This window comes from Paraburkholderia sp. GAS82, assembly GCF_050436285.1.
Lineage (GTDB): Bacteria > Pseudomonadota > Gammaproteobacteria > Burkholderiales > Burkholderiaceae > Paraburkholderia > Paraburkholderia phenazinium_B.
Map to the genome: position 1 here is coordinate 517296 of NZ_JBNDLX010000003.1, position 55334 is coordinate 572629.

At 62.5% G+C, this 55334-nt stretch carries 56 protein-coding genes and 1 pseudogene (2 of these 57 cut by a window edge); 39 read left to right on the forward strand and 18 right to left on the reverse strand.

Annotated elements, in window-relative coordinates; all coding sequences use genetic code 11:
* A protein-coding gene (locus P3T17_RS12650) for a sigma-54-dependent transcriptional regulator (RefSeq protein ID WP_074263239.1) crosses the window boundary here: on the forward strand, positions 1-631 show its final stretch. Its footprint begins 722 nt before the window's first position; 631 of the gene's 1353 nt are visible here — the last part of the coding sequence; its start codon lies beyond the left edge, outside the window; its stop codon occupies positions 629-631.
* 109 nt (positions 632-740) lie between these two features.
* On the opposite strand, the gene P3T17_RS12655 is transcribed toward P3T17_RS12650, so the two are convergent.
* Positions 741-1274: a peroxiredoxin family protein gene (locus tag P3T17_RS12655; RefSeq protein WP_429407008.1), complete on the reverse strand. Its 534-nt coding sequence runs from the start codon at positions 1272-1274 to the stop codon at positions 741-743.
* A 159-nt stretch (positions 1275-1433) separates the two neighbouring features.
* Here P3T17_RS12655 and P3T17_RS12660 point away from each other — a divergent pair, with 159 nt between their 5' ends.
* On the forward strand, positions 1434-2084 hold the full coding sequence (locus tag P3T17_RS12660; protein WP_429407010.1) for a hypothetical protein: 651 nt from the start codon (positions 1434-1436) through the stop codon (positions 2082-2084).
* 342 nt (positions 2085-2426) lie between these two features.
* On the opposite strand, the gene P3T17_RS12665 is transcribed toward P3T17_RS12660, so the two are convergent.
* On the reverse strand, positions 2427-3959 hold the full coding sequence (locus tag P3T17_RS12665) for a YifB family Mg chelatase-like AAA ATPase (RefSeq protein ID WP_429407012.1): 1533 nt from the start codon (positions 3957-3959) through the stop codon (positions 2427-2429).
* Between the two features lie 106 nt (positions 3960-4065).
* A complete protein-coding gene (locus P3T17_RS12670; RefSeq protein ID WP_429407014.1) occupies positions 4066-4320 on the reverse strand; it encodes an accessory factor UbiK family protein in 255 nt (84 codons plus the stop codon).
* A gap of 417 nt (positions 4321-4737) precedes the next feature.
* Here P3T17_RS12670 and P3T17_RS12675 point away from each other — a divergent pair, with 417 nt between their 5' ends.
* The 7 genes from P3T17_RS12675 to ptsP (P3T17_RS12705) all read left to right on the forward strand — a co-directional run bounded on the left by P3T17_RS12675 (position 4738) and on the right by ptsP (P3T17_RS12705) (position 12370).
* The gene (locus tag P3T17_RS12675; RefSeq protein WP_006048089.1) at positions 4738-5076 is read left to right on the forward strand and encodes a P-II family nitrogen regulator; all 339 of its coding nucleotides are present in this window, start codon (positions 4738-4740) and stop codon (positions 5074-5076) included.
* Between the two features lie 38 nt (positions 5077-5114).
* Positions 5115-6599 carry an ammonium transporter gene (locus tag P3T17_RS12680; protein WP_429407016.1) on the forward strand — a complete coding sequence of 495 codons (1485 nt, stop codon included), beginning with the start codon at positions 5115-5117 and terminating at the stop codon, positions 6597-6599.
* A 277-nt stretch (positions 6600-6876) separates the two neighbouring features.
* Entirely contained in the window at positions 6877-8166 is a 1290-nt protein-coding gene (gshA, locus tag P3T17_RS12685; protein ID WP_074263245.1) for a glutamate--cysteine ligase, read from the forward strand.
* A gap of 151 nt (positions 8167-8317) precedes the next feature.
* Entirely contained in the window at positions 8318-9274 is a 957-nt protein-coding gene (gene gshB / locus P3T17_RS12690; RefSeq protein ID WP_429286743.1) for a glutathione synthase, read from the forward strand.
* Between the two features lie 323 nt (positions 9275-9597).
* Complete coding sequence (locus P3T17_RS12695) at positions 9598-10086, forward strand: PTS sugar transporter subunit IIA (RefSeq protein ID WP_429407018.1); 489 nt, start codon at positions 9598-9600, stop codon at positions 10084-10086.
* Between the two features lie 53 nt (positions 10087-10139).
* Entirely contained in the window at positions 10140-10409 is a 270-nt protein-coding gene (locus P3T17_RS12700; RefSeq protein ID WP_074263248.1) for an HPr family phosphocarrier protein, read from the forward strand.
* Between the two features lie 209 nt (positions 10410-10618).
* On the forward strand, positions 10619-12370 hold the full coding sequence (ptsP, locus tag P3T17_RS12705; RefSeq protein WP_074263249.1) for a phosphoenolpyruvate--protein phosphotransferase: 1752 nt from the start codon (positions 10619-10621) through the stop codon (positions 12368-12370).
* Between the two features lie 79 nt (positions 12371-12449).
* On the opposite strand, the gene P3T17_RS12710 is transcribed toward ptsP (P3T17_RS12705), so the two are convergent.
* From P3T17_RS12710 to gpmA, 3 genes are all read right to left on the reverse strand, one after another.
* Positions 12450-13211: a HesA/MoeB/ThiF family protein gene (locus P3T17_RS12710; RefSeq protein ID WP_429407021.1), complete on the reverse strand. Its 762-nt coding sequence runs from the start codon at positions 13209-13211 to the stop codon at positions 12450-12452.
* 167 nt (positions 13212-13378) lie between these two features.
* Entirely contained in the window at positions 13379-14968 is a 1590-nt protein-coding gene (locus P3T17_RS12715) for a S41 family peptidase (RefSeq protein WP_074263251.1), read from the reverse strand.
* A gap of 392 nt (positions 14969-15360) precedes the next feature.
* On the reverse strand, positions 15361-16107 hold the full coding sequence (gene gpmA / locus P3T17_RS12720) for a 2,3-diphosphoglycerate-dependent phosphoglycerate mutase (protein WP_074263252.1): 747 nt from the start codon (positions 16105-16107) through the stop codon (positions 15361-15363).
* A 148-nt stretch (positions 16108-16255) separates the two neighbouring features.
* Here gpmA and P3T17_RS12725 point away from each other — a divergent pair, with 148 nt between their 5' ends.
* The 5 genes from P3T17_RS12725 (at position 16256) to P3T17_RS12745 (ending at position 19389) form a co-directional block, all read left to right on the forward strand.
* Positions 16256-16681 (forward strand): rhodanese-like domain-containing protein, encoded by a 426-nt coding sequence (locus P3T17_RS12725; RefSeq protein WP_074263253.1) that lies wholly within the window; start codon positions 16256-16258, stop codon positions 16679-16681.
* Positions 16678-16938, forward strand: coding sequence for a glutaredoxin 3 (gene grxC, locus P3T17_RS12730; protein ID WP_074263254.1), 261 nt, complete (start codon positions 16678-16680; stop codon positions 16936-16938). Before P3T17_RS12725 ends, grxC begins: the two co-directional genes overlap by 4 nt.
* A 194-nt stretch (positions 16939-17132) precedes the next feature.
* Positions 17133-17603 carry a protein-export chaperone SecB gene (gene secB / locus P3T17_RS12735; RefSeq protein WP_074263255.1) on the forward strand — a complete coding sequence of 157 codons (471 nt, stop codon included), beginning with the start codon at positions 17133-17135 and terminating at the stop codon, positions 17601-17603.
* A 21-nt stretch (positions 17604-17624) separates the two neighbouring features.
* The gene (locus P3T17_RS12740) at positions 17625-18623 is read left to right on the forward strand and encodes an NAD(P)H-dependent glycerol-3-phosphate dehydrogenase (RefSeq protein WP_074265918.1); all 999 of its coding nucleotides are present in this window, start codon (positions 17625-17627) and stop codon (positions 18621-18623) included.
* Between the two features lie 202 nt (positions 18624-18825).
* On the forward strand, positions 18826-19389 hold the full coding sequence (locus P3T17_RS12745; protein WP_429407212.1) for an O-acetyl-ADP-ribose deacetylase: 564 nt from the start codon (positions 18826-18828) through the stop codon (positions 19387-19389).
* On the opposite strand, the gene trmL is transcribed toward P3T17_RS12745, so the two are convergent.
* Together trmL and P3T17_RS12755 are read right to left on the reverse strand one after the other, a co-directional pair.
* Positions 19362-19832 (reverse strand): tRNA (uridine(34)/cytosine(34)/5-carboxymethylaminomethyluridine(34)-2'-O)-methyltransferase TrmL, encoded by a 471-nt coding sequence (gene trmL / locus P3T17_RS12750; RefSeq protein ID WP_074263257.1) that lies wholly within the window; start codon positions 19830-19832, stop codon positions 19362-19364. The genes P3T17_RS12745 and trmL overlap by 28 nt on opposite strands.
* A gap of 18 nt (positions 19833-19850) precedes the next feature.
* The gene (locus tag P3T17_RS12755) at positions 19851-20633 is read right to left on the reverse strand and encodes a phosphoribosyltransferase family protein (RefSeq protein ID WP_429407024.1); all 783 of its coding nucleotides are present in this window, start codon (positions 20631-20633) and stop codon (positions 19851-19853) included.
* An 85-nt stretch (positions 20634-20718) separates the two neighbouring features.
* Here P3T17_RS12755 and P3T17_RS12760 point away from each other — a divergent pair, with 85 nt between their 5' ends.
* The 7 genes from P3T17_RS12760 (at position 20719) to P3T17_RS12790 (ending at position 27359) form a co-directional block, all read left to right on the forward strand.
* Complete coding sequence (locus P3T17_RS12760; protein ID WP_429286749.1) at positions 20719-21702, forward strand: methyltransferase domain-containing protein; 984 nt, start codon at positions 20719-20721, stop codon at positions 21700-21702.
* A gap of 280 nt (positions 21703-21982) precedes the next feature.
* The gene (locus tag P3T17_RS12765) at positions 21983-22456 is read left to right on the forward strand and encodes a DUF2244 domain-containing protein (protein ID WP_074263260.1); all 474 of its coding nucleotides are present in this window, start codon (positions 21983-21985) and stop codon (positions 22454-22456) included.
* A 66-nt stretch (positions 22457-22522) separates the two neighbouring features.
* On the forward strand, positions 22523-24202 hold the full coding sequence (coxB, locus tag P3T17_RS12770) for a cytochrome c oxidase subunit II (protein WP_429407026.1): 1680 nt from the start codon (positions 22523-22525) through the stop codon (positions 24200-24202).
* A gap of 44 nt (positions 24203-24246) precedes the next feature.
* Entirely contained in the window at positions 24247-25863 is a 1617-nt protein-coding gene (gene ctaD, locus P3T17_RS12775; RefSeq protein ID WP_074263262.1) for a cytochrome c oxidase subunit I, read from the forward strand.
* Between the two features lie 112 nt (positions 25864-25975).
* Positions 25976-26110, forward strand: coding sequence for a cytochrome oxidase small assembly protein (locus P3T17_RS12780; RefSeq protein ID WP_217272797.1), 135 nt, complete (start codon positions 25976-25978; stop codon positions 26108-26110).
* A 37-nt stretch (positions 26111-26147) separates the two neighbouring features.
* On the forward strand, positions 26148-26372 hold the full coding sequence (locus tag P3T17_RS12785) for a DUF2970 domain-containing protein (protein WP_074263263.1): 225 nt from the start codon (positions 26148-26150) through the stop codon (positions 26370-26372).
* Between the two features lie 129 nt (positions 26373-26501).
* Positions 26502-27359, forward strand: coding sequence for a cytochrome c oxidase subunit 3 (locus P3T17_RS12790; RefSeq protein ID WP_074263264.1), 858 nt, complete (start codon positions 26502-26504; stop codon positions 27357-27359).
* Between the two features lie 212 nt (positions 27360-27571).
* On the opposite strand, the gene P3T17_RS12795 is transcribed toward P3T17_RS12790, so the two are convergent.
* Entirely contained in the window at positions 27572-27781 is a 210-nt protein-coding gene (locus P3T17_RS12795) for a twin transmembrane helix small protein (RefSeq protein ID WP_074263265.1), read from the reverse strand.
* 87 nt (positions 27782-27868) lie between these two features.
* On the opposite strand from P3T17_RS12795, the gene P3T17_RS12800 reads away from it, so the two are divergent.
* From P3T17_RS12800 to P3T17_RS12825, 6 genes are all read left to right on the forward strand, one after another.
* Positions 27869-28585, forward strand: coding sequence for an SURF1 family protein (locus P3T17_RS12800; RefSeq protein WP_429407028.1), 717 nt, complete (start codon positions 27869-27871; stop codon positions 28583-28585).
* An 82-nt stretch (positions 28586-28667) separates the two neighbouring features.
* On the forward strand, positions 28668-29333 hold the full coding sequence (locus P3T17_RS12805) for an SCO family protein (RefSeq protein ID WP_429407030.1): 666 nt from the start codon (positions 28668-28670) through the stop codon (positions 29331-29333).
* 90 nt (positions 29334-29423) lie between these two features.
* Positions 29424-30533 (forward strand): COX15/CtaA family protein, encoded by a 1110-nt coding sequence (locus P3T17_RS12810; RefSeq protein WP_429407032.1) that lies wholly within the window; start codon positions 29424-29426, stop codon positions 30531-30533.
* A gap of 6 nt (positions 30534-30539) precedes the next feature.
* Positions 30540-31445: a heme o synthase gene (gene cyoE / locus P3T17_RS12815; protein ID WP_074263268.1), complete on the forward strand. Its 906-nt coding sequence runs from the start codon at positions 30540-30542 to the stop codon at positions 31443-31445.
* A gap of 4 nt (positions 31446-31449) precedes the next feature.
* Positions 31450-32067, forward strand: coding sequence for an SCO family protein (locus P3T17_RS12820; protein ID WP_429407035.1), 618 nt, complete (start codon positions 31450-31452; stop codon positions 32065-32067).
* Positions 32068-32233: 166 nt separating this feature from the next.
* Positions 32234-33046: a MetQ/NlpA family ABC transporter substrate-binding protein gene (locus P3T17_RS12825; RefSeq protein ID WP_429407037.1), complete on the forward strand. Its 813-nt coding sequence runs from the start codon at positions 32234-32236 to the stop codon at positions 33044-33046.
* Between the two features lie 109 nt (positions 33047-33155).
* On the opposite strand, the gene P3T17_RS12830 is transcribed toward P3T17_RS12825, so the two are convergent.
* The gene (locus P3T17_RS12830) at positions 33156-34082 is read right to left on the reverse strand and encodes a bifunctional helix-turn-helix transcriptional regulator/GNAT family N-acetyltransferase (RefSeq protein WP_429286755.1); all 927 of its coding nucleotides are present in this window, start codon (positions 34080-34082) and stop codon (positions 33156-33158) included.
* A gap of 388 nt (positions 34083-34470) precedes the next feature.
* Between P3T17_RS12830 and P3T17_RS12835 the strand changes: the two genes are divergently transcribed.
* The 5 genes from P3T17_RS12835 to nagE all read left to right on the forward strand — a co-directional run bounded on the left by P3T17_RS12835 (position 34471) and on the right by nagE (position 41860).
* Entirely contained in the window at positions 34471-35205 is a 735-nt protein-coding gene (locus P3T17_RS12835; RefSeq protein WP_074263272.1) for a GntR family transcriptional regulator, read from the forward strand.
* A gap of 84 nt (positions 35206-35289) precedes the next feature.
* On the forward strand, positions 35290-36393 hold the full coding sequence (gene nagA, locus P3T17_RS12840) for an N-acetylglucosamine-6-phosphate deacetylase (RefSeq protein WP_074263273.1): 1104 nt from the start codon (positions 35290-35292) through the stop codon (positions 36391-36393).
* Positions 36386-37393, forward strand: coding sequence for an SIS domain-containing protein (locus P3T17_RS12845; protein WP_429407214.1), 1008 nt, complete (start codon positions 36386-36388; stop codon positions 37391-37393). The genes nagA and P3T17_RS12845 overlap by 8 nt, the downstream gene beginning before the upstream one ends.
* Before the next feature lie 39 nt (positions 37394-37432).
* The gene (ptsP, locus tag P3T17_RS12850) at positions 37433-39991 is read left to right on the forward strand and encodes a phosphoenolpyruvate--protein phosphotransferase (RefSeq protein ID WP_429407039.1); all 2559 of its coding nucleotides are present in this window, start codon (positions 37433-37435) and stop codon (positions 39989-39991) included.
* Between the two features lie 84 nt (positions 39992-40075).
* Entirely contained in the window at positions 40076-41860 is a 1785-nt protein-coding gene (gene nagE, locus P3T17_RS12855; protein ID WP_429407041.1) for an N-acetylglucosamine-specific PTS transporter subunit IIBC, read from the forward strand.
* 142 nt (positions 41861-42002) lie between these two features.
* Here nagE and cydX read toward each other — a convergent pair whose 3' ends face one another.
* From cydX to rpoH, 5 genes are all read right to left on the reverse strand, one after another.
* Entirely contained in the window at positions 42003-42122 is a 120-nt protein-coding gene (gene cydX / locus P3T17_RS12860) for a cytochrome bd-I oxidase subunit CydX (protein ID WP_074263277.1), read from the reverse strand.
* 57 nt (positions 42123-42179) lie between these two features.
* Positions 42180-43316 (reverse strand): cytochrome d ubiquinol oxidase subunit II, encoded by a 1137-nt coding sequence (cydB, locus tag P3T17_RS12865; protein ID WP_429407043.1) that lies wholly within the window; start codon positions 43314-43316, stop codon positions 42180-42182.
* 53 nt (positions 43317-43369) lie between these two features.
* Positions 43370-44968, reverse strand: coding sequence for a cytochrome ubiquinol oxidase subunit I (locus P3T17_RS12870; RefSeq protein ID WP_429407045.1), 1599 nt, complete (start codon positions 44966-44968; stop codon positions 43370-43372).
* Positions 44958-45218 carry a cytochrome oxidase putative small subunit CydP gene (cydP, locus tag P3T17_RS12875; RefSeq protein WP_074263280.1) on the reverse strand — a complete coding sequence of 87 codons (261 nt, stop codon included), beginning with the start codon at positions 45216-45218 and terminating at the stop codon, positions 44958-44960. Before cydP ends, P3T17_RS12870 begins: the two co-directional genes overlap by 11 nt.
* 303 nt (positions 45219-45521) lie before the next feature.
* The gene (rpoH, locus tag P3T17_RS12880; protein ID WP_074263281.1) at positions 45522-46457 is read right to left on the reverse strand and encodes an RNA polymerase sigma factor RpoH; all 936 of its coding nucleotides are present in this window, start codon (positions 46455-46457) and stop codon (positions 45522-45524) included.
* A 411-nt stretch (positions 46458-46868) separates the two neighbouring features.
* Here rpoH and P3T17_RS12885 point away from each other — a divergent pair.
* Together P3T17_RS12885 and P3T17_RS12890 are read left to right on the forward strand one after the other, a co-directional pair.
* A pseudogene (locus tag P3T17_RS12885) lies at positions 46869-47008 on the forward strand (acyloxyacyl hydrolase); the annotation flags it as partial.
* 43 nt (positions 47009-47051) lie between these two features.
* Positions 47052-47438: a nuclear transport factor 2 family protein gene (locus P3T17_RS12890; protein ID WP_074263282.1), complete on the forward strand. Its 387-nt coding sequence runs from the start codon at positions 47052-47054 to the stop codon at positions 47436-47438.
* Positions 47439-47560: 122 nt separating this feature from the next.
* Here the strand turns inward: P3T17_RS12890 and leuA are convergent, their stop codons facing one another.
* Both leuA and ybiB read right to left on the reverse strand, forming a co-directional pair.
* On the reverse strand, positions 47561-49300 hold the full coding sequence (gene leuA, locus P3T17_RS12895) for a 2-isopropylmalate synthase (RefSeq protein ID WP_429407048.1): 1740 nt from the start codon (positions 49298-49300) through the stop codon (positions 47561-47563).
* Between the two features lie 406 nt (positions 49301-49706).
* A complete protein-coding gene (ybiB, locus tag P3T17_RS12900) occupies positions 49707-50681 on the reverse strand; it encodes a DNA-binding protein YbiB (protein WP_074263283.1) in 975 nt (324 codons plus the stop codon).
* A 318-nt stretch (positions 50682-50999) separates the two neighbouring features.
* On the opposite strand from ybiB, the gene P3T17_RS12905 reads away from it, so the two are divergent.
* Together P3T17_RS12905 and maiA are read left to right on the forward strand one after the other, a co-directional pair.
* Positions 51000-51698 carry a fumarylacetoacetate hydrolase family protein gene (locus P3T17_RS12905; RefSeq protein WP_074263284.1) on the forward strand — a complete coding sequence of 233 codons (699 nt, stop codon included), beginning with the start codon at positions 51000-51002 and terminating at the stop codon, positions 51696-51698.
* A 28-nt stretch (positions 51699-51726) separates the two neighbouring features.
* A complete protein-coding gene (gene maiA / locus P3T17_RS12910; protein WP_429286761.1) occupies positions 51727-52371 on the forward strand; it encodes a maleylacetoacetate isomerase in 645 nt (214 codons plus the stop codon).
* Positions 52372-52502: 131 nt separating this feature from the next.
* On the opposite strand, the gene ftsY is transcribed toward maiA, so the two are convergent.
* Entirely contained in the window at positions 52503-53687 is a 1185-nt protein-coding gene (ftsY, locus tag P3T17_RS12915; protein ID WP_429407050.1) for a signal recognition particle-docking protein FtsY, read from the reverse strand.
* Between the two features lie 248 nt (positions 53688-53935).
* Here ftsY and rsmD point away from each other — a divergent pair, with 248 nt between their 5' ends.
* The 3 genes from rsmD to P3T17_RS12930 all read left to right on the forward strand — a co-directional run.
* Positions 53936-54550 (forward strand): 16S rRNA (guanine(966)-N(2))-methyltransferase RsmD, encoded by a 615-nt coding sequence (gene rsmD, locus P3T17_RS12920; protein WP_429407052.1) that lies wholly within the window; start codon positions 53936-53938, stop codon positions 54548-54550.
* Between the two features lie 113 nt (positions 54551-54663).
* Positions 54664-55176, forward strand: a complete 513-nt coding sequence (coaD, locus tag P3T17_RS12925; protein ID WP_429286763.1) for a pantetheine-phosphate adenylyltransferase — start codon at positions 54664-54666, stop codon at positions 55174-55176.
* A 65-nt stretch (positions 55177-55241) separates the two neighbouring features.
* A protein-coding gene (locus P3T17_RS12930) for a YfhL family 4Fe-4S dicluster ferredoxin (RefSeq protein WP_429286764.1) crosses the window boundary here: on the forward strand, positions 55242-55334 show its beginning. 162 nt of this gene lie beyond the right edge of the window; 93 of the gene's 255 nt are visible here — the first part of the coding sequence; it begins with the start codon at positions 55242-55244; the stop codon falls past the right edge of the window.

The window sequence follows — 55334 nt, forward strand, 5'->3', positions numbered from 1 at the left end:
CACGCTGTTTCTCGACGAGATCGAGAGCATGCCGTTGGGGTTGCAGGTCAAATTGCTGCGGGTCTTGCAGGACGGCGTGCTCGAGCGGCTCGGCTCGAACCAGCCGATTCGCGTGAATTGCCGCATCGTCGCGGCTGCCAAAGGCGATATGACCGAGCACGTCGCTGCCGGCACGTTCCGGCGCGACCTGCTGTACCGCCTGAATGTCGTGACGATCGCGCTGCCGCCGCTCGCCGAACGTCGCGAGGACATCGTGCCGCTTTTCGAGCATTTCCTGCTCGACGCCGCGGTGCGTTATCAGCGCCCTGCGCCGATTCTGACGGATCGTCAGCGCGCGGGTCTGATGCAGCGCGACTGGCCAGGCAACGTGCGGGAGTTGCGCAATGCGGCTGACCGGCTTGTGCTCGGAGTGGCGGAAGATCCGGTAGCGGCGTCGGTCGATGCGGCGGAGGATTCGCAGTCGCTCAAGGAGCGCGTCGAGCAGTTCGAGCGGGCGGTGATTGCGCAGGCGCTGGAGCAGACCGGCGGCGCGGTGGCGGTGGCGGCGGACCGCTTGCAGTTGGGCAAGGCGACGCTTTACGAGAAGATCAAGCGGTATGGGCTGGCGGTGAAAGGTGACGGCGAGCGGTGAAGTCCCGGATCGCACAGGACCCAACGAGTGCGCCCCAAAAGCAACGCGCCGGTAGCGGACAACCCGCTACCGGCGCGTTTTATATCTGGTGCTTTCGTGCTTTGCTGCTTCAGGCCGCGTTCAGCGCCTTTTCGAGTAGTTGGTCCAGCTCGGCGAACTGCGGCTCGCCCACATAGCGCTTGAGAATCGTACCGTCCTTGGCGACCAGAAAGGTTGTCGGCGTCAACTGGATGTTGCCGAACTGCTTGGCCGCTGAGCCGTCGTCCATCGCGACCTTGAACGGCAGGCGGCGGGTCTGGCTGTAGTTGACCACGTACATCGGCGCGTCGTAGTTCATTGCGACGGCGACGAATTCGAGTCCCTTGCCCTTGAAGCGGTTATACGTGTCGACCATCTTCGGCATTTCCTGGACACAGGTGTCGCAGTTGGTCGCCCAGAAGTTGATCAGATAGACCTTGCCCTTCAGGTCGGCCGTCGAGACTTTCTGGCCCGACAACAGCGTGAAAGTCGCATCCGGCACGTGCTGCTGGCCGTTGAAGGCGAAATAGCCGGCAATCGCGATCGCACCCGCGACAGCCGCCATCGCGATGTAGCGGATCGGGCTGGTGCGCTTCGATACGGAAGGAGACGGGGTAGGGCTCATGAACGGGACCTCGAGATTCGCGCAGCGTGCGCGGAACGTAGCCACGGTATTGTAGCCCCAATCCCGCGAGGCGGCAGGGCGCTGTCGACACCCTGCCGGGGGTGCTTCTATCGGCGGATAATGGGGTTTTAAGCTTCGAGCCTTCCTGACAGCTTCGTCATGTTCCTATCCGCTTTCTGCCTGCCATTCCTGCGTCTTTTTTCCACCTTCCCCTTGAGCTTCGTTGTCCGGCTGCGTCACCTCTCTTCCGGCTTACCGACGACGGCGGCAACGCGCGCCATCCTGCGCATGAGTCTTTGCGTGGTCGCCGCGGGCGGCTTGCTGGCCGGCTGTTCGCCGACCTACGACTGGCGCACGGTCATGAATAACGACAACGGTTATACCGTCGACCTGCCGGCCAAGCCGGGCAGCGATGCGCGGCAGATCGACGTGGCCGGTACTTCGATGAAAATGGCCATGCAGACCGCCGAGGCTGGGCCGGCCGTATTCGCGGTCGGCACGCTGATGCTGCCTTCGGACGACCCGCAGGTGCAGCGCACGGCGCTCGACTTCCTGCGCGACGGACTGGCCCGCAATGTCGGCACCGCGCCGGCCGCGCACGCGGTGCAGATTCCGCTGGCCGCCGGTGGTCAGGTGCCCGGCATCGAGATGACGCTGAGCGGCAAGGCTGGCGAACAAAAGGAGACTCGCACGATCTACGCGCGCTTCGTTGCCCATGGCCGGCATGTCTACCAGGCGGCGATTATCGCCAGTCAGCCGTTGCCGCAGGAGCAGGTCGACCAGTTTTTTCGATCGTTCCAGCTTTATTAAAGACGCCATTTAGCTGCTTCGCGCAGGGTGCAAGGGTGTCGTAGATCGATGCACGCAGTGAAAGTTCCTTCGCAGGTTATGACGCTAATAGCCGGATTTTATGGGGATTTTTCCATCACCTGCCGCGCCTGTGGATAACTTTGTGGAGAACTTGGCGGGAGTGGGCCGGGATGCCCGTCCCACGGGCGTCCGGTCACTTTTCCCTGCTTCGGGGACAACCAAAAAACCCAATAAAATCAACGGCCTCTCCAAAACGCATCGAGCCTACCTTTCAATTGCCTGTGAATTTTCCAGAAATACTTTCGTGTGCATAAGTCAAGTCTTGACAGCGATTTTTTTGCTCTATCCAGCGGCGAATGCACGACGATATTGGACGGCTTCTGCAATTTGAGCGCCACTCGGCGCGTCGGCGCCGGCCAGATCTGCAATCGTGCGGGCCACCTTCAGCACGCGGTAATAGGCGCGTGCCGACCAGCCGAAACGATCACCGGCTTCGCGCAGCAGCGCTTCGCCGGCTGCGTCCGGCCGACAGACCTCGTCGACTTCGCGGCCGCTCAGTTCGCGGTTGGTTTTGCCCTGACGGGCCAGTTGCCGGGCGCGAGCTTCGCCTACCCGCGCGGCAATGGCTACGCTTGGCTCGTTGGCGTTGCTCGCGCGCGCGGAGAGTTCAGCCGGCGTGAGCGCGGGTAACTCGATCTGGATGTCGATGCGGTCCAGCAACGGCCCCGAAAGTTTGCGCAAATAGCGCGCGGCGATTTCCGGCGTGCAGCGGCAGCGTCCGTTCGGATCGCCGCGCCAGCCGCACGGACAGGGATTCATCGCGGCGATCAGCTGGCAGGCTGCCGGGAAATCGGCCTGCAATGCCGCCCTCGAAATGGTGATGCGTCCGGCTTCGAGCGGTTCGCGTAACGTCTCCAGCACGTGGCGGTCAAATTCCGGAATTTCGTCGAGAAACAGCACACCGAGATGCGCCAGCGTGATTTCACCTGGTTGCGGCGGATTGCGCCCGCCCACCAGCGCCGCTGCGCTCGACGAGTGATGCGGCGCCCGGAACGGCCGCTGCCGCCATTGCGCCGGTGAAAAACCCGACATGCTCGCGGACAGCAGCGCAGCAGAGGTGAGCGCTTCGTCGTCGGTCATCGGCGGCAGCAGGCTCGGCAGGCGTGCCGCCAGCATCGACTTGCCGGCCCCCGGCGGCCCGACCATCAGAACATGATGACCACCCGCCGCGGCGACTTCGAGCGCCCGGCGCGCGGCGCGCTGGCCGATCACGTCGGCCATATCGGCGGCCGGGACGACGGGGGCCGTGTCGAGCGCAGCTGCGGCGACTGGCGTGAGCCGGCTGTCCGGGACCCCAGCCAGATGCGCGCACAGCGAGGGCAGATCGGCGGCGCCGTAGACGTTGACGCCCGGCACCAGGGCGGCCTCCGCCGCGCTTGCCGCCGGCAGATAGAGTTCGGCTGCCACCTGCTGCGCGTTGCTTCGCGCGGTTCCACATGCCATCGCAAAGGCCCCGCGCATGGGACGCAGTGCGCCTGTCAGCGACAGCTCGCCTGCGAATTCCCGATGCATCAGCGATTCCGCCGGAATCTGCCCACTCGCGGCGAGGATGCCCAGTGCAATAGGTAGGTCGAAGCGGCCGGATTCCTTCGGCAGGTCGGCTGGCGCGAGATTGACGGTGATACGGCGCACGGGGAAGTCGAAGTCGCAGTTCTGCAGCGCGGCGCGCACGCGCTCGCGGCTTTCGCGCACTTCGAGATCGGGAAGGCCGACGATCGAAAAAGAGGGTAATCCGTTGGCGAGGTGAACCTCGACCGTTACTTCAGGCGCGCGGCCAGCGGCCGGCGCGCGACTGCGCACCACGGCAAGCGACATGTTTTCTCCCGTCAGACGGCGCGCCGGTGGCGCGCACGACTCTCTAAAGCGCTGATGACGTCACGGCTCGCTTGCCAGTGATGTGCAATTCAGACTTCGCGCAACCTCAGGACGCGTGTGTCACCGGCAGCTTCTGTTCGATCTCGGCCACGCGCCGCTCCAGTTCCTCGAGACGGGCGCGCGTACGCACCAGCACCTGGGTTTGCGTATCGAATTCTTCGCGCGTCACCAGATCGAGCTTTGAGAAGCCCTGCGACAGCATGGCCTTGACGTTGCGTTCGACATCCTTCGCGGGCGAGTTCTTGAGCAGATCGCTGATGCGAGCCTGGAAATCGTTGAAGACGTCGTTCGGTTGTTTCATGGTGTTCCCCTTAAATGCACAAAAAGTGTGCATGTGTCATTACGTCTGTGCCCCGGATCGGCGGATGAGCATTTTTGGTGCATGACCGACCGGTCGGTACGGTTCCATGTGCGCCTTTGGTGCGCGTATTCGTGTCCGTGGCCTGCGAACACTCTAGCAACGATCCAGACGGCGCGCCACCGTCCCCCGCCAACGTTGGCCATCCGGCCAGGGGGAGCGCGGGGCCGCTACCGGCACCGGTTCCAGCGAGTGTGACACTCACATGGCATGCGAGTTGCTGTTACTGCCCGGCGCGCACTGCCGGGTGGTTTTACCGGCACTGCATCGATCCGGTTCGAGTACCAGCCGCGTATCGACGCAACAGTTCAGGGGAAACCAGGTTTCGCAAACGGGTTACGCAACTACAGCGAGGATTTCATGAAACTGATTACCGCAATCATCAAGCCGTTCAAGCTCGATGAGGCGCGCGAGGCCTTGTCGGCAATCGGCGTCTCCGGAATCACGGTGACAGAAGTGAAGGGCTTTGGGCGTCAGAAAGGCCACACCGAGCTGTACCGGGGCGCAGAGTACGTCGTCGATTTCCTGCCGAAGGTGAAGATCGAGGCCGCGGTCTCGGACGACATCGTCGATCAGGCGATCGAAGCGCTCGAGCGTGCCGCACGCACAGGCAAGATCGGCGACGGCAAGATTTTTGTCACGCCGATCGAGCAAGTGATTCGGATTCGCACCGGGGAGACCGGGGCGGACGCCCTGTAAATAGAACGATAGCGACTCGCTACAAGAGGAAAATTAAGATGCGCAAACTATTGATGTCCATGCTGATGGCCGGTTCGCTGCTCGCGGGCGGTATCGGCGCCGCCCTCGCGGACGACGCTTCAGCACCCGCAGCCGCCTCGGCGCCTGCCGCCGATACGACGGCCAGCGCACCGGCCGCCGCAGCATCGGCACCGGCAGCGGACGCCTCCGCACCGGCTACCGCGGCTGCGGCACCCGACGCGTCGGCAGCCGCTGCCGCAGCCGCCCCGGCTGCTCCGACCGCGCCGTTCTCGGTCGACTCGTCGAAGATCAACTCCGGCGACACCGCCTGGATGCTGACCTCCACCGCGCTCGTGCTGTTCATGACGATCCCGGGCCTGGCACTGTTCTACGGCGGCATGGTCCGCAAGAAGAACGTGCTCGCAACGCTGATGCAAAGCTTTGCGATCACCTGCGTCGTGACGATCGTCTGGGTGGTGCTGGGCTACAGCCTGGCGTTCACGCCTGGTGGCATGTTCATCGGCGGCTTCTCGCGCGTCTTCATGGCCGGGATGAACTATATCCACGGCGACAAGGCGACCACGCTGACGGTAAGCCACCTGGCTCCGACGATCCCGGAAACGGTCTACTGCGTGTATCAGATGACCTTCGCGATCATCACGCCGGCCCTGATCACGGGTGCGTTTGCTGACCGTATGAAGTTCTCGGCGATGCTGGTGTTCATGACGCTGTGGTCGATCATCGTCTACTCGCCGATCGCTCACATGGTCTGGGAACCGACCGGCTGGCTGGCTACGGCAGGCATCCTCGACTTCGCGGGCGGCACGGTGGTGCATATCAACGCCGGTATCGCCGGTCTGGTTTGCTGCCTGGTGCTCGGCAAGCGTGTCGGCTACGGCAAGGAAGTCATGGCTCCGCACAACCTCACGCTGACGCTGATCGGTGGCGCGATGCTGTGGGTGGGCTGGTTCGGTTTCAACGCAGGTTCCGCAGTGGCAGCAGACGGCCGTGCCGGCTTCGCGATGTTCGCAACGCAGGTTGCAACGGCAGCCGCAGCACTCGCATGGATGTTTGCTGAATGGATCGCCAAGGGCAAGCCGTCGGTACTCGGCATCGTGTCGGGCGCGGTTGCGGGTCTGGTGGCGATTACGCCGGCTTCGGGCTTCGTCGGCATCGGCGGTTCGCTGGTGATCGGCATTGCTGCTGGCGTGATCTGCTTCTGGTCGGCTACGTGGCTCAAGGGCAAGCTCGGTTATGACGACTCGCTCGACTGCTTCGGCGTGCACTGCGTTGGCGGTATCGTCGGTGCACTGCTGACCGGCGTGTTCGCGGTCAAGGACATCGGCGGCGCGGACGGCAGCGTGATCCTGCAGGCCAAGGGCGTGTTGACGACCCTGATCTACAGCGGCGTGGTGAGCTTCGTCCTGCTGAAGGTGATCGATCTGGTGATGGGTATCCGCGTGACGGAAGAAGAGGAGCGCGAAGGCCTGGACGTGAGCCTGCACGGCGAGCACGTCGAATAAGGTTTAAGGGTTTCAAGGCTTTACGATTCACGATCACGAATCAAGCGCAGCGACTTTGGCCCGCCTTCTGGCGGGCCTTTTCTTTGGCGCCGGTTGCGGTGCTATTGCTGGACTATTCGCGGATGAATCGCGGTAGACTGCATCCGAGGAGCAGTTTTCGCCGCCTATCGCGCTCATAGCGAGAATGCATCCGTCCCTGCTTGCGAATGGAGAAACCGTCCCCAAATGGACGAAGCATTTGCTCTACAATCTTTTTTCTCCAGTCTGCGAGTGATCAATGGTTCCGCACCTAGTTACGGCGTTAAACGGCCCGCTGCTCGATCTCGAGCGGAAGATCCTCGACGCTACACCCGCCATCGAACGCTGGTTCCGCCTGGAATGGCAGGAACACACGCCGCCGTTCTATTGCTCGGTCGATCTGCGTAACGCAGGTTTCAAGCTCGCCCCTGTCGACACCAATCTGTTCCCCGGCGCGTTCAACAACCTGCCGCAGGAAGTACTGCCGCTCGCCGTGCAGGCGGCCATGGCTTCGATCGAAAAGATCTGTCCGGACGCGAAGAACCTGCTGGTCATTCCGGAGCGACACACGCGCAATGCGTTTTATCTGGAGAATGTCGCCCGTCTGGCGACCATCATGCGGCAAGCCGGACTCAACGTCCGGTTCGGTACCCTCGACGAGAGCGTCGACGGGCCGGTCACGATTGCGTTGTCGGACGGTCAGAAGATCGTCCTTGAGCCGCTCGAGCGCTCGGCACGCCGGCTTGGCCTGAAGAATTTCGATCCGTGTTCGATTCTTCTGAACAACGATCTTTCCGGTGGCATTCCGCCGGTCCTTGAAAATCTGCACGAGCAGTATCTGCTGCCTCCGTTGCATGCCGCGTGGGCGGTGCGTCGCAAGTCGACGCATTTCTCCTGCTATGACGACGTCGCCAAGAAGTTCGCGAAGATGGTCGAGATCGACCCGTGGATGATCAATCCGTACTTCGCGCACGTAGAAGGCGTCGATTTCCAGGAGCGTACTGGCGAAGAGGCGCTGGCCGATGCGATCGACGGCGTGCTAAAGAAGATCGCCAAGAAATATCGCGAGTACGGCATCTCCGAGAAGCCGTATGTGGTCATCAAGTCGGATGCGGGCACTTACGGCATGGGCGTGATGACCGTGCACGACGCTTCGGAAGTCGCCGCGCTCACCAAGCGCGAGCGCGCCAAAATGGCGACCACCAAGGACGGTCTCGAAGTGCACGACGTGATCGTGCAGGAAGGCGTCTACACGTTCGAGCGGATCGGTGAGGAAGTCGCCGAGCCGGTCGTGTATATGATCGACCGGTATGTGGTGGGCGGCTTCTATCGCGTGCACGGCAGCCGCGAGCGCGATCAGAATCTGAATGCGCCCGGTATGCACTTCGTGCCGCTCGGCTTCGAGCATACGGCTTTGCCGGACGCTCATGCGAAGCCGGGTGTGGCGCCGCCGAACCGTTTCTATATGTACGGTGTGGTGGCGCGGCTTGGCTTGCTGGCCGCCTCGGTGGAACTGGAAAAGACCGATCCGGAAGCGATCCAGGTCTGATTCGCGGCCAAGGTCTCGCTTCACACCCGGTTGCTGTGGCGTCGAGGCTACGCCTCGTTACGCCACACCGGACCGACGGGCGGCGCGCTTCATGCCGCCGCCCTTTGTTTAACGCATAATGCCAAGCCCATCAGTGCGCATCAGGACTTCCATGGACATTCTCTTTATCGCCGACCCGCTGGATCACTTCAAGATCTACAAGGATTCGACCTACGCGATGATGGCCGAGGCGGCCCGGCGCGGTCACACGCTCTACACCTGCGAGCCGAAGCATCTCGCGTGGACTGGTGCAGACGTCGAGGCGAATGCGCGGCGCTTTGCGATTGTCGGCGACGAATCCGATGGTCATCGCGAGACCTGGTATGCCGCCGATGCCGCTGCCGCGCGCTCGCTGAAAAGCTTTGCCGCTGTGGTGATGCGCAAAGACCCGCCGTTCGACATGGAATACGTGACGTCCACGTGGCTGCTGGAGCTTGCAGAACGCAGCGGCGCCCGCATCTTCAATAAGCCGCAGGCGATTCGGGATCATTCGGAAAAGCTCGCGATCGGCGAATTCCCGCAGTTCGTGGCGCCAACGCTCGTGACGCGCGACGCCGCAAGATTGCGCGCGTTTCACGCGGAGCATGGCGATGTGATTCTGAAGCCGCTGGACGGCATGGGTGGCATGGGCGTGTTTCGCGTGAAAGCGGATGGCATGAACCTCGGTTCGATCATCGAGATGCTGAGCCACGACGGCGCGCGTTCGGTGATGGCGCAGAAATTCATCCCCGAGATCAAGGACGGCGACAAGCGCATTCTGCTGATCGGCGGCCAACCGGTGCCGTATTCGCTCGCGCGCATTCCTCAGGGCAATGAGGTGCGCGGCAATCTTGCCGCGGGTGGGCTCGGCGTGGCGCAACCGCTGACCGAGCACGATCGCAAGATTGCGGAGACGCTGGCGCCGGTGCTAGCGGAGCGCGGTCTGCTGCTGGTGGGCCTAGACGCAATTGGTGATTGGCTCACCGAAGTGAACGTGACGAGCCCGACGTGCTTTCGCGAAATCATGGATCAGACCGGTTTCGACGTCGCCGGAATGTTCATCGACGCGCTCGAGCGGGCGGTAGGATAACGCAGTCGCCCTGACGGGTTGCCCAGGTGGTCTGTCAGGGCGGCGTCGAGCGAACAAGTGGCGGAAGCGCGAAAATGAGCCTGCTACAATGCCCGCTCTTTAGCGGCGGCCCGCGTCGGTTAGGATCGCCGGCAGGCGCGCCGCCCGAAACCTCAGGTTTCGCGCGGGCATGAAGCGCTCGTTCGCTGCGGGGCCGTCTCGGCCTGGCAGGTAGGCAGCGCGGAACGCGGATCCGACCCTCAGACCATCGGCCGGTCGAGGGCGTGACGACCGGGTTAAAACCCGGGCCACGGTTCAGGGCCGTTTTTTGCAGCAAGGCTGACATGGCAGGCATTCTGATCATTGCGCACGCCCCTCTCGCAACGGCGCTCAGGGACTGTATCGCACACGTTTACGGGGGCTTACCGGCCCGCATCGGCGTCATCGACGTCTCACCGGACTGCGATCCTGTGGAGGTCGTGGCATTCGCGCACTCCGAGATCGATCGGCTCAGGGAAGAGAACGGCGCCCTGGTGTTGACCGATATGTTCGGCGCGACGCCTTCCAATATCGCCGCGCGGCTCGCGTCGCTGCCCGATGTGCGCGTACTGGCCGGCGTGAATCTGCCGATGCTGCTGCGCGCGGTCTGCTATCGCGCCACGCCGCTCGACACGCTGGTCGACAAGGCGCTGTCCGGAGCGACCAAAGGCGTCCAGACAATCGCCGCGGGCACGCCCGCGCCGGTGTGCGCGCCGCCTGTGATGGGCGATTGCGTGCCTGCCATGCTGCCGGAGAGCGATCTCACCCACAAGCAGGGCACGACGAGCCTGTAACGGTTTCGGTTTCATCTTTCATAAACATCATTACCCGCGCTTCGGACCATTACATGCTGCAACAGGAAACGACTATCGTGAACAAGCTGGGGCTGCACGCGCGCGCGTCGGCCAAACTGACGCAACTCGCGGGTAACTTCCAGGCGGAAATCTGGATGAGCCGCAACGGGCGGCGCATCAACGCGAAAAGCATCATGGGAGTGATGATGCTGGCCGCGGGCATCGGCAGCACGGTGCTGATCGAAACCGAAGGCTCAGACGAAAAGGAAGCGATGGACGCACTACTGAAACTGATCGCTGATAAATTTGGCGAAGGTCAGTAACGCGGCGCGTTTACAGATTATTTGGGTCGTCACGCCGCGGTTTTCCGCGGCGTTTTTTTTAACGCGTCACAATCGACGCGGTAACACAGCGTGTTGCGCTGCACACTGACCAGGCAGGCGCCAGTAAGCTGCGGAATTTATAATGACGTGCAAGGTCTGAGAGCATTGCAGCGGTCTACCGCGGCATCACACAACTAGAGGAGGTGCGCGTGTCGTTCACGCTGCATGGAATTCCCGTGTCACGCGGTATCGCCATCGGGCGGGCTTATCTGATCGCCCCGGCTGCACTCGACGTCGACCACTATTTAGTCGAGCCCGCCCAGATCGAAGGCGAGGTCGAGCGTTTCCGCTCGGCCCAGCAACTCGTTCATCAGGAGCTCGATATATTGCGCAACGATCTCGCGGCGGATGCGCCGAGCGAGATGGGCGCGTTTATCAACGTTCATTCAATGATCCTGAACGATGCGATGCTCGTCCAGGAAACCATCGATCTGATCCGCACGCGCCGCTATAACGTGGAATGGGCGCTCACCGAGCAGCTGGAGCGCCTGTCACGCCACTTCGACGACATCGAAGACGAATACCTGCGCGAGCGGAAAGCCGATATCCAGCAGGTAGTCGAACGCGTGCTGAAGGCGCTGGCTGGGGCAACGGCGGCGAGTCTGGTCGACAACGTGCACGGCACATGCGACGAAATGATCGTGGTCGCGCATGACATTGCGCCGGCCGACATGATGCAGTTCAAAACGCAAACGTTTCAGGGCTTCGTGACGGATCTGGGCGGCCGTACCTCGCATACGGCGATTGTTGCGCGCAGCCTCGGCATTCCGGCTGCGGTCGGCGTGCAACACGCCAGCGCGCTGATCCGTCAGGACGATCTGATCATCGTCGACGGGGATCATGGCATCGTGATCGTCGATCCCGCGCCGATCGTGCTCGAGGAGTATTCCTACCGGCAAAGCGAGAAGGCGCTCGAGCAGCGCAAGCTGCAGCGTCTGAAGTTCTCTCCCACGCAGACGCTCTGCGGCACGCGCATCGAACTGTGTGCGAACATCGAACTGCCCGACGATGCGAAAGCGGCGGTGGATGCGGGTGCAATGGGTATCGGCCTGTTCCGCACCGAGTTCCTGTTCATGAATCACAAGGACAAGCTGCCGGCCGAAGAGGAGCAGTTTGCCGCCTATCGCCGCGCGGTGGAGCTGATGAACGGGCTGCCGGTGACGATCCGCACGATCGACGTGGGGGCTGACAAGCCGCTCGATTCTATGAGCGGTGGCGATGGCTATGAAACCGCCGCCAACCCGGCGCTGGGGCTGCGTGCGATCCGCTGGAGCCTGTCCGAGCCACAGATGTTCCTCACGCAGTTGCGCGCCATCCTGCGAGCGTCGGTGTTCGGCACAGTGAAGATCCTGATTCCGATGCTTGCGCATGCGCAGGAGATCGACCAGACGCTCGATCTGATTCGCGAGGCCAAACGTCAGCTCGACGACGCGGGTCTTGCCTACGATCCGAACGTGCAGGTCGGCGCGATGATCGAGATTCCTGCCGCGGCGATCGCGTTGCCACTGTTTTTGAAGCGGCTCGATTTTCTGTCGATCGGCACGAACGATCTGATCCAGTACACGCTGGCAATCGACCGCGCGGACAACGCGGTGGCGCATCTGTATGACCCGCTGCATCCGGCCGTGCTGCATCTGATCGCCTTCACGCTGCGCGAAGCGAAGCGCGCGGGTGTGCCGGTGTCGGTGTGCGGTGAGATGGCAGGCGATCCGGCGCTGACGCGTCTATTGCTCGGTATGGGCCTCACCGAGTTTTCGATGCATCCGAGCCAGTTGCTGGTCGTGAAGCAGGAGATCCTGCGCTCGCACGTGAAGAGTCTGGAGAAGCCGGTAGCGGATGTGCTGGCTTCGTTCGAGCCGGAAGAGGTGCAGGCTGCCTTGAAGCGGGTCGCGGCGGTGTGAGCTTGGTTCCTCGCCGCGTGCGCAGGCGTGCACTTCGCGCTTGCACGCGCGGGGAAGCACTGATCGACTGGGCTTAACTCTACGACGGACGATGCGCGTGGCCGCAGACCGGGCAATCCGGCTGGCGCGCGATGCGCATCGTGTTCCACTCCATTCGCAGCGAATCGAGCATCATCAGGCGGCCGACGAGCGGTGTGCCGATTCCCGCAATCACACGCAATGCTTCGGCGGCCTGCATCGCGCCGATGATCCCCACTGTCGGCGCAAATACGCCCATGGTCGAACAGGCCACTTCTTCGAACGGCTGGTCCTCCGGGAACACGCACGCATAGCAGGGCGAGGCGGCGTCGCGGAAGTCGAACGTGCTGATCTGCCCATCGAAGCGCAGTGCAGCGCCCGACACGAGCGGCACCCGGTGCGCAAAGCACGCGCGATTGATGGCGTGGCGCGTCGCGAAGTTATCGGTGCAATCGAGCACAACCGTAGCGTGCGGTACCGCTGCGTCGAGCCACGCATCGTCGACGCGTTGCGCGACTGCATCCACTATCACATCAGGATTGAGTTGGGCGAGCGCGTCGCGCCCGGACTCGACCTTGCTGCGACCTACCGAAGCCGTCACGTGCAGAATCTGGCGCTGCAGGTTGGTGAGATCGACGGTATCGGCATCGACAAGCGTCAGCTTGCCCACGCCCGCTGCGGCCAGATACATCGCCGCTGGCGAGCCCAGCCCTCCCGCGCCGATGACGATCGCATGTGCATCGAGAAAGCGCTGTTGCGCCTCGATACCGAGTTCGTCGACAAGAATATGGCGTGAATAGCGGAGAAGTTGATCGTCGTTCATGGCGGGGCGCCGAGGTGTGTCGCGCGGAGGCGGCAAACAGGCCAGCCGCATTCCAGGTCAGGCGTTGCCTGCTGCGCGAGCATTCGTTCTGTTGATTCTAATCGCGCTGGACAAAAGGGTCTTCGCAACGTGTCGCGCTGCGAAGACCCTTAGGTGAAACTTGGTGCTTAGTTGGCTTGCGATGCCGGAGCCGGCGCGGAAGCCGGCGTGCTCGCCGATGCACCCATGCCTGGAACCGGAGTGGTCGGCTTGACCGCCACCGGCGCCGAAGCGGATTGCTCCGGCTTGTTCTGCGCGAGACGGCGTTCGGAGAGCGACTTCGATTCCTGCACCGGCTTGCCTTCCAGCTTGTTCAGGCCTTGTTGCAGCATGAAGTCGTCGGCCGAACCGAACTCGACCGGCTTGCGGTCGCGGTCCTTCTGGCGTTGTTCCGGCGTCTTCTTGTCGTTCTGCTCTTCAAGCGCGCGCAACTGGTCCATGCGATCCTGCTCGCGCTGTTCCTGTTCCTTCTTCTCGTCCGGATCCTGCGTGTTTGCCAGGTGGTTCGAATAGTCCACTTCGCGTGTCACGAGTGCGTCGTCCGGATCGCCGTCCGCGTACTGGTCAACCGCAACGTCCGGGCGGATACCCTTGTTCTGGATCGAACGGCCGCTCGGCGTGTAGTAGTACGCCGTGGTCAGGCGCAGCGCGGTGTCGGCGGTCATCGGACGCACCGTTTGCACCGAACCCTTGCCGAAGGTCGTCTTGCCGACGATCAGCGCACGATGCTGATCCTGCAGCGCACCGGCAACGATTTCCGATGCCGACGCCGAGTAGGCGTTGGTCAGCACGATCATCGGCACGGTCTTGAAGATCGGCGCTTCGTCCTTCAGCGGGTCGCTGTCAAACGACGGCAGACGGTAGTTATCGTAGGTATCGCGGTAGACCTGCTTCGAATCCGGGATCTGCCCGTTGGTCGAGACCACCACCGAATCCGGCGGCAGGAAGGCGCCAGCCACGCCGACCGCGCTTTGCAGCAGACCGCCGCCGTTGTTGCGCAGGTCGAGCACGAGGCCCTTCAGGTTCGGCTGCTGGCGTGCGATTTCCTGCAGCTTTTCGGCCAGGTCAGGTGTGGTGCGTTCCTGGAAGCTGGTGATGCGGATGTATGCATAACCCGGCGCCAGGATCTTCATCTTCACGCTCTGCACCTTGATGATGGCGCGCGTGACCGTGAGCGGGAACGTGCGGTCATCGGTCTTGCGGAAGATCGTGAGCGTAACCTTGGTGCCCGGATCGCCGCGCATCTGCTTGACGGCCTGGTCGAGCGTCATGCCGCGCACCGGCTTGTCGTTGATACGCGTGATCAGGTCGCCCGGACGGATACCGGCGCGAAACGCCGGGGTGTCTTCGATCGGCGAGATCACCTTGATCAGGCCGTCTTCCGCCGAAATCTCAATGCCGAGGCCCGCGAAGCGGCCCTTGGTCTGTTCCTGCAGTTCTTCGTAATCGGTCTTGTCGAGGTACGACGAGTGCGGGTCGAGGCTCGACACCATGCCCTTGATAGCGGCCGTGAGGAGCTTCTTGTCATCGACCGGTTCTACATATTCGTGCTTGATCTGTCCGAAAACTTCGGCAAACAGCCGCAGCTGATCGAGCGGCAGCGGCGCGACGGCGCTGCTGGCGGGTTGCTGGGCCGAGGCGGAAAGTTGCAATGTTGCAAAAACGCCGGTAGCAAGGCCCGCGGCAATCAGGCCGATATTTTTCAGGTTCTTTCGCATAGAGTCTGTTGCGGTCGGAAGCGCGTGGCAGCGTCAAAGAGATGGGGACGGACAAGTATAACTGCACACACCCGCCCAGGCAGTGCACAGCGATAGTAATCGCAATTCGACAGCGCGAGGCGCGCCGGGTTCTGGGGATTTACGCCGGGGAACAGAGAAATGTGCGGTAACGGGTGAACGGTGATGTCCTGGATCGGCAGTGTACCTTGCGCTGCGCACACCGGCCGGTTCGGGCGAGTGTACACAGCGTGTTTCCTGCAGCGTTGTATTGCGCTTTATGCAGCCAATGCCCAGGGCAAATCAGGAGGTCCGTGTGAGGCCAATGAGGCCTACGCGACAGGAAGCCGTTGAGGAGCCCAAACGAGCGGCGCAGACGGCGCCGCTCGCGGGGTTTAGCCCGCCTTGCCTTGCTTCGCGACAGCCGCCGCGGCTTTGGCAATCGCTTCCTGGTCGCCCAGATAGTAGTGCTTGATGGGCTTCAGATTTTCGTCCAGCTCATACACGAGCGGCACGCCGTTCGGGATGTTCAGGCCGACGATGTCATTGTCCGAAATGTTGTCGAGATACTTCACGAGCGCCCGGATCGAGTTGCCGTGCGCGGCGATCAGCACCTTGCGGCCCGATTTGATGGCCGGCGCGATCGATTCGTTCCAGATCGGCATCACGCGGGCCACGGTGTCCTTCAGACACTCGGTCAGCGGCAACTCTTCGCGCGGTACCTTGGCGTAGCGCGGGTCGTTATACGCGGTGCGCTCGTCGGACGGGTCGAGTGCCGGCGGCGGCGTGTCGTAGCTGCGGCGCCAGATCAGCACCTGCTCGTCGCCGAACCTGGCAGCGGTCTCCGCCTTGTTCAGACCCGACAGCGCGCCGTAGTGCCGTTCGTTCAGACGCCACGAATGGACTACCGGCAGGTACATCAGATCCATCTGGTCCTGCACGTGCCAAAGGGTGCGGACCGCGCGCTTGAGGACGGACGTGTAGGCGATATCGAACGTGTAGCCCGATTCCTTCAGCAGCACGCCAGCCTGCTGCGCTTCACGATTGCCTTGCTCGGTCAGGTCGACATCGACCCAGCCTGTGAAGCGGTTTTCCTTGTTCCACGTCGATTCGCCGTGGCGGATGAGAACGAGTTTGTACATAAGATGGCCGGTCGGTAGTAAGGAAGCGGTAAAGCGCGGCGCACGCGGCCCGAATGGGCCGTCGCCATCGCGTCAGGCGGTTATTTTATAATGGTCGGATTGCCCCTTTCTGATTTTTCCGATTTCTCTCTTTTTCGGCGGATTTTCCGTGAAGTTTTTCACCGATTACACAAACCTTGTACTCATCGCGATCGTCCTCATCTCCGGTGGGTTGCTCCTGTGGCCGACCATCAGCCGCCGGGGCCGCGGCGGCCTGACCGCAGCCGCTGCCACCCAGCTGATCAACCGCCGCAACGCCGTAGTCATCGACCTGCGGCCGTCGGCGGAGTTCGCGAACGGTCATTTGCCCGCAGCGCGGCATCTCGAGTTTGCCGAGTTGCAGGCGAAGGTTGGCCAGCTCGTGAAGAACAAGAGCAACCCGGTACTGCTAGTCTGTCAAAACGGCCAGCAGTCGAACAAGGCGGTACGCGTCGTGCAGGACGCGGGCTACGCCGAAGTCCATGTGCTCGAAGGCGGCCTGAACGCCTGGCAGCAGGCCGGCATGCCGGTTGTGAAACAAGGAGCAGCGAAGTGAACAAGGTAATCATGTACAGCACCCAGGTGTGCCCGTATTGCCAGATGGCCGAACGTCTTTTAAAGTCGCGCGGCGTCGAGATTGTCGAAAAGGTGCTGATCGACAAGGACCCGGCCCGGCGTGAAGAGATGATGAGCCGCACAGGCCGTCGTACGGTGCCTCAGGTGTTTATCGGCGAGACGCACGTGGGCGGCTATGATGACCTTTCCGCGCTCGATCGCGCGGGCGGCTTGATGCCGCTGCTCGAAGCTGCCTGAGCGCGGGTTGATTCCAGCGGGTTAATTCCGGCTTCACGCGGGATTGATGCCGGGTTCACGCGCCGAACTGGCAAAACAGCACCAGAACAAGCCGTTGTGTCGGCGCCCGGGTTGGGCGGCGCGCAACGCACCGACCCGGCGCTCCATGGCAGCATGGCGCGCCGCAAATGACCATATTCAGGGAATATCCAATCATGTCCGACGAGAATAACCAGCCGTTCTTCAACATCCAGCGCATCTACCTGAAGGACATGTCGCTCGAGCAGCCGAATTCGCCGGCCATCTTCCTCGAACAGGAAATGCCGTCGGTCGAAGTCGAAGTGGACGTAAAGGCCGAGCGCCTCGCCGATACCGTGTTCGAAATCCTCGTCACCGGCACCGTGACGGCCAAGGTGTCGGACAAGGTCGCGTTCCTGATCGAAGCCAAGCAGGCTGGCATTTTCGATATCCGCAACATTCCGGCTGAGCAGATCGATCCGCTGGTCGGCATTGCTTGCCCGACGATCCTGTTCCCGTACCTGCGTTCGAACATCGCCGACGCGATTACCCGCGCCGGTTTCCCGCCGATCCACCTCGCCGAAATCAACTTCCAGGCCCTGTACGAGCAACGTCTCGCGCAGCTCGGCACGCAAGAAGGCGCGGCGCAGAACGGCGTCACGCACTAAGTGTTGCGCGCAGTGCCGGGTATGAAAGTCGCCGTTCTCGGCGCTGGTGCATGGGGCACCGCTCTCGCGGGCCATCTGGCGGTGCGGCACGATACGGTGCTGTGGGCGCGTGAGCCGGCGCTGGTCGCCGAGCTTGCTGCAACCCAGGAAAACGCCCGCTATCTGGCGGGCGTTGCTTTGCCGGCCGGGCTTCGATATGAGGCCGATCTGGAAGCGGCACTGAGCCACGCGTTGGCTGACGACGCGTTGTGCGTCGTCGCGACGCCGGTGGCCGGTTTGCGCGGTCTGTTTCAGGCCATGCGTGCTGCCGGCAAGGTGCCGGCTCACGTGGTCTGGTTGTGCAAGGGCTTCGAGGCCGATACGCAGTTGTTGCCGCATCAGGTCGTCGCAGCTGAGCTGGCCGGTCATAGCAGCAATGGTGTTTTGTCCGGGCCCAGCTTTGCGCGTGAAGTGGGGCAGGGCTTGCCGGTCGCATTGACTATCGCGAGCGCATCGGCTGCCTGTCGCGAGCGAACCGTGGCGGCGTTTCATCATGGCGCCATGCGTATCTACACGGGGGACGACCTCGTGGGCGTGGAGGTGGGCGGTGCGGTGAAAAACGTGCTGGCGATTGCTACGGGGATCGCCGATGGCCTCGGTCTTGGCCTTAATGCTCGGGCTGCGCTGATCACGCGCGGTCTGGCCGAAATGTCGCGCCTGGGCGTAACGCTCGGTGGCCGGGCCGAAACGTTCACCGGTCTCACGGGTCTCGGCGATCTGATTCTGACGGCCACCGGCGATCTGTCGCGCAACCGCACGGTCGGCGTGCAACTGGCTGCGGGACGCACCCTTGACGATATCCTCGGCGCACTCGGTCACGTGGCCGAGGGCGTGCGCTGTGCGCAAGCCGTGCTGGCGATTGCGCGGGCTCATTCGATCGACATGCCCATCACCGAGGCTGTCTGCGCGGTGCTATTCGATGGTGTTGCTCCGCGCGATGCCGTAAGCGCGCTGCTGCGGCGGGACGCCAAAGCCGAGTAGGTTCGGCACGGCGGTCACGGTCACGGTTTGACCGGCGTAACGGCTTACGTAGCAAGCACATTCGTCTCAACAACGGTTCAGCCTTCTGCGGATCGGCGATCCGGGCCCTTTCAGGCCCAATAGCCCGTTCCGGATCGCGCTGAACCGTTGTCCTCTCTTCGCTGTCAACGTCTTATCGGCGTTTCGAATGGCGAGGTTCTCCATGCTCATATCCGGTCAATGTTCGCTCGAAGCGCGCGTCGTCGATATCACGACGCTGACCGTCGACGCGATCGTCAATGCGGCTAATACGTCATTGCTGGGCGGCGGGGGCGTCGACGGTGCGATTCATCGCGCAGCGGGGCGTGCGCTGTTGCGCGAATGCGAGACGCTGGGTGGTTGTGCCACCGGCGACGCGAAAATCACCGCCGGTTATCAGTTGCCCGCCAGGCATGTGATTCACGCGGTCGGTCCAGTCTGGCACGGCGGCGGCCGAGGCGAGGCCGAACGACTGGCGTCGTGTTACCGGCGCTCGCTTGAACTCGCCAGCGAGGCGCAGTGCGCAAGCATCGCGTTTCCAGCGATTAGTTGCGGTATCTACCGTTTTCCGGCGGACGAGGCGGTAAGCATTGCCGTGGGTGCGGTGCTCGAGACCTTGCCGCGCGTGCCGGGAATCGAACGTGTGCTGTTTGCTTGTTTCGACGATGCGATGTTCGCCCGCTACCAAACCGAACTGGCCAGGCGGGCAACGCTGTTGCGTCAGGCGCCGCCTTCGAAGCCGGCCTGACGCCACGCTTCGAATACCACCACGGCCACGGTATTCGACAGGTTCAGACTGCGATTGCCCGGCCGCATCGGCAGACGCACACGCTGTTCGGCGGCGAACTGTTCCAGCACCCCGTCCGGCAGGCCACGCGTTTCCGCACCGAACACGAACCAGTCGCCGGGCAAGAACGCATGCGCGTGAAACGCGCCCGAACCGCGGGTCGTGAACGCGAACATCCGCGCCGGGTCTGGTGTTTCGCTGGCGATGAACGCTGCCCAGTTGGCATGCACATGCATCTGCGCGTACTCGTGATAGTCGAGCCCGGCGCGCTTCATTTTGGCGTCGTCGAGTGGAAATCCGAGCGGTTCGATCAGGTGCAGACGAGCACCGGTATTTGCGCACAGACGGATGACGTTACCGGTATTCGGTGGAATTTCGGGTTCGACGAGGACGACGTTGAACATGATGTGAGCCAGTGGAAACTAGTTTTTCGGTGTGCGCAACGCGACGAAGTTCGTTACGCGCCGCGCCCCGGCGGCCTTCAGCACGTGTGCGAGGGCTTCGAGCGTGGCGCCGGTCGTCATGACATCGTCGACCACGGCCACGTGCAGGCCGCGCACCGGTGCGGCGACTTCAAACGCCCGGCCGACGTTTTGCCGACGCGCATCCAGATCCAGTCGCGACTGCGGCGCGGTTTCGATCACGCGAGCGACCAACGTGGCGTCGCTGCGCACCCGAAGCGTACGCGCGAGCGGCTTCGCAATCTGCCATGCCTGGTTGTACCCACGTTCGACGAGGCGCTTCGCCGCAAGCGGGACCGGCGCGATCACGTCGGGCCATTCGGAGGCGCTTAGCGAATCGCCCGCGAGACGCGCAAGCCGCTGCGCAAACTCGTCGGCCAGCAGCAGGCGAGCCCGAAACTTCAGGCCCACAGCGAGCGAGTCGAGTGGCGCGCGATAGTCGGCGAGCGCGAGCGTCGCGTCGAACGGCGGCGCCGTGGTGACACAGTCCGCACACCGGTAACCGGCGTTCCTGCCGCGACGCGAACTCGGCAACGGAACCGCGCAGACCAGGCAACGCAGGCGCGATTCGTTCGCATAAGCCTCGTCACAGCCTCTACAGAGTGCACTCTGCGACAAATTGCCGCAGAGTGCACAGAGATTCGGCAGAACGGCATGAACAAGGCGCGGCCATGAAGATCCCAGCCGGGTTGCAAGTTTTGCAACCCGGCCGCAAGGTGAAAAAGCCGACACCTGGAATTGCATTGATGGGCCGCCCGCGAAACGCCAGTTACGATGAGTGAAAGGGAGCGAGCGAGTATACTTCGGGCTCTTCGTCCGCGTGACCCCCATGTCCTCAACTCCCGCAAAATCTGGCCGTCCGGCCTATGATTCCCGGCGCCTTCAGCGGATTTTCGATCGCCGCGCCGCCACTTTCGACGAGGTTGCGTTCCTGCCGCGCGAGATTGCCCAGCGGATGCGCGAGCGTCTCGATTACATCAAGGTCAGTCCGGCCGCCGTGCTCGATGCGGGCTGTGGCGCGGGCGACGACCTGCCTGGTTTGCGCGAGCGTTTCCCCGAAGCACCGGTGTTCGGTACGGATCTTTCCCATGCCATGCTGACCCGCGCGCTGGCGCACGACGCCGGCGACACGAGCTGGCGGCGCTTTCTGCCGGCTTCGATCGGCAAGGCGCTCGGCGCGCGCGGCCCGCGCTTCGCCCAGGCCGATTTCTCCGCTCTGCCCTTTACGCCCGGCGCGTTCGAATTCATCTGGTCAAACCTTGCCTTGCACTGGCATTCGCGGCCCGATCTCGTGTTTCCCGAATGGCAGCGCGTGCTCAAGGTAGGGGGGCTGCTAATGTTCAGCACGCTTGGGCCCGATACACTCAAGGAACTGCGTGGCGCCTATGCCGAAGTGGAGGCGGCGCACGGTGTGCCTTCGGCAAAGCATGTGATCGATTTCGTGGACATGCACGATCTGGGCGATATGCTGGTGGAAAGCGGCTTCGAGATTCCGGTGATGGATCAGGAAACGCTCACCATCACCTATCAATCGCCGCAGTCGCTGCTTGCGGATGTGCGCCGGTGGGGCGCCTATCCGTTCGAGCGCGAGGCTGCGGCCTACCCGGGCATGGGTGCCGGGCCGGTGTCTCGGCGCTTGTACAAGGCCCTGCTGGCGGCGCTGGAAGCGCGCCGGCGGGCGGACGGCACGCTTGCCTTGACGTTCGAGGTGATATACGGACATGCATGGAAGGCCGTGCCACGAATGACCGCCGAAGGTCACGGGATCGTGCGGCTCGAGGACATTGGCCGGGGTCCGTCGAAGAATCGTTGAACCGGAAAGAGGACATCTGTTATGTCTGAAATTACCGGGACAAAAGTGTTTCCCGAGGTGCGTCAAAACGGCGCAGAGGCTTGTCGGGACTGGCTTGCGGGCCGATAGGGCGTTGCTTGTGGATGCCATAGAACGCGCCTATAATGCGTCAGTTTGTCGCTCGGAGTTCCCACATCCGCAGCGGCAGGCCCGAGGCGCTGGGCAGCAGGAAAGGGCGGTACGAAGCGGTATAAGGCAACGGTAACAGGCAGGGTTAAGAGGCAACTCGCAGGAGACAGCGATGGCGTCATCTGATCTGCTGGTGGAGTCGGAACCGGTCCTCAAAGACTGGACGATGAAACGCAACTGTTCGGTGTCGCCCAGGCAGTTCGTATGGTTCTATGTGTCGCTTGCGGTGTTTTCGTTGCTGATTGCTTTCATGCTGGATCTGATCGGCGCCTGGCTGGTGCTGCCGTTCACCGGCATCGAGTTGGTGGCGGTCGGTATCGCTTTTGCAATTTACGCACGTCATGCTGTGGATTACGAACGCATCAGGCTGTTTCCGAACCGGCTGGTAATCGAGCGGGTAAGCGCGGAGCAGGTCACGCAGTTCGAATTCAATCCACGCTGGGTGCGGATCGAGCCGGGCGCAACGCCGCGTGACCACATCAAACTGGTTTCGCGTGGCCAGACGATCATGATCGGGCAACACCTCGCGCAGTATCGGCGCGCGCAATTTGCAGGTGAATTGCGCATGTGGCTCAGGCGTTGTTAGACGCATTGAGGCTCGCGCCGTTCAGGAGGAGCGCGAGGCAGCCTTCCAGCGGGGTCGAGGGTTTGAATGGAAAATTTGGGTAAGGAATCTATGAAAACAATCAAGCGAGCCCTGATGGGCGGGCTGGCGCTTACCGGGATGTTCTTTGCCGGTGCCGCGCTGGCAGTGGGTGACAGTCCTGGCGGCCCCGCCGTCAACGAGATCAACCTCCAGCCGCCTGCAACCGCTATCGCTGAGGAGCTCTATCACCTCCACACGTTCATGCTGATCCTCTGTACGGTGATCTTCATTGGCGTGTTCGGCGTGATGTTCTATTCGGTCTTTGCTCACCGCAAGTCGAAAGGCCACAAGGCCGCCCATTTCCACGAAAGCACCACCGTTGAAATCATCTGGACGATTGTCCCGTTTGTCATCGTCGTGCTGATGGCGTTGCCCGCCACCAAGACGGTCATCGCGATGAAGGACACCACCAACTCCGACCTCACCGTGAAGGTGACCGGGTATCAGTGGAAGTGGAACTACGACTACGTGAAGGGTCCGGGCGAAGGCATCAACTTCTTCTCCACGTTGACCACGCCGCGTGCCGAGGTCGACGGCGAACAGGCCAAGACCGATACCTATCTGCAGGAAGTCGACAACCCGCTCGTGGTGCCGGTCGACAAGAAGATCCGCATCATCACCACCGCCAACGACGTGGTCCACTCCTGGTACGTGCCGGCCTTCGGCGTGAAGCAGGATGCGATTCCGGGCTTCGTACGCGATACGTGGTTCAAGGCTGACAAGGTTGGTACCTTCCGCGGCTTCTGTACGGAGCTGTGCGGCAAGGAACATGCGTTCATGCCGGTCGTCGTCGAAGTGCTTTCGGCTGACGACTATGCGAAGTGGGTTGCCGACCAGCAGAAGAAAATGGCCGCCGGCGCTGACGATCCGAACAAGACCTATACCCTCGCTGAATTGATGGAGCGTGGCGGCAAGGTCTATGCGGCGAACTGCGCGGTCTGTCACCAGCCGACCGGCAAGGGCGGCGGCGCGTTCCCGGCGCTCGACGGCAGCAAGGTCGCCAATGGCCCGATTGCCCAACACGTGAGCATCGTGCTGAAGGGCAAGAACGTGATGCCGTCGTGGGGACCTACCCTGAACGACGTCGAAATCGCATCGGTCATCACGTTTGAGCGCAACTCGTGGGGCAACCATACAGGCGACATTCTGCAGCCGAAGCAGGTTGCGGATGCGCGCAATGGCAAGCTGCCTGAAGGTGGGGACCACCTCGCGGGCGCGGCAGCAGGCGCCAGCGGTGCAGCCGCCGCTAGCGGCGCCGACGCAGCATCGGGCGCTGCAGCGGCATCCGGCGGCGACGCCGCGTCAGGCGCAGCAGGTGCGGCCCCGGCCTCCAGCGGTTCGGATAGCGCAGCAGCATCGCAGCCGCAGGCGGCCCTTCCGGCCAACGTCTACTTCGAGACCGGCAAGAGCACGCTGCCGGGCGACGCGCAGGCAGCAGTCGCGGCGGCTGCGGATTACGCGAAGGCGCATCCGGATGCCAAGTTCACTCTGTCAGGCTTTACGGACGCCACCGGTTCGGCCGAGCTCAATGCGAAGCTCGCCAAGAGCCGCGCGGAAGCCGTGCGCGATGCGCTGAAGTCGGCTGGCATCGCTGAAGACCATATTATTTTAAAGAAGCCGGAAACGGTCACGGGCGGCAGCGACCCCAAAGAGGCTCGCCGTGTTCAGATCAGTTCCGCAGCCTGACGTGTTCATGGTCAGCACCGCAGTATTCGCTTTAGGAGATTGTCATGTCTAGCGTTGGACACGATGTAGTCGCGGGCCACGAGCACGTACACGGTGATCCGCATGCGCATGGGACGCCGCATGGCTGGCGTCGCTGGCTGTATGCCACCAACCACAAGGATATCGGTACGCTGTACCTGATCTTCTCGTTCACCATGTTCCTCTCCGGGGGCGTGATGGCGCTGATGATCCGTGCCGAGCTGTTCGAGCCGGGCCTGCAGATCATGCGCCCCGAGTTCTTCAACCAGTTGACCACCATGCACGGCCTGATCATGGTGTTCGGCGCGATCATGCCGGCCTTCGTCGGTTTCGCGAACTGGATGGTGCCGCTGCAGATCGGCGCATCGGACATGGCCTTCGCGCGGATGAACAACTTCAGCTTCTGGCTGCTGCCGGTTGCCGCCGTGCTGCTGGTGGGCTCGTTCTTCGCGCCGGGTGGTGCAACGGCTGCGGGCTGGACGCTGTACGCGCCGCTTTCCACGCAGATGGGACCGGGCATGGACTTCGCGATTTTCGCGGTCCACTTGATGGGTGCCTCGTCGATCATGGGCGGCATCAACATCGTCGTGACGATCCTGAACATGCGCGCGCCGGGTCTGACGCTGATGAAGATGCCGATGTTCGTCTGGACGTGGCTCATCACCGCTTACCTGCTGATTGCCGTGATGCCGGTTCTGGCAGGGGCGATCACCATGCTGCTGTTCGATCGCCACTTCGGCACCTCGTTCTTCAACGCAGCTGGCGGCGGCGATCCGGTGATGTACCAGCATATCTTCTGGTTCTTCGGGCACCCCGAGGTGTACATCATGATCTTGCCGGCGTTCGGGATCGTGTCGCAGGTGATCCCGGCGTTCTCGCGCAAGCCGCTGTTCGGCTATAGCTCGATGGTGTACGCCACGTCGTCGATCGCAATCCTGTCGTTCATGGTCTGGGCGCACCACATGTTCGCCACCGGCATGCCGGTGACGGGCCAGTTGTTCTTCATGTACGCCACGATGCTGATCGCTGTGCCGACGGGCGTGAAGGTGTTCAACTGGGTTGCCACGATGTGGCGCGGTTCGCTGACGTTCGAAACCCCGATGCTGTTTGCGGTGGGCTTCCTGTTCGTGTTCACGTTCGGTGGTCTGACGGGCCTGATGCTCGCCATGGCGCCGCTCGACATCCAGTATCACGGCACTTATTTTGTGGTGGCCCACTTCCACTACGTGCTGGTGGCGGGCTCGCTGTTCGGGCTCTTCTCCGGCTGGTACTACTGGTCGCCGAAGTGGACCGGCTGGATGTATAACGAGACGCGCGGCAAGATCCACTTCTGGGGCTCGATGATCTTCTTCAACCTCGCGTTCCTGCCGATGCACTTCGTGGGTCTCGCAGGCATGCCGCGTCGTTACGCCGACTACCCCGCGCAGTTCACCGACTGGAACCAGGTCATCACAATCGGTGCGTTCGGCTTCGGCCTGACCCAGGTGTACTTCCTCTTTGCTGTCGCGCTGCCGGCTTACCGCGGCGGTGGCGAACTCGAGAAGGCCAGCGACAAGCCGTGGGACGGCGCCACGGGCCTCGAATGGACCGTGCCGAGCCCGGCTCCGTTCCACACGTTCGAACATCCGCCGACGGTCGAGTAAGCCGAACGGCGTTCCCGGTCCCGGCGCAAGCCGGACCGGGTGCAGCGAAGCGGTAGAGTCGTAGCGTGGTAGAGCGGTGTTCCTTATCAGTGATGTGTCGAGAAACTCCAGCATGACCCGGAATCCCATACAAAGACGTACGCCCGAGCAAATCCGCGCGGGCAACTTGCGGCTCGGTTTGATCATGTTCGCTATAGCCGCCGCGTTTTTCGTGGGTATCTTCGTCAAGCGGAGCTTCTTCTCCTGAAGACGATCGTTGTCGTAGGCGAAGGAAGATGACGGTAATGAGCGACAACGGCGGTAAACGCGACGGCAGCAGCACTGGAAAGAGCAGCTTTGGGCAGTCGATGAAGGCTGTTTTCTGGGCGTTTTTCGGCGTGCGCAAGCGGCGCGATCTGGAATCGGACGCAGCGCAGCTCAACCCCTTGCACGTGCTGGCAGCCGCCTTGATTGGCGCGGCCATCTTTATCGCCATACTGATTTTCGTCGTCCGTGCGGTGGTGGGGTAAGTCGGCAACACCGGGCCAAAGATGGCTCCGAAATTAGAGTGAAGCGATGCGGTATCGACGCATCGCCGAAGAGACAGCCGGACTAAACCGGGTCAAGCGGAACAACTGGACTGAAGTGGAGAATCAAGAATGAGCGGTCAAAACGAGAGCCCGTACTACTTCGTACCGCATCCGTCGCGGCATCCGATCAGCGCGGCCATCGGGCTGCTGGTCATGCTGTCATCGCTTGCGGCGTGGATCAACGGCGAGAGCTGGGCGCCTCTGACGGTGCTCGCTGGCTTGCTGTGGTTGCTCTACACGTTGTGGCACTGGTTCGGCGACGCGATCTCCGAGTCCGAAGGCGGCATGTACGGCAAGAACGTCGACAAGTCGTACCGCTGGAGCATGAGCTGGTTCATCTTCTCCGAAGTCATGTTCTTTGGCGCATTTTTCGGCGCACTGTTTTACGCTCGCGAAATTGCCTTGCATCAACTGGGCAGCCTCGACTACAAGCTGATCTGGCCGGATTTCTCGGCTGTGTGGCCGAACAACGGTCCGGCAGCGCTGGTGTCGAATTTCAAGTCGATGCAACCGTGGCCGGTGCCGACCATCAACACGGCGCTGCTGCTCTCGTCGGGCGCGACGCTGACCGTGGCTCACCATGCGCTGCGTGAGAACCATCGCAACAAGACGATCGCCTGGCTGGCCGCGACTGTCCTGCTGGGTCTGTGCTTCCTGTTCCTGCAGGGCTTCGAGTACTACCACGCGTATAACGAACTGAACCTGACGCTGTCTTCCGGCGTGTATGGCTCGACCTTCTTCCTGCTGACCGGTTTCCACGGCTTTCACGTGTTCCTCGGCGGCACGATGCTGACGGTCGTACTGGTGCGCGTGATTCGCGGCCACTTCACGGCGGATCACCACTTCGCGTTCGAAGGCGCGGCCTGGTACTGGCACTTTGTGGACGTGGTGTGGCTCGGGCTGTACGTTGTCGTGTACTGGCTGTAAAGCTTGCCGGCCCGCGCGTAGTATTTTTTACTGGTTTTTTGACACCGGACACGTGGACATTTGAATTGCCGGATTCGCTGCAGATCGCGAAGCCACCGCGTAGTATGCCGGACTGACGCAGCGCCGCCCTCGACCCTGTCAGGGCGGCGTTTTGTTTATGGCGCGGAGTTGTTGCGTGGTACGCGTAGAGGCGAAGTTTGCGCGCACCCGGCCTAGCGGCCGTAAGGAATACCGGTCGACTGAATCCAGCCCATCCAGTGAGCGAACAGGATGAACAGGAACAGCGAGATCGACAGGCCCACGCGGGTGGCCAGCGACCAGACCATGCGTTTCGTCTTGCCCTTGTCGTGCACCATGAAGTACAGCGCCGAGGCCATGCTGGCGATGATCAGGGCAAAGGCGATGGGAACGAGAATGTGCATGAAATCAGCTGAAATTCAGGAGCGCGAAGGCAATATGGCTATTATCGCACCGTGCGTTGCACCGCGTGTACCGTCGGGGCAGGCGCGATGAAGATCCGCTGGTTGCCCGCGCTGCTGATTCTGATCGTCGTGGCGGTGACGGTGCGGCTGGGGTTCTGGCAGCGTGACCGAGCGCATCAGAAAGAGACGCTGCAGGCCCACATCACGCAGTTCGAAAACACGCCGGCCGAGCCGATCAGCAGCGCTCCGCTGGCACTGAAAGACATCGAGTTTCACCGGGTGCGCGCGCGTGGCAGTTTCGTCGCCGACAAGGTGGTCTATCTCGACAATCGCCCGTATAACGATCAACCGGGCTTTTACGTCGTGATGCCCTTTAAACTCGCTGATGGTGGCTACGTGCTGGTCAATCGCGGCTGGTTGCCGCGCAACATCAATGACCGCACCGCGATCGAGCCGTATGTCACGCCGCCGGGGCAGATCGAGATCGAAGGTATTGCGCGGGCCGATGCGACCCGCGCGTTCGAACTAGGGCAGGGCGGATCGGCCCCGCATCAGTCGATCCGGCAGAATCTCGACGTGGGCGCTTATGCCGCGGAGACTGGTCTACCGCTGCAGCCGTTTGTGATCCAGCAGTTGAGCGACGATGGCGACAAGCTCGTGCGCGACTGGCCCGCACCGGATACCGACGTCGAACGCAACTACGGCTATATGCTCCAATGGTGGGGCATGGCCATCGCGGCGGTCGCGTTCGGTTTGTATGCCGCGCGGCGCGCCGCGAAGAAAGAGCACGCGCCCAGCGCGTAAGCTGTGTCTTGCAGATAAATGCATCGCACGCGGCCAGCAGCTTGACCGCTCGCGCCGCGCAATCATTGAAAGAGGTTCGGTAGTGTCGACGCAAACTCCCCGTTCGCCGCAAGCCGGCAAATCCGCTGCTCGTCCTGCGGTCACGCCTGGCCAGCCGCGCGCCAACGGTTCATGGCAACGCGGCCGCTGGATGATGCTGCTGATCGCGCTCGTGTGTGCCGCGCCCGTGATTGGCTCGTACTTCACGTACTACGTCATCAAGCCGACCGGCGGCACCACCAGCTACGGCGCGCTGATCGAACCGCAGCGGCCGATTCCCGATGAACTGGTCGTGACCGGGGAAGACGGCAAGCCGGTGAAGCTCACGTCGCTGCGTGGCAAATGGCTCATGGTTTCGATCGACAACAGCGCGTGCGACAAGGCCTGCGCGACCAAGCTGTATTTCATGCGCCAGATACGCGCAACCCAGGGGCCGGAGCGCGAGCGGGTGGTCGAGGTATGGCTGCGCACAGACGCGGGCAACGTGTCTGACGTGATCCAGAAAGCCTATCCGGACACGCGCAAGCTGATCGCCGATCCGGCCGCACTGGCTTCATGGCTGCCCGTTGACACCGGCACGACGCTGACCGATCACATTTTCGTGGTCGACCCGAACGGCAATCTGATGATGCGTTTCCCGAAAGATCCGAACCCGAGCAAGATCAAGGGCGACATCACGAAGCTGCTGAAGTGGTCGAGCATCGGCTGATGCGGCGTTTTATCGCACGGCCGGGTGTACCTCGAATCGGACGGTCTGTAGCACCATTGGCCGCTATGTTTCCAGCGAGAAGGTAGAGAGATGTTCGTATTGCAACTGGGCCTGATCGGCTTGTGCATTGCGTTGTTGCCGCTGTCCTATATATGGGTCAAGGCCGACGACAATAAATTCCGCAAGCTGGTGTGGGTCACCACTTTCCTGACGCTGGACCTGGTGATGTTCGGCGGCTTCACGCGCCTGACGGACTCCGGTCTCGGCTGTCCTGACTGGCCGGGTTGCTATGGGACGTCCTCGCCGTTTATCGCTCACGCTGCTATCGCCGCCGCTAACCAGGCTATGCCTACCGGGCCTGTCAGTATGACAAAGGCCTGGATCGAAATGATCCACCGCTATTTCGCCATGGCGATCGGCGTGCTGATCGTTGCGCAGATGCTGATCGCCTGGGTCGCGCGCATCAAGCGCCGTCCGCTGCACGTTTCGCCGTGGTGGCCGACGTCGTTGCTGCTGCTGATTCTCGTGCAGGGTGTGTTCGGCGCGTGGACCGTGACGCTCAAACTGCAACCGGTGATCGTGACGACGCACCTGCTGCTAGGCCTCGCCTTGCTCGGTATGCTGGGCTGGCTGGCGGCGCGCCAGACGCCGCTGCCGGCCTATGAGCCCGAGGCCGCGCAGTGGCGCGCGGCGGCGCTCGCGGGGTTGGCACTGCTGGTCGTGCAGATCGCGCTCGGCGGTTGGGTCAGTACGAACTACGCGGTGCTCGCCTGCACAGATTTCCCGACCTGCAACGGTCAATGGATCCCGCCGATGGATTTCGCGCACGGCTTTCACCTATGGCGCGCGCTGGGCATGACGGGCGACGGTGAAATGATCACCCAGGATGCACTGGTGGCGATCCACTGGACCCATCGGACCTTCGCCATCGTCGTGATCGCCTATCTGCTGTGGTTTGCGCTGAAGGTGCGTCGCTTCGAATCGCTGCGGCGGCCCGCTGACGGCGTGCTGCTGGTAGTGCTGATCCAGTTCCTCACGGGCCTCTCCAACATCGTCCTGCAATGGCCGTTGCCGATTGCAGTCGCCCATAACGGGGGCGCCGCGATCCTGCTGCTCCTGCTCGTTATGCTAAACTTTCGAATCGCTTCTAGCCGTCCCGGCCGCGCCGCGTTGCCTGCGCGCGATGCCGCGCCAGCGTGACCCCACATGGACAGCACAACTCTTTCCCAGACCCCCGGTAGCCGGATCTCCCAATACATCGCGCTCACCAAGCCGCGTGTCACGCAGCTTGCTGTGTTCTGCGCTGTCATTGGTATGTTCCTCTCCACGCCCGGTATGGTGCCGTGGACGGTGCTGATCGGCGGCACCGTCGGTATCTGGCTGCTGGCCGGTGCCGCGTTCGCCATCAACTGCCTCGTCGAACAGAAGATCGACGCGAAGATGCGCCGTACGTCGTGGCGCCCGTCTGCCCGCGGCGAAATCACCACCCCACAGATCCTGCTGTTTTCCGCCGTGCTCGGCGGGCTCGGCATGTGGACGCTCTATACGTTCGCCAATCCGTTGACGATGTGGCTCACCATTGCCACTTTCGTCGGCTACGCGGTCGTCTATACGCTGCTGCTCAAGCCTGCTACGCCGCAGAACATCGTGATCGGGGGCGCTTCGGGCGCCATGCCGCCTGCGCTTGGCTGGGCAGCGGTCACGGGGCATGTGCCGGGCGACGCATGGATTCTCGTGCTGATCATCTTTGTCTGGACGCCGCCGCATTTCTGGGCGCTCGCGCTGTATCGCCGCAAGGACTACGAAAGCGCTGGTCTGCCAATGCTGCCGAACACCCACGGCGAACAGTACACGCGGCTGCATATCTTGTTGTACTCGGTGATCCTGTTCGCGGTCGCGCTGATGCCGTTTATCTCGGGCATGAGCGGGATCGTGTATCTGGTGGCGGCGGTGCTGCTCGGTGCCGTGTTCCTCGCCTACGCGTGGAAGATCTATCGGGAGTACTCCGATACGCTCGCGCGTCAGTTGTTCCGTTACTCGATCATCTACCTGTCGCTGCTGTTCGCCGCGCTGTTGATCGATCACTATGCACGTGTCCTGATCGGCGCGTAACACCATGCTCACAAACCGGTTTGCGCGTCTCGCGCGTGCTGCCTTGATGGCCTGTGCGCTCGGCGGCGCGATCCTGGCCTCAGGCTGCGGCAAACCCGCCCCCTCGTTCGAGAGTCTCGACATTACCGGCAACACGCAATTCGGCACGGACTTCTCGTTGCCCGATGCCAGCGGCAAGACGCACACGCTCGAGGACTACAAGGGCAAGGTCGTGGTGCTGTTCTTCGGCTACACGCACTGTCCGGACGTCTGTCCGACGACCATGGCCGAACTCGCGCAGGCACTGCAGCAGTTGGGCCCCACAGACGCGAGCCGCGTCCAGGTGCTGTTCGTCACCGTCGATCCCGATCGCGACACTTCAACCGTGATGTCGCAGTATGTGCCGGCCTTCAATCCGACCTTTGTCGGCTTGCGTCCGGCCGATCAGGCGCAACTCACCAAGGTGACAAAAGACTTCCGCGTGTACTACGCGAAGGTGCCGGGCAAGACGCCGGACAGCTACACGATGGACCATACGGCTGCCAGCTATGTCTTCGATCCGGACGGCAAGCTGCGACTGTTCGCCCGCGATGGCCAGGGTGCCGAACCTTGGGTGCACGACATCAAGCTACTGCTTGGTTAAGGCGTAGGCCCATCTGTCGTCCGTTCGTCCGCATACCCATATGCGATAGCGGTATTTCACTTCTCGCAGAGCCTATGAGACCATTCGCGACCCAGCTGATGGCGCGCGTATTGCGCCGCCAGCCGTTCACCCGAATCTGACATCGATCAGAAATAGCGAGATTTACATGCAGCGCAGAAACATCCTCAAAGCCCTCTCCGCAGTTGTCGCCTCCGCAGCTCTCGTCACAAGCGTCGGCGCTCACGCCGACGACAAGGTCATCAAGGTCGGCACCATCAGCGGTCCCGACGCGCAAATCTGGGCGGTGGTCCAGAAAGTGGCGCAGCGCGAAGGCCTCAACGTGAAGGTCATCGAATTCAACGATTACGTCCAGCCGAACGCCGCTCTCGACGCAGGCGATCTGGACGCCAACAGCTTCCAGCACCAGCCCTACCTCGATAGCCAGGTCAAGCAGCGTGGCTACAAGATCGTCAGCGCGGGCCTGACCTACATTTCCCCGCTCGGCGTCTATTCGAAGAAGTTCAAATCGCTGAAGGACCTGCCGCAAGGTGCGAAGGTTGCAGTACCTAACGATCCGTCCAACGAGAACCGAGCGCTGCTGCTGTTGCAGGCGCAAGGCGTGATCAAGCTGAAGGCTGGTGCCGGCACGAACGGTAACAGCGCTACGCCGCTCGACGTCGCCGAGAATCCGAAGAAAGTGAAGCTCGTTGAACTGGACGCCGCGCAGTTGCCGCGCTCGCTGTCCGACGTGGACGCTGCTGCGATCAACACGAACTACGCGCTTGCCGGCGGCCTGCAGCCGACTAAAGATGCGATCGCGCTCGAGGACATCCATAGCCCGTACGCGAATCTGATCGCTGTGCGCACGCAGGACAAGGACAAGCCGTGGGTTAAAAAGCTGGTCGCGGCTTATCAGTCGGATGACGTGCGCCAGTTCATCAAAACCCAGTTCAAGGGTTCGGTGGTGCCGTCGTTCTAAGCACGCTGCAGCCACGACGAAGCGCCGCAACGCAAAGCGCCATGGGAGACCATGGCGCTTTTTTGTTGGGCTTCGTATTGAGGTTCATATTGCGCTTCGTTCGGCGCACCTACAGATCGCGCTCCCAGCGTTCGACCGTCAACTCATGACCGAAGCGCATCTCCGGCGCCACGTCGGCGCACACAAAACCGGCACGCTCGCAGAGCCGCCGGGATTGTTCGAGCGTCGTGACCGTGGCCAGTGTGAGCCGGGTGTAGCCCGCACGCCTGGCGAAGCGCACACACTCGTCGACCAGTTGCGTGCCGATGCCGAGCCGGCGCATGTCGGGCTCGATATACAGCATCCTGATCCGTGCCACCGTGGCCGATACGCCTGCCACCATCGCCGCGCCGACGATCGCATTGTCTTGTTCGACGATCCAGCACATCTCACGCACCGGATCGTGATGCTGGGTGAAGTCTGCGACGATGCCAGCAAGCAAGCCTTCGAAAGTCTGATCCCAGCCGTGTTCGCTCGCAAACAAGAGGGCTTGCCGGTGCACGAGCCAGCCATATTCGCCTGCGCGCGGCGCCCGTAGCGTCACGACGCCGCGGCGCGGTTGCTCGTCGAGCAGTCGCTCGACGAGCTTCATCGCGCCGATCAACTCTTCCTGCGAGCTTTCCGCGAGGCGTTCCAGTGCCGACATGACTTCTTCGATGGCTGCGACGTCGAGCGGTTCGTAGGCGGCGTACCCCTGGTCGGTGAGCGCGATTAACGACTGCCGCGCGTCGCTCTCCGATGGACGCCGTGTGAGCAGATTGCGGCGTTCGAAGCTGGTGAGCAGGCGGCTTAGATAACCGCTGTCGAGTCCGAGATTGCGCGCCAGCACAGTGGCGGTTTGCGCGCGCCCGCGCGCCAGTTCATGCAGCACACGCACTTCGGTCAGCGAGTACGGGCTCTTTTGCAGACGCTCGTGCAACGCACCGATATGCTTCGTGTAGAAGCGGTTGAAATGGCGGACGGCCTCAACGCGCCGCAGCGCTGCGGAATCGGTCAACGTACGGCTCCCGGAAGTCCTTGAAGGTGTCAGACAACAAACCTATTGGATGACATCCTATCTAAAAACTGCGTAAAAAGCGGTAAAACGTACACTCTAACCGGCCACGGCGATTGGTATTACAAAAGTACGCATGCGAAGTAGCGCGATCCGTTCGGTAGCGAACCAGTGGTTCTCTATAGACCCTCAAGATATCTCGAATACGGGTAAATACCGATCACCGGAAACGCCCGGTAAGCCTGTCGCAATCTGCCGGATTCCCTTTACTGTCAAAGGTTTGACGGCGATCGGACCGGCATGGAACAACTCGATTGACTGGTATTATGGTGGTTATATAATGGGCTCTCTCTTCGAAGCCCACGCTCTTCCTTTCGACCCACCTGAGCCCATGGAAACACGCTGGTCCGCATTGATGCCTGACGCCCGCAACGTCACGCCGCTCTATCTGCAGCTCGCGCGCAACCTGGCGACGGCCATCCACTGTGGCGTCTGGTCGGCGGGTGAGGCGTTACCGTCGGAGCGTACGCTGTCGGATGCGATCGGCGTGTCGCGTATCACCGCACGCAAGGCGATCGAATTGCTGGTTGAACAGGGGCTAATCCGCCGCTCGCCGGGTGCGGGCAGTTTCATTACGCCGCGCGTCGAAGATCCACTGTCGCGGCTCACCGGCTTCACGAAAAAGATGCAGCAGCGGGGCTTTCGTCCCGACTCGGTCTGGCTCGAACGCGGCATTCGCGCCGCGAACCGCGACGAGCTGGTGCACCTCGGCCTGTCGCCGGGTGCAGCGGTGACGAGTCTGCGGCGTCTGCGGCGCGCGGACGGCATCGTGATGGCGGTGGAACATTCGGCGCTGCCGGCCGCGATCGTGCCGGACCCGCAGGCGATCGGCGTGTCGCTGTACAGCTATCTGGAGCAGCGTGGCATGGCAGTCGTGCGCGCGCTGCAGCACTTTCGGGCCGTCAACGCGACGAGCGAGATTGCCTCGCTGATGGACATCGAACCGCGCTCGGCGCTGCTGGTGATCACACGTATCGGCTATAGCGCCGACCAGCGGGCGATTGAATTGACGGACACCTACTGCCGGGACGACTACTACGACTTTGTCGCCGAACTGCGTCAATAAGGACGCAATAACGGCGCGGCCCTCGCGCAACGCTGAACGGCGCGGATCAGAAACGTATCGCACTACGTATTATCAGAGAGACTCATGCTGACCGGAAACATACTCACCACCGATGGGTGGATTCACGGCACGCTCGAATACGAAAACGGCCGTATCACGTCGCTCACAGGTGAGCGGGTCGATCCGTCCACCAACGAAGCGCCCTACATTTTGCCGGGCTTTATCGATCTGCACGTGCATGGCGGCGGCGGCGCCGACGTGATGGAAGCGGGCGACGCGATCGACACGATCACGCGCACGCATGCCCGCTTCGGCACCACGAGCCTCCTTGCCACGACGATGACCGCGCCGCGCGAAGAGCTGATGAACGTGGTAGCAAACCTGGGCGACGTGGCCCGTGTGCGTACGCCGGGTTGCTCGCGCGTGCTCGGCGTGCACCTTGAAGGACCGTATATCAATCCGGGCAAGCTCGGTGCGCAGCCGGACGCCGCTGTGTCCGCAGTGCTCGACGAAGTGTTGAAGTACCTGTCGATTGCGCCGATTCGCGTCGTCACGATCGCGCCGGAAATCTCCGGCCACATGGACATCATTTCCGAAATCGCCGCACGCGGCGTGCGCGTGCAGCTCGGCCATTCGCTCGGCACGTACGACGACGCGGTCGCGGCACTCAAACATGGAGCGTGTGGCTTCACGCACCTGTTCAATGCGATGTCGCCGCTGCATCACCGTAATCCCGGCATGGTCGGCGCGGCGCTGGCGCACGCTGAATTCGCGGAGATCATCCCTGACCTGCTGCACGTTCACCCGGGCGCAATTCGTGCCGCGATGCGGGCGATTCCGCGCGTGTACGTGGTGACCGACAGCACCTCGGCTACCGGCATGCCTGACGGCGAATACCGCCTTGGCAGCCAGCACGTCACCAAGTGTCTGGGCGGCGTGCGTCTTGCCGACGGTACGCTCGCCGGCAGCACCCTGACGATGGATCAGGCGCTGCGCAATCTGGTATCGCTCGGCCTGCCCATGGCCGACGTTTCAAATCGTCTGTCGCGCTATGCCGCCGACTATCTCGGCATTGAAGACCGCGGCCGTCTCGCGCGCGGTGCCTGGGCCGATATCGTCGTGTTCGATCGCGAACTGGCACTGACCGCGACTTACGTCGAAGGAGAATCAATTGTCGAATATGCTTAACGAAGCGCTGGCGTCCGCTGAGGTGGTCGCCGCGCAGCTTGCGGATACGTCGCACGTACAGGCGCTGGCGGCGAGACTCGCTGAACAGCCGCGCCATGTCGCGCTGACGGTCGCACGCGGTAGTTCGGACCACGCGGCGAGTTATTTCGCAAGCCTCACCATGAGCCGCATTGGACTGCCGGTCGCTTCGCTGCCGATGTCCGTGGCGACGCTGCAGCAGGCGCCACTGAAGGTGCGCGATCAGCTTGCTATCGCGTTCTCGCAGTCCGGCAAGAGTCCTGATCTGGTGGGCACGATGGCCGCGCTGCGCGAGGCCGGCGCGCTGACTGTCGCGGCCGTGAACGCGCCGCAATCGCCGCTGGCCGACGCCTGCGAATGGCATCTGCCGCTGGTTGCCGGTCCCGAGTTGAGCGTCGCCGCGACCAAGAGCTATATCGCGATGCTGTCCATTTCCGCGCAACTGGTCGCGCACTGGCAGCAAGACGATGCATTGCTTGGCGCGCTGGGCAGTTTGCCCGAAGCGCTGCAAAGCGCCGGCAGACTCGACTGGAGCAAAGCGGTCGAGGAACTGCGTGGCATCGAGCGCATGATCGTGATCGGCCGTGGTCTTGGCCTCGCAATCGCGCAGGAAGCGGCGCTGAAGCTCAAGGAAACCTCGGGCATCCAGGCCGAAGCGTTTTCGAGTGCCGAAGTGCGTCATGGCCCAATGGAGCTGATCGATCGCGACTATCCGTTGCTCGTGTTCGCCCCGCGCGGACCCGAACAGGCCGGACTCATCCAGCTCGCGCGCGATATGCAGACCCGTGGCGCACGCGTGCTGCTGGCCGCGCCGGAAGATGTGCCGGAAGCTACCTTGCCGCTCGTCACGACGGCCCATGCGGCACTCGATCCGATCGCCGCGATTCTTTCCTTTTACGTGATGGCCGCAGGTCTTGCCGCTGCACGCGGACGCAACCCCGATGCGCCGCGCCATCTGAACAAAGTCACCGAAACCCACTGATCGAGTAATCAGATGCGTCGTGTTGAGGAGTCCGTTTTGATGAGCCCATCCCAAGGCCATATTGTTCTGCTTGCGCCCATGACCGGTCCGGTCGTACCGCTCGCGAACGTGCCCGACCCTGTGTTTTCGGGCGGCATGTTCGGCGACGGTATCGGCGTAGATCCGCTGGTGGGCCAACTCGTCGCGCCGTGCGACGGCGTGGTCACGCATCTCGCGCGCACCGGCCATGCACTGACGCTGGCCACTGCCGATGGCGCGGAGATTCTGCTGCACATCGGCATCGACACGGTCGAGTTGAACGGCCGCGGTTTTACGCCGAAGGTTGTGCAGGGTGCGCATGTGCATACCGGCGATCTGCTGATCGAGTTCGATCAGGACCTGGTGGCATGCAATGCACCGAGTCTCGTGTCGGTGATCGCGGTTGCGAACTCGGACGCGTTCGAGATCGTCGAGCGCGCCGGTGCAGGCATGCTGAAGGCGGGAGAAACCCCGCTGCTGCTGCTGCGTCCGCGCGCCGGTGCGGCAGCGGAAGCTTCGCGCCAGGCCACCAACGTGACCGAAGAAGCGCGTCAGACGGTGACGTTGGTCCACGCAGGCGGTTTGCATGCGCGGCCGGCGGCACGTGCCCGTGAAGCGGCACGTGGTCTCGATGCGCGCGTGGAAGTGCGTTATGAAGGACGCAAGGCGCCGATTGAAAGTGTCGTTGGTTTGCTCGGCCTGGGCGCGGGCGAAGGCGCTACGGTAGAGATTCTAGGTGTAGGTGCGCAAGCGGCGGCGGCCGTGGAAGCAGTCGCGCATGAGTTGCTGCGCGAAGCGCATGGCGAAGCCGAGGAAAAGCCGGCACGCCAAAGCTCCCCGACGCCGCAACCGGTGGCGCAAACAGGTGGCGCGCCACTCGCGCCGAACACGCTTGTTGGCGTGTGCGCGGCGCCTGGCGTTGCGGTCGGCAAGCTGGTGCGATGGGATGACGCGGACCTCGACCCGCCTGAAATTGCGAGCGGCACATCGGCGGCGGAAAGCCGTCTGCTCGACAAGGCGCTGGCCACCGTCGACGCTGAACTGAATTCAACCGTGCGCGATGCCTCGCAGCGCGGTGCGCATGGTGAGGCGGGGATTTTTGCGGTACACCGTGTACTGCTCGAAGATCCGACGTTGCTCGACGCAGCGCGTGATCTGATCAGCCTTGGCAAGAGCGCCGGTTTTGCGTGGCGCGAGTCGATCCGCGCACAGATTGCAGTCCTGACGAAAATCGACGATGCGCTGCTCGCGGAACGCGCAGCGGATCTGCGTGACCTCGAAAAGCGCGTGCTGCGCGCGCTCGGCTACTCGAACAACGCGGCGCGGACGCTGCCGGATGAAGCGGTGCTGGTGGCGGAAGAGTTCACACCGTCCGATCTGTCATCGCTCGATCGCACACGAGTCACCGCGCTCGTGATGGCGCGCGGCGGCGCGACCTCGCACGCCGCAATTCTCGCGCGGCAGAGCGGCATTCCCGCGCTCGTCGCCGTGGGCGATGGGCTGCATGCGATTCCTGAAGGCACCCAGGTTGTGGTCGACGCTACCACGGGGCGAATCGAATTCGCACCGACCGCGCTTGACGTCGAGCGTGCCCGCGTAGAACGTACGCGCCTCGCTGACGTACGCGAAGCGAACCGCCGCACGTCGCAACAGGCGGCGATGACCGCGGATGGACGCGCTATCGAAGTGGCTGCGAATATCGCCACGCTCGAAGATGCGAAGACAGCAGTCGAAAACGGTGCCGACGCAGTCGGCCTGCTGCGTACCGAGCTGCTGTTCATTCACCGTGCGTCCGCACCAACGGTAGACGAGCATCGTCAAAGCTATCAGTCGATTGCCGACGCACTGAACGGGCGCACCGCGATCATTCGCACGCTCGATGTGGGCGCGGACAAGGAAGTCGACTATCTGACGCTGCCGCCCGAACCGAACCCGGCGCTGGGTCTGCGCGGCATCCGTCTCGCGCAGGTGCGCCCGGACCTGCTCGACGACCAGCTGCGCGGCCTGCTGGCGGTGCAGCCGCTCGGTGCCGTGCGCATCCTGCTGCCGATGGTGACCGACGTAGGCGAGCTGATCCATCTGCGCAAGCGCATCGACGACTTCGCCCGCGAGCTTGGCCGTACCGATCCGATCGAAGTTGGCGTGATGATCGAAGTACCGTCGGCCGCGCTGCTGGCCGATCAACTGTCGAAACACGCGGACTTCCTGTCGATCGGCACCAACGATCTGACCCAGTACACGCTGGCGATGGATCGCTGCCAGGCCGACCTCGCCGCCCAGGCTGACGGTCTGCATCCGGCGGTGCTGCGTCTGGTCGCAGCTACCGTGCAGGGCGCGAACAAGCATGGCAAATGGGTGGGCGTGTGCGGCGCATTGGCGGGCGATCCGCTGGCCGTGCCGCTGCTCGTCGGCCTGGGCGTGACCGAACTATCCGTGGATCCGGTTTCGGTGCCGGGCATCAAGGCGCGAGTGCGCAACCTCAATTATCAGCTGTGCCAACAACGCGCCCAGGATGTCCTGGCGCTGGAATCGGCGCAGGCGGTAAGAGCAGTGAGCCGCGAAACCTGGCCGCTGGACTGAACCCTGCATGGTCCACGGCGGAATTTCGCTCAACAACCATGTAAAGCAACGACTCGACGAAGAGACGAAGGATTGGAGATATAGATGGACGGGAATCCGTTTTTGAAGGTGCAGCGACTCGGCCGCGCGCTGATGCTGCCGATTGCAGTGCTGCCGGTCGCAGGGCTGTTGCTGCGACTCGGTCAGAGTGACGTACTGAACATCAAGATGATCGCCGACGCTGGCGGCGCGATTTTCGACAACCTGCCGCTGCTGTTTGCAATCGGCGTGGCAGTCGGCTTCGCGAAGGACAACAACGGCGTGGCGGCGCTCGCGGGCGCGATCGGTTATCTGGTCGAAACCGTGGTGATGAAGGACATCAACGACAAGCTCAATATGGGTGTGCTGTCGGGGATTATCGCGGGTATCGTCGCCGGCATGCTGTACAACAAGTACAAGGACATCAAGCTGCCCGATTACCTCGCGTTCTTCGGAGGGAAACGCTTTGTGCCGATTGTCACGGGGGTGACCTGTCTGGTGATAGGCATTGTGCTCGGCTACGTGTGGCAACCGGTGCAAGCCGCGATCGATATCGCCGGCCACTGGTTGACCACGGCGGGTGCGATCGGAGCCTTCGTGTTCGGCGTACTGAACCGCTTGCTGCTGGTGACGGGGCTGCACCACATCCTGAACTCGCTGACGTGGTTCGTGTTCGGCTCCTTCACGCCGCCGGGCGGCGGTGCCGCAGTGACGGGCGACCTGCATCGTTTCTTCGCGGGCGATCCGACCGCGGGTACTTTCATGACGGGTTTTTTCCCGGTCATGATGTTCGGTCTGCCGGCAGCGTGCCTCGCGATGTATCACGAGGCACCGAAGGAACGCCGTGCGATGGTTTTCGGTCTGCTGGCCTCAATGGCACTGACCTCGCTGCTGACGGGCGTGACCGAGCCGATTGAATTCAGCTTCATGTTCCTCGCACCGGTGCTGTATGTGATTCACGCGCTGCTGACCGGCATTTCGCTGGCTATCTGTTCGGCGCTCGGAATTCACCTCGGCTTCACGTTCTCCGCGGGGCTGATCGACTACATCCTGAACTATGGCCTGTCGACGCGCGGCTGGTGGGCGCTGCCGCTTGGCGTGATCTACGCGGTGGTGTACTACGGTTTGTTCCGCTTCTTTATCCGCAAGTTCAACATGGCCACGCCGGGTCGCGAACCTGCCGGTGCTGACGAGCAGGTGGAGTCGTTCGACAAGGGTGGCTTCGTTGCGCCGGCAGCGGCTGCTACCGCGAGCGCGCCGCGTGCACAGCGTTACATCGCTGCTTTGGGCGGTGCGGCCAATCTGTCTATCGTTGATGCCTGTACGACGCGTCTGCGGTTGTCGGTGGTCGATCCCAGCAAGGTCTCGGAAACGGATCTTAAGACTATCGGTGCGCGTGGTGTGTTGAAGCGCGGTGCAACCAGCGTGCAGGTGATTATCGGACCGGAAGCAGACATCATCGCTGATGAAATCCGGACTGTGATTGCGCAGGGTGGTGGTGTCGAAGCGAAGCCAGCGGTGGCGCCTGCTGCGACAGCTACGGCCGCTGCGCCGGTTGCGGGCTCGCATGGTGGGCCGCTCGATCCTGATCCGGCTCGCTGGCTCGCCGTGTTCGGTGGTGCGACCAACGTCGTTTCGCTGGATGCGATTGCATCGACCCGTCTGCGTGTCGTGGTGAGCGATCCGACTGCGGTGGATCGGCAGCGCCTTGCTGCGCTCGACGTTGCGTGGGTCTCAGCGGATACGTTTCACGTCGTTGTTGGTGAGGCTGCAGGGCGGTATGCGCAGGTATTGTCGGCGCGTTTGCCGGCGGCAGGCGCAACCGGTGGGGCATCGCCGCAACAGGCCTGATGCGTGCGTGTAACGCGGAAGCGGCATCAAGCGTTGCTCTGTTGCGCTGAGTGATGCTGAAACGAAGAACGGCGCCCAAGGGTGCCGTTCTTCGTTTACCGCTGTCCGTGTTTGCGATTCACGCGGGCGCTGTCACTACTACTCAATCTGCCTTGCGCTTCGCTGCCGCCTCTCCCGGACGGTTCGATTCAAGCCACATCACGTTGATAATGCCAAACGAGAGCGCTACGCCAATACCGAGAATCCAGCTGAAATACCACATCATTCGCTCCTATGAGTCCGTTTCAATCCGCTCCGCTGCGTCATGCTAATGAAGGCTTCAATACATCGAATGCCGGTTCTCATCGAGCGCGGCCGCAGTCACCTTGCCGCGCATCACGCGGTACACCCAGCTCGTATAGATCAGGATGATCGGCAAGAAAATGATCACCGCGATCAGCATGATCTGCAGTGTCATCTGGCTTGAGGTCGAGTCCCACACCGTCAGACTGCTGCGTCCATCCAATGACGACGGCATGATGAATGGGAACATCGAAAAGCCAGCCGTCAGGATCACGCCGACGATCATCAGGCCGGTGCAGATGAACACGCTCTTCTCGAAGCGTGACTTCGCGAGCAGCAATGCCAGCACACCGCCCACCACGCCGATTACCGGTGCCGCGACCATCCACGGGTAGGTGGAGTAGTTGGTGAGCCACAGGCCGGGTGCGCCGATCACACTCTTTAGCAACGGGTTGGCGACCGTATCGAACGGCGCCGCGTCGACGATCTGATAACCGCCGATCAACGTCGCCACCAGCACGCCAGCGAGCAGGAACAACGCGACGGCAGCGAGCGACGCAATGCGCAGGGCTACTGAGGCACGCCGCGCAATCACGTCATCCGTTTTCATCTTTACAAATGCGGCGCCGTGCGCGGCCAGCATCGACACGCTGACAAGCCCGCACAACACGGCGAACGGATTCAGCAGTGCGAAGAAACTGCCGTGGTAGGTGACGCGCAGGTCGGTATCGAATGCGAACGGCACACCTTGCAGCAGGTTGCCGAAGGCGACACCGATCACCAGCGCCGGCACGAAGCCGCCGATAAACAGCGCCCAGTCCCACGCGCTACGCCAGCGAGGGTCTTCGCGTTTGCTGCGGTAGTCGAAGCCCACCGGCCGGAAGAACAGCGAGAACAACACCAGTAGCATCGCGAAGTAGAAGCCCGAGAACGAAGCCGCGTAGACGAGCGGCCATGCTGCGAACATCGCGCCGCCTGCGGTGATGAACCAGACCTGGTTGCCTTCCCACGTCGCGCCGACGGTGTTCACAACAATGCGCCGCTCGGAGTCGGTCTTCGCGATGAACGGCAGCAGGATGGCTGTGCCCATATCGAAGCCGTCGGTAACGGCGAAGCCGATCAGCAGGACGCCGATCAGGACCCACCAGATCACTTTGAGGGTTGCGTAATCCATGATGATTTTTCCCTTTTACACAGCTAGGACAGCTTGCGCAGTCTGATGGCCGATCATGCAACAGTGGTACTCAGCGGCTTGGACGGCTGACCCTGTGGCGGCGTCTCATGGTGATACCGTCCCGTATGCAATGACGACGGACCGAGCCGCGCGTACTTGAACATCAGCGTGATTTCGATCACGAACAACGCCGTGTAAAACACCACGAAGCCGCCGATGCTCAGATACAGGTCCGAGGCCGTCAGGCTCGAAGCCGACAGCGCGGTGGGCAGGATGCCTGCAATCGTCCACGGCTGACGCCCCAGTTCGGCGACGATCCAGCCGAATTCCGCCGCAAGCCACGGCAATGGAATCGCCCACACGGCCCAGCGCAGAAACCAGCGGCGCTTATCCAGCAGCAGCGAGCGCTGCGCGCAGAACCAGAATGCGAGCAGGAAGGTCACGAGGAACAGGATGCCGAGGCCAACCATCATGCGGAATGAGAAGAACACCGGCAACACCGGCGGAATCGTCTTCTTCGCCGCCTGGGCGATCTGGTCCGGCGTGGCATCCGTGACGTTGGGCGTGAACTGCTTGAGCATCAGCGCGTAGCCGAGATTGTCCTTGTGCAGCGCGAAGGCGACCTTGGCGTCGTCGGTGGCATTGCCTTGTTTGAGCTGCTGCAGCGCGCCGTACGCAATCATGCCGTCCTTGATGCGCAGCTGGTTTTGCGCGATCAGATCCTTCAGACCGAGCACCGGCTCATCGAGCGAACGCGTTGCGATGATCCCGAGCGCGTATGGAATCCGGATCGCATAGTCGGTCCGCTCTTCCTTCTGGTTCGGGATGCCAAATATCGTGAATGGTGCGGGCGCCGGCGCGGTCTCCCATTCCGATTCAATGGCGGCGAGTTTGACCTGCTGGACTTCGCCGGTGCGGTAGCCGGATTCGTCGCCGAGCACGATCACGCAGACCGTCGATGCGAGGCCGAAGCCCGCCGCTATCGCGAACGAGCGTAGCGCGAATTCCGTGTCGCGCCGCTTGAGCAGGTACCACGACGAGATGCCGAGCACGAACATCGAAGCCGTCACATAGCCGGCGGAAACCGTGTGCACGAACTTCACCTGTGCAACGGGATTGAACAGCACCGCGTAGATGCTCGACAGTTCCATCCGCATGGTTTCGTAGTTGAACTCGGCGCCGACCGGATTGTTCATCCAGCCGTTGGCGACCAGAATCCACAACGCGGACAGGTTCGAACCCAGTGCAACGAGGAAGGTGACGATCAGATGCTGCACCCGTGACAACCGTGGCCAGCCGAAGAAGAACAGGCCGACGAAGGTCGACTCAAGGAAGAACGCCATCAGCCCTTCGACCGCGAGCGGTACGCCGAAGATATCGCCGACGTAATGGGAGTAGTACGACCAGTTGGTGCCGAACTGGAACTCCAGCGTGAGACCGGTGGTGACGCCCATCGCGAAGTTGATGCCGAACAGCTTGCCCCAGAACTGCGTCATGTCCTTGTAGATCTGCTTGCCGGTCATCACGTAGACGGATTCCATGATGACGAGCAGCCAGGACAGTCCGAGCGTAAGGGGTACGAACAAAAAGTGATAAAGCGCCGTCACCGCAAACTGGAGACGCGAGAGGTCGACGACTTCGCTACCGGGCATGTTGATCACCTTGAGACGGATGCGGGGCGGGCGCGGAGAGCAGCGCCTGCGCGACGAGCGCGGGCGGCATGGACATGTTCTCCGCCATGGGATGATTGAAAAACGCGTACTTGAGCACCATCAGGAGTGCAAATTTGATGGCAAGCACGATGGCGATATCTCGCCCGAAGGTCGGTCCGCGTGCCCAGGCGGCGATTCGCGCGCGCAGGGCAGGGCGAGGCGGAGTCCTCTCGTGTAGCGTTATGGTCATGATCGGTCGATGGTTCGACTTCACACCGGTTTACCCGGCCGGATCCAGGCCGCGCAGACGGCTTGGAGAATGCATAACGATATTAAGATAGGGGCTGGCAGCGAGGAAGTTCGCGACTGTGGCATTGGGTCGCGTAGGCATGCCGTCCACGTCACTAATACAAGCAACCTTGCGCTACGTCAAGGAAATGGGGTGGGGTTGGGACGTGGTAAATGAAAAAGCCCCGCCGTCTTACGAGGGCAGGGCTGATGTCTTACAGAGCGCGGACGAGTGTCTGACGGCGCCGAGTGCCGCTATTTTGCGTTAAGCGTACTCGTTCAATGCGCTGCGCATTTTCTTCATGGCGCTCGCCTCGATCTGGCGAATGCGCTCGGCCGACACGCCGAATTCGTCTGCCAGGTCGTGCAGCGTCGAACCACCCGAACCGTCATCCTGCACCTGCAGCCAGCGGGCTTCGATAATCCGGCGGCTGCGTGCGTCCAGCGATTCGAGGGCGCTGGCGATGCCGTCGCTTTGCAACTTGTCGCGCTGACGCGCTGCCAGCACGGCGGTCGGTTCGCTATGCGAATCGGCCAGATAGGCGATCGGCGCGTACGATTCCTCGCCGTCCTCCACCTGACCTTCCAGTGCGATATCGCCACCGGATAGGCGCGTTTCCATCTCGGCCACTTCCTCGCGCTTGACGTTCAGTTCCTTGGCGAGACCTTCGATCTCGTCCGGCGTGAACGCGCCCAAGCCCTGCTTGTGGCTGCGCAGGTTGAAGAACAGCTTGCGCTGCGCCTTGGTGGTGGCGACCTTCACCATGCGCCAGTTGCGCAGGATGTATTCGTGGATCTCGGCCTTGATCCAGTGCATGGCGTACGACACGAGACGCACGTTCTGCTCCGGATCGAAGCGCTTCACGGCCTTCATCAGGCCGATATTGCCTTCCTGGATCAGGTCGGCATGCGGCAGGCCATAGCCCAGATAGTTGCGCGCGATCGACACCACCAGTCGCAAATGCGACAGGACGAGGCGGCGCGCGGACTCCAGGTTACCCTGCTCGCGAAATTCGGTGGCGAACTGTCGTTCCTCCGCCGGCGTCAGCATCGGAATCCGGTTCACGGCCTGGATGTAGGCGTCGATATTGCCCAGTTGACCGGGCAGCAGCGAAGAATGCGAGAGCGCCAGTGCACCTGCCGAAGCGGCCTTAGCCGACGACGGGCTCAGAGTACTCGGAAGGGTCATTGCGTTGCTCACGTAGAAAACTCCTTTGGAATCAGCCAAAAGCTCAGTCGAACTTCGACTCCAGCGTGGATGTTAGCACTCTCAATATCCGAGTGCTAATACTTAGAGTGTGTGGGGGTATCATGGTTCCCGCCTGGCTATCGAAATTTGATTTTCAATAGCATCATACGCTTTCTACGCTTTGACGGGGATGAGCGTAGGATTTGCTCTGGATGGGGGCACCTTGGTGAACTGTCACCAGTTTTCGGCCTTTTCGAGTATTGGTCTGCTGAATTCCGAGTTTCTTCTTATGATTTCTTGCGCCCGTGGCTTTCGGTATATGGGGTGCAGGACCGGCTTTTTCAAGGGCAATTTATGCGCGGTGGGTACCGCGATTGAAGTTGGATCGCGGCCACGCCGCAATGTTCCAGCGTCCCTTCGACAGCTGACGTGGGGGCGGGCTTCGTATGTCGGCAGCAGTGTCTGGCGGTCTACCGGTTTTGGCGTCCTTCGCGAACGGCGGTATCAAAGAGCCCAAACCTGGTATAAATTTCAGCCAGCTATATTTGCAACGTAACTTCTAAGACCGCGGCCGCTGTCGGCCCGTCGAGGCAAAGGGGCTGAGCAATGTCCGCAAAGGTGATCGAGGCGATTCGTGGGCTCGAGCGCGACCGCTTTCGAGCGATGGTCGATGGCAACGGACCGTTGCTCGACTCGCTGCTCTCCGAGACCGTCAGCTATGTCCACACGAATGGCAAACGGGAAACGAAGCGGCAGTTCATCGACGGAATCACAGCGGGGCGCCGTCGTTATCGGCAGATCGAGATCCAGTCACAGGAGGTGCTGCCGGTGGGGCGTGAAACCTGTGTGATCGTCACGGGGCGAGCGCTCATCGAGATGGAGGCGAACAACGGCGCGTTGCTGTTCCCGATTGCCTATACGGCACTGCATGCGCAGGAAGACGGTGAGTGGCGGCTGGTCGCATGGCAGGCAACGCGTTGCGCGATCGAGTGAGGGTGGGCTTCTCTCGCCGGGACGCTGGGTGAGCGACCCGTGCTCGTAGGCGCGGCAGATCGTGCCGCGCTCTCTTAAGGTTGTTGTCTGCTTTTGCGTCTGAGTTGAGCAGCCGGTTGCCGTCAGGCCGCGACTCTACGGTCGCGCTCTTGCCACGCCGCCGAATTTACCACTTCTGCCATATCTGTCCCGGCCGCCTCGTTTGTTCCGATTGCCCGGTTCACCGCGCTGACAACGGCATCCACGACCGCCGTCGCAGCTTCCGGGCTAACTCCAACGCCGTACCGGACCGCGTGCTCTCCGACCCTGCAGCCCGCGAACACCGCCGTGCGCCCATCGGTGGTACGAGTGCTTTCAAACGAGATGACCTCAATCGTCTGCCCCGCAACTGCAGCGAACGCGGCGGCGACGCGGCGGGCGTGTTGCTCGTGCGGCGCATGCTGCGCGTCTTGCGCCTCGGACGGCGCACGGGGCCGATTCGTCGCCGCCACATTGACGTCGCGATCTTCCCACCGCACGGTTGAAGCGTTGACCCGCCGCGCCGGCCCTGCGGTCTCGAAGTACTCGCGGGCGAACAACGCACAGATCGCCTCACCGCTGATCTCGGCGCCACTGATATCCGTGGCGGCCTGCACCGCGTGGCTGAACTCGATCTGCACGCGGCGCGGCGGCGTGAAGCCCATGCCGCGTTCGAGCAGGTAGGTCGAGCCACCTTTGCCCGACTGGCTGTTCACGCGGATCACAGCGTCATAACTGCGGCCCACGTCGGCCGGGTCGACCGGCAGATAGGGCACTTCCCACACTGCGTCCGGCTTCTGCTGGGCAAAGCCCTTGCGAATCGCATCCTGGTGCGATCCCGAGAACGCCGTATAGACGAGATCGCCCGCATACGGATGGCGCGGATGCACCGGCAACTGGTTGCAGCGCTCTACCACGCGGCGTACCGCGTCGATATTCGAGAAGTCGAGGCCTGGGTCGATGCCTTGGGTGTAAAGATTCATCGCCAGCGTGACGAGGTCGACATTGCCGGTGCGCTCGCCATTCCCGAAGAGACACCCTTCGACGCGATCCGCGCCCGCCAGCACGGCGAGCTCGGCGGCGGCGACCGCGGTGCCGCGATCGTTATGCGGATGCACCGACAGCACGATGCTGTCCCGGTAGCCGAGATTGCGGTCCATCCATTCGATCTGGTCGGCGTACACGTTCGGCATTGCGGCTTCGACCGTAGCGGGCAGATTAACGATCATCTTGTGATCCCGCGTGGGCCGCCACGTCTGAGCGACCGCATCGCACACCTCGCGGGCGAACGGCAGCTCGGTCATGCTGAAGGTTTCGGGCGAGTACTGGTAGATCCAGTGCGTCTGCGGCCGTTCTTGCGCGTACTGCTTGATGAGCCGCGTGCCCTCGACCGCGAGCGCCTTCACTTCGTCTTTCGACTGGTTGAAGACGATCTTGCGGAACGCCGGTGCGATCGCGTTGTACAAGTGGACGATCGCGCGCGGCACGCCGTCGAGCGCCTCGAAGGTGCGCGCGATCAGTTCTTCGCGCGACTGGACGAGCACCTGGATCGTCACATCGTCGGGAACGCGCTTCTCGTCGATCAGCTTGCGCACGAAATCGAAGTCGGTCTGCGAGGCCGACGGAAAGCCGACTTCGATTTCCTTGAAGCCGATCCGGACCAGCATCTCGAAGAACTCGAGCTTTTGCGCGATGCTCATGGGCTCGATCAGCGACTGGTTGCCGTCGCGCAGGTCGGTGGCCATCCAGATGGGGGCTTGCTGGATCGTGCGGCTGGGCCATTTTCGGCCGGGCAAACGGACGGCGGGGAACGGCCGGTATTTTTCAGCGGGATTGCGCAACATGATGAGCCTCGTTCGTTCTGTCGTATGCAAAGGGGCGTGGCCTCGAGCGGCTGGCGGGTTGCCACGGATGCGACCTTCGCGATTCGTCCGAACGGTAAACGGACGAATACAAACGACTGACAGGTTGTAAAAGGAACTACGGTTTGGGGTGCAACGGAAACTGCGGGACTACTTTGAGGACCGGCTTTGAACCGCTGGGGCGGCCAACGCGCGGCGCTACGCCTGGCTTACGCTAGACGTAGCGATAGGGGCCGCGCTAGGCGGCCGGAGGTAATTCGGAGGGTGTTCGGAAGGGAACGCATGGGTCAAATGTATGCGAGCGGGCCGCAGCGTGTCAACCGCGGATGCTCACAATGGATCGTTGCGCAGCCTCGCGTGAAGCGCCGTAGCGCCCGCGCGAAGCCCGTCACGCCGAGATTCGGGCGATCTCCGCGATCACGCCAATCTGCCGTTCGATCGCGCTCGGCACGGGCGCTTCGCCGCGCAGTACGGCATCGATCCACGCAGCGGTGGTAGCGGCGTCGCGTGCTTCGGGCAACTCGACTTCGGGGGCGTCTGCCGAGGAGCGCTCGGCGGCCACGCGTGTTTCGCAGATGCCGTCATGCAGCCAGTCGATCTGCACCTGCCGGCGCGTATCGGCGACGGCTTCGCCTTCTGTGCCGCGTGCGAGCAGCGCACCACCTGCGGCCGCATCCGGATGAGTGACGAACAATTGGGTCAGGGCGTCACGATAGGGTGGATGCGTGTAGTTCACGAGCCGCAGCCCGGGCGGCGCGAACGGTTGCAGGATCTTGACGAGCGTATGCGTGGAATTGCGCACGCCCATCCGGCGGCGCAGCGCCAGCAGGCGCGCGAGCTTTGGCGCGAGCGCGGTGATCGGCGCAAAGGCAAGGCGGCGCGAGGCGAGGCTGTCTTCGATCTGCGCATGATCCTGCGCGTGCGCGATCTGCAGATGGGTGAAGATCTCGGCGCTGGTCACGCGGCCCGGGTCTTCAGTGACGCCGTGCACGAGTACCGGCACCCCTTCACGGGCCAGCAGCAGCGCGAGCAGCGGCACCAGGTTCGGCTGCTTGCGCGCGCCGTTGTAGCTGGGGATGGAAACCGGCCGGTAGGCGCTGTGTGCAATCTGGATCGGCTCGAACGAGGCATGGGCGGCCGCCAGCATCGCGGCGAGCTCGTCAGCGGTTTCGCCCTTGACCCGGTACGCCAGTAGCACCGCGCCGAGTTCGAGATCGGAGACGCGTCCGTCGAGCATCGCGCTGTAGAGCGCGTGCGTGTCTTCGGGCGTCAGCGCGCGTGCGCCGTTCGGGCCGCGGCCAATCTCCTTGATAAAGCGGGCGCAGGGGAAGTCGGGGACGGCGGTATCGGCGGATTCGGTCATCGGGCTTAGTGGGGCTGGGTGGCCAGGCGCGCCATGGACGGCGTCGGCCACGGTATTCAAAGGGTGTTCGCGTTGTCTGCGGCGGGATCGGTTGCGCTATTCGCAGATATACCCGCAGCGGTATCTGTAGTGAGTATCGCATCTATGGCGTTTCCGCAAGTTGACACAGGGCTGCAAGCGTCAGCGGCTCATCTCATGCCGGGCGCCACCGCTGGGCCTCTCTGGACTGCCGGGTTCGCGCGCAGCCCGTTCCCCCTCGCGTTAAACTCAATGCTTTATTGCCGCGCTCGCGGCGCTTACTAAAGATTGGAGAACGGGATGAGTTACGTGTTTGCTCCCGCACCGGTAGTCGCGGTGCCGGTCGTCGGGTCCAGCGATCAATTCGCGGTGCGTCGTATTTACTGCGTGGGCCGTAATTACGAAGCGCACGCGCGCGAGATGGGGCACGACCCTGACCGTGAACCGCCGTTTTTCTTCAGCAAGCCCGCGGATGCCGTCGTCTATGTCGCTCCGGGCGAGACTGGCGAATTTCCGTACCCGGCCCAATCGAAGAACGTTCACTTCGAAATGGAACTGGTCGCGGCGATCGGCAAGCCGGGCAAAGACATTCCGGTCGGAGAGGCGCTGGAACATGTGTATGGCTACGCGCTCGGGCTCGATATGACGCGGCGCGATTTGCAGGCTGAAGCGAAGAAGCTGGGCCGACCCTGGGATACCGCGAAGGGCTTCGATCACTCGGCGCCGCTCGGCCCGATCCATCCGGTTTCGAAGATTGGACAAGTCGATAAGGGCGCGATCTGGCTCACCGTCAACGGTGAAGAAAAGCAGCGCTCGGATGTGTCGCAGCTGATCTGGTCGGTGGCGGAGACGATTGCGTATCTGTCGACGCTGTTCGAACTGCAGCCCGGCGATCTGATTTTCACGGGCACGCCCGAAGGCGTCGGCGCTGTCGTGAAGGGCGACACGATGAAGGGCGGCGTGGACGGACTCGGCGAATTCAGCGTACGCGTCGTCTGAAGCTGCCGCAGGGAGGAGACAGATAAATATGAAGCTTTATAGCTATTTTCGTAGCTCGGCGGCGTATCGCGTGCGGATAGCCTTGAATCTGAAGGGGCTGCCGTATGACTATGCGCCGGTGCATCTGCTGCGCGATGGCGGCGAGCAGCTCAAGCCGGCATATCGCCGGCTGAATCCGGATGCGATCCTGCCCACGCTCGTGGATGGCGACAACGTTTTGACGCAGTCGCTCGCGATCATCGAGTATCTGGAGGAAACGCATCCGGAGCCACCGTTGCTGCCGAAGTCGCCGGTTGATCGCGCGTATGTGCGCTCGGTGGCGCTGCAGGTGGCTTGCGAGATCCATCCCGTGAACAATCTGCGCGTCCTGAAATATCTGAAGCACACGGTGGGCGCCGACGACGCGACCAGGGACGAGTGGTACCGGCATTGGGTCGAGGCGGGTTTCACGACGCTCGAAGAGCATCTGGCGAGCGATTCGCGCACCGGCAAGTTCTGCTTCGGCGATACGCCGACGATGGCCGATGCGTGTCTCGTGCCGCAGGTGTTCAACGCGCAGCGCTTCAAGATCGACCTGACGCGTTTTCCGACGATCCATCGCATTCACGATCAGGCGTTGCAGCTTGATGCGTTTGCGCGCGCGGCGCCCGGTGTGCAACCGGATGCGGAGTGAGGGGGGAGTCAATGGGCCGCTGAGCCATTGTGGCCAGGTATAGCACCAACAAAGAGGGCGCTCCCCGGAGCGCCCTCTTTGTTGGTGCCGCGATCTTGCGACTCACGCCGGCGAGATGCCATCCGCGCTGTTTAGCCGCCGAGCAACGCGTCAGAAAACTCCTCGGCGCTGAACGGCTGCAAGTCCTCCACCTTCTCGCCGACGCCGATGAAGTACACCGGGATCGGCCGTTGCCGTGCAATGGCCGCGAGAATGCCGCCTTTGGCCGTGCCGTCGAGCTTGGTGACGATCAGACCTGTGAGTCCGAGCGCATCGTCGAACGCTTTTACTTGCGTGAGCGCGTTCTGACCGGTGTTGGCGTCGATCACGAGCAGCACTTCGTGCGGGGCGCTGTCCATCGCCTTGCCGATCACGCGCTTGACCTTGCGCAACTCTTCCATCAGATGCAACTGGGTTGGCAGACGTCCGGCCGTATCGGCCATCAGCACATCGATCTTGCGCGCGCGAGCTGCGCCGACCGCGTCGAAGATCACCGCGGCCGGATCGCCGCTTTCCTGTGACACGACCGTCACGTTGTTGCGTTCGCCCCAGATCGCAAGCTGTTCGCGCGCGGCGGCGCGGAAGGTGTCGCCTGCAGCCAGCAGCACCGACTGGTTGAAGCTCTGCAGATGCTTCGCGAGCTTGCCGATGCTAGTGGTTTTGCCGGCGCCGTTCACCCCCGCGATCATCATCACGAGCGGCTGGGCGCGGCCCAGCATCAGTGATTTTTCGAGCGGTTTGAGCAGGTCGATCAACAGTGTGCGTAGCGCGGCCTTGACCTGTTGCGGCTCGGTCAGACGCTCGGCGCGGACTTTTTCACGCAGCGATTCGAGCAGAAATTCGGTGGCGTCGACACCTGCGTCGGACATCAGCAGGGCGGTTTCGAGCTCCTCGTAGAGGTCATCGTCGATCTTGGCGTTGATGAAGATGCCGGTCAGGTTCGAACTGGTCTTGGACAGACCGGTTTTCAGGCGCGTGAGCCAGGACCGCTTGGCCGCAGCTTCGGGCAACGGCGGCGGCACGATCTCCACGGTTTCGAGCGCGGTTTCCTCTTCAGGCTGCGCTTGCAGGGGCACAAGCGGCTCGATGTCGCTCACGGGCGCGGCTTGCGTGCCAGTGTTGCTGACGGGCCGCGGGGCGGTTTGTGCAGCAGGCGGGGCCGGCCGTGCCGCAGCGGCTTCGGCTTGCGGAGCGACGGATTCCTGCGCCGTCTGCGATTCCTCGGGCGTCGCGTCAGGGTCTTTCGAACCCTTGAATCGTTTGAAAAAGCTGAACATGTTCTGGCGTGGTGAGAGCGAGCGCCGGTGCGCGCAGCCGGTTGGGCCCGGTGGCAGCGGCAGGCAGCGTGACAATGCGGGATGCAAGGCGCTGGAAGGCGCTTATTTTATCAGGCATGTCTGATCTGGCCGCATTAGCCGTCCGGCCAGGGTGAGATGCTTTTCACCCTGTGGTAACGTTGCCTCTCCAACCCCGGTGCAAAAGCGCCTATGGGTAACTGCCTAACCGTTTAACCGTTCGAATCTGCATGCCTCGTCCTTCTACCTCCCGCGCGCCAGCTGCTCCGTCTCACCGCGGCAAACCGCACGCCATCCGCATCATTGGCGGCGACTGGAAGCGCACACCGTTGCCTGTCCTCGACCTCGACGGCCTGCGTCCTACGCCCGACCGCGTGCGGGAAACGCTCTTTAACTGGCTCGGTCAGCGCCTTGACGGCCAGCGTTGCCTCGATCTGTTTGCCGGCAGCGGGGCGCTGGGCTTCGAGGCGGCTTCGCGCGGCGCGGCACGGGTTTTGATGGTCGAGCACCACGGTAAGGCGGCCGGGCAATTGCGTGCCAATCAGGCGCGCCTCGCGCCCAACACGATAGAAGTGGCCGAAGCGGACGCGCTGCGCCTCGCGGCGAGCCTCGCACCCGGTTCGTTCGACGTGGTGTTCCTCGATCCGCCGTTCGATTCCGACCTGCTGGGCCGCGCGCTGGAACTGGCGGCACCGCTCGTCAGCGCCGAAGGATTCCTCTATGTGGAAGCCGGCGATGCGCTCGACGTCGCACAGACGCCCGCGCTGGCGGGCTGGACCATCGTTCGGCAGGGGAAGGCTGGGGCGGTCCACTATCATTTGCTGCAGCGCGAAAATGAGGAATAATGCGCGTTCCAAAACAAGCGCCGGACGGCTAGCCGTCACGCGCGCGATCGGCGGCAAACGCGCCCTGCGGGCGTGCTTGACGTGCCCATTTGTCTGAAGAGAGGAGAAGTGTCATGGTAGTCGCCGTGTACCCGGGTACGTTCGACCCGCTGACGCGCGGTCACGAAGACCTCGTTCGGCGCGCGTCGAGCATTTTCGATACGCTGGTGGTAGGCGTCGCCGACAGCCGCAACAAGAAGCCGTTCTTCACGCTCGAAGAGCGCCTCGATATCGCTCACGAAGTCCTCGGTCATTACCCGAATGTGCAGGTAATGAGCTTCAAGGGGCTATTGAAGGATTTCGTTCGCACCAACAACGCCCGTGTGATCGTGCGCGGCCTGCGCGCCGTGTCGGACTTCGAATACGAGTTTCAGATGGCCGGCATGAACCGCTATCTGCTGCCCGACGTCGAGACCATGTTCATGACGCCATCGGACCAGTATCAGTTCATCTCCGGCACCATCGTGCGCGAGATCGCGCAGCTGGGCGGCGACGTCAGCAAGTTTGTGTTCCCGTCCGTGGAAAAGTGGCTGAAGGACAAGGTGGCTTTGCTGGATCAGGACAACGGCCAGGCGGGACAGTCCTAACCAGCGTAAACTAGCGGTTTGACGGAACGAAAGCCGGCCTCGCGCCGGCCCGAAGTGAGAAAAGCATGGCCCTGATGATTACCGACGAGTGCATCAATTGCGACGTCTGCGAGCCCGAGTGCCCGAACGACGCAATTTCGATGGGCCCGGAAATCTAT

Excerpts from the sequence above, each read along its gene's own strand:
- coxB (WP_429407026.1), top strand. The coding sequence starts at position 22,523 with ATGGAAAATTTGGGTAAGGAATCTATGAAAACAATCAAGCGAGCCCTG.
- P3T17_RS12905 (WP_074263284.1), top strand. The coding sequence starts at position 51,000 with ATGAGTTACGTGTTTGCTCCCGCACCGGTAGTCGCGGTGCCGGTCGTC.
- ptsP (WP_429407039.1), top strand. The coding sequence starts at position 37,433 with ATGAGCCCATCCCAAGGCCATATTGTTCTGCTTGCGCCCATGACCGGT.
- secB (WP_074263255.1), top strand. The coding sequence starts at position 17,133 with ATGTCCGACGAGAATAACCAGCCGTTCTTCAACATCCAGCGCATCTAC.
- P3T17_RS12835 (WP_074263272.1), top strand. The coding sequence starts at position 34,471 with ATGGAAACACGCTGGTCCGCATTGATGCCTGACGCCCGCAACGTCACG.
- P3T17_RS12780 (WP_217272797.1), top strand. The coding sequence starts at position 25,976 with ATGACCCGGAATCCCATACAAAGACGTACGCCCGAGCAAATCCGCGCG.
- P3T17_RS12740 (WP_074265918.1), top strand. The coding sequence starts at position 17,625 with ATGAAAGTCGCCGTTCTCGGCGCTGGTGCATGGGGCACCGCTCTCGCG.
- P3T17_RS12790 (WP_074263264.1), top strand. The coding sequence starts at position 26,502 with ATGAGCGGTCAAAACGAGAGCCCGTACTACTTCGTACCGCATCCGTCG.
- ftsY (WP_429407050.1), bottom strand. The coding sequence starts at position 53,687 with ATGTTCAGCTTTTTCAAACGATTCAAGGGTTCGAAAGACCCTGACGCG.
- P3T17_RS12800 (WP_429407028.1), top strand. The coding sequence starts at position 27,869 with ATGAAGATCCGCTGGTTGCCCGCGCTGCTGATTCTGATCGTCGTGGCG.
- ybiB (WP_074263283.1), bottom strand. The coding sequence starts at position 50,681 with ATGACCGAATCCGCCGATACCGCCGTCCCCGACTTCCCCTGCGCCCGC.
- cydP (WP_074263280.1), bottom strand. The coding sequence starts at position 45,218 with ATGACCATAACGCTACACGAGAGGACTCCGCCTCGCCCTGCCCTGCGC.
- P3T17_RS12710 (WP_429407021.1), bottom strand. The coding sequence starts at position 13,211 with ATGAACGACGATCAACTTCTCCGCTATTCACGCCATATTCTTGTCGAC.
- P3T17_RS12810 (WP_429407032.1), top strand. The coding sequence starts at position 29,424 with ATGTTCGTATTGCAACTGGGCCTGATCGGCTTGTGCATTGCGTTGTTG.
- maiA (WP_429286761.1), top strand. The coding sequence starts at position 51,727 with ATGAAGCTTTATAGCTATTTTCGTAGCTCGGCGGCGTATCGCGTGCGG.
- P3T17_RS12760 (WP_429286749.1), top strand. The coding sequence starts at position 20,719 with ATGTCCTCAACTCCCGCAAAATCTGGCCGTCCGGCCTATGATTCCCGG.
- gpmA (WP_074263252.1), bottom strand. The coding sequence starts at position 16,107 with ATGTACAAACTCGTTCTCATCCGCCACGGCGAATCGACGTGGAACAAG.
- leuA (WP_429407048.1), bottom strand. The coding sequence starts at position 49,300 with ATGTTGCGCAATCCCGCTGAAAAATACCGGCCGTTCCCCGCCGTCCGT.
- ctaD (WP_074263262.1), top strand. The coding sequence starts at position 24,247 with ATGTCTAGCGTTGGACACGATGTAGTCGCGGGCCACGAGCACGTACAC.
- P3T17_RS12680 (WP_429407016.1), top strand. The coding sequence starts at position 5,115 with ATGCGCAAACTATTGATGTCCATGCTGATGGCCGGTTCGCTGCTCGCG.
- P3T17_RS12890 (WP_074263282.1), top strand. The coding sequence starts at position 47,052 with ATGTCCGCAAAGGTGATCGAGGCGATTCGTGGGCTCGAGCGCGACCGC.
- P3T17_RS12845 (WP_429407214.1), top strand. The coding sequence starts at position 36,386 with ATGCTTAACGAAGCGCTGGCGTCCGCTGAGGTGGTCGCCGCGCAGCTT.
- cydB (WP_429407043.1), bottom strand. The coding sequence starts at position 43,316 with ATGGATTACGCAACCCTCAAAGTGATCTGGTGGGTCCTGATCGGCGTC.
- P3T17_RS12660 (WP_429407010.1), top strand. The coding sequence starts at position 1,434 with ATGTTCCTATCCGCTTTCTGCCTGCCATTCCTGCGTCTTTTTTCCACC.
- P3T17_RS12655 (WP_429407008.1), bottom strand. The coding sequence starts at position 1,274 with ATGAGCCCTACCCCGTCTCCTTCCGTATCGAAGCGCACCAGCCCGATC.
- coaD (WP_429286763.1), top strand. The coding sequence starts at position 54,664 with ATGGTAGTCGCCGTGTACCCGGGTACGTTCGACCCGCTGACGCGCGGT.
- P3T17_RS12795 (WP_074263265.1), bottom strand. The coding sequence starts at position 27,781 with ATGCACATTCTCGTTCCCATCGCCTTTGCCCTGATCATCGCCAGCATG.
- cydX (WP_074263277.1), bottom strand. The coding sequence starts at position 42,122 with ATGTGGTATTTCAGCTGGATTCTCGGTATTGGCGTAGCGCTCTCGTTT.
- P3T17_RS12765 (WP_074263260.1), top strand. The coding sequence starts at position 21,983 with ATGGCGTCATCTGATCTGCTGGTGGAGTCGGAACCGGTCCTCAAAGAC.
- P3T17_RS12670 (WP_429407014.1), bottom strand. The coding sequence starts at position 4,320 with ATGAAACAACCGAACGACGTCTTCAACGATTTCCAGGCTCGCATCAGC.
- trmL (WP_074263257.1), bottom strand. The coding sequence starts at position 19,832 with ATGTTCAACGTCGTCCTCGTCGAACCCGAAATTCCACCGAATACCGGT.
- P3T17_RS12870 (WP_429407045.1), bottom strand. The coding sequence starts at position 44,968 with ATGCCCGGTAGCGAAGTCGTCGACCTCTCGCGTCTCCAGTTTGCGGTG.
- P3T17_RS12695 (WP_429407018.1), top strand. The coding sequence starts at position 9,598 with ATGGCAGGCATTCTGATCATTGCGCACGCCCCTCTCGCAACGGCGCTC.
- P3T17_RS12755 (WP_429407024.1), bottom strand. The coding sequence starts at position 20,633 with ATGCAATTCCAGGTGTCGGCTTTTTCACCTTGCGGCCGGGTTGCAAAA.
- gshA (WP_074263245.1), top strand. The coding sequence starts at position 6,877 with ATGGTTCCGCACCTAGTTACGGCGTTAAACGGCCCGCTGCTCGATCTC.
- P3T17_RS12665 (WP_429407012.1), bottom strand. The coding sequence starts at position 3,959 with ATGTCGCTTGCCGTGGTGCGCAGTCGCGCGCCGGCCGCTGGCCGCGCG.
- P3T17_RS12715 (WP_074263251.1), bottom strand. The coding sequence starts at position 14,968 with ATGCGAAAGAACCTGAAAAATATCGGCCTGATTGCCGCGGGCCTTGCT.
- gshB (WP_429286743.1), top strand. The coding sequence starts at position 8,318 with ATGGACATTCTCTTTATCGCCGACCCGCTGGATCACTTCAAGATCTAC.
- rsmD (WP_429407052.1), top strand. The coding sequence starts at position 53,936 with ATGCCTCGTCCTTCTACCTCCCGCGCGCCAGCTGCTCCGTCTCACCGC.
- cyoE (WP_074263268.1), top strand. The coding sequence starts at position 30,540 with ATGGACAGCACAACTCTTTCCCAGACCCCCGGTAGCCGGATCTCCCAA.
- P3T17_RS12785 (WP_074263263.1), top strand. The coding sequence starts at position 26,148 with ATGAGCGACAACGGCGGTAAACGCGACGGCAGCAGCACTGGAAAGAGC.
- nagE (WP_429407041.1), top strand. The coding sequence starts at position 40,076 with ATGGACGGGAATCCGTTTTTGAAGGTGCAGCGACTCGGCCGCGCGCTG.
- P3T17_RS12820 (WP_429407035.1), top strand. The coding sequence starts at position 31,450 with ATGCTCACAAACCGGTTTGCGCGTCTCGCGCGTGCTGCCTTGATGGCC.
- nagA (WP_074263273.1), top strand. The coding sequence starts at position 35,290 with ATGCTGACCGGAAACATACTCACCACCGATGGGTGGATTCACGGCACG.
- P3T17_RS12825 (WP_429407037.1), top strand. The coding sequence starts at position 32,234 with ATGCAGCGCAGAAACATCCTCAAAGCCCTCTCCGCAGTTGTCGCCTCC.
- P3T17_RS12745 (WP_429407212.1), top strand. The coding sequence starts at position 18,826 with ATGCTCATATCCGGTCAATGTTCGCTCGAAGCGCGCGTCGTCGATATC.
- P3T17_RS12700 (WP_074263248.1), top strand. The coding sequence starts at position 10,140 with ATGCTGCAACAGGAAACGACTATCGTGAACAAGCTGGGGCTGCACGCG.
- P3T17_RS12675 (WP_006048089.1), top strand. The coding sequence starts at position 4,738 with ATGAAACTGATTACCGCAATCATCAAGCCGTTCAAGCTCGATGAGGCG.